The sequence below is a fragment of the Lewinella sp. IMCC34191 genome (assembly GCF_003390935.1).
Lineage (GTDB): Bacteria > Bacteroidota > Bacteroidia > Chitinophagales > Saprospiraceae > Neolewinella.
Genome location: NZ_QNQZ01000005.1, coordinates 1 through 57,671 on the forward strand (window position 1 = coordinate 1; position 57,671 = coordinate 57,671).

Here is a 57,671-nt window from a genome sequence, read left to right on the forward strand (position 1 = left end):
TCACCGTCGATGTCGTCGTCACAAACGTCACCGATCGAGTCACCGTCCAGGTCAGCCTGGTCCGGGTTGGCGGTCGTGGGACAGTTATCGACCTCGTCGGCGATGCCATCATTGTCGCTGTCGACGATCGTGGTACAAGCATCTCCGGTACCGTCGCCATCGCTGTCGGTTTGATCCGGGTTGGCGGTGGCCGGGCAGTTATCGGTATTGTCCGTCACGTAACCCTCCGGCTGCTCACAGGCAACCAGCGAGTCGTTCGGGTCACCGAAGCCGTCACCGTCCGCGTCCGCGTAGTAGGTCGTGCTGGCCGCACCGATCGAAGCGTCCGTAGGATCGCAGTCGTCGGCGTTAGCTACGCCGTCACCGTCGATGTCGTCGTCACAAACGTCACCGATCGAGTCACCGTCCAGGTCAGCCTGGTCCGGGTTGGCGGTCGTGGGACAGTTATCGACCTCGTCGGCGATGCCATCATTGTCGCTGTCGACGACACCGGTACAGGCGTCTCCTTGGCCGTCACCATCGCTGTCAGTCTGGTCCGGGTTAGCCGTGGACGGGCAATTATCGGTATTGTCCGCGACATAATTAGCAGGCGCGACGCAGGCTTCGATAGGTTGGTTGGGATCACCAAAGCCATCACCATCGAAGTCGGCGTAGTAAGTATTGATTTCCTGGTTGGGGTTAGCGAAATCCGGGCAGTTGTCTTCCGTGTCCGGGATACCGTCACCATCGGAATCCACACCCTCTCCCAGTGATCGTATCATGATCGTATCCCGGCCGATAGCACCGCCATCGTCCGTTACGGTGAGGGTTACCGAGTAAGCTCCGGCAGCAAAGTTTTGGGACACAATCCTTCCGGTAGCCGACCCACTTCCCCAGTTCCAGTTATAGGCAACAATGGTTCCATCCGCATCGGAACTATTGCTGGCGTTCAGGTCGACGCGCAGGGGAGCCGGGCCGCTTAAAGGAGTAGCCTGAGCAACCGCGACCGGTGGGATATTCAATGGTGGTTCCACCGTTACCCGCACGATGTCCGTGGCACGGCCACCGTCGTTGTCCGTCACCGTCAGCGTAATGGCATAAGCACCTTCCGCATTCAGTGTAATTTGGGGAGATACACCGCTAAGGTTGCCTCCGCCATAGGACCACTGGTAACTAGTAATCGTACCATCGTTGTCATACGACTCGCTGGCGTCCAGTTGAACGACAAGCGGTGCAGGACCGGAGAGCGGAGTAGCCGCAGCGACCGCAACGGGCCGTAGGTTACCACCTTCGCAAGTAGGATCTTCCTGGCCGAAACCTTCCGGGAAGGTGCCGTCGTAATCCAGGTGGATCTTGTCAAGCTTGGCGCCATTCTCCCGGTAAGCAATGTCCAGGGTATTGAAACCATCCCGGAAAGCAAAGGGACTGTTGGCCACCTCGTTCCAGTTGAACTTGCCGTCCGTGATAATACCGGACTTCCATTCCAACCAGGTTCCATCGTTAATCCGAATCCAGAAAGAATCGTCGCCGGAAGTAGCCGCCAGAACGCGGGCAAACATATGGTACCGTCCCGTCCGCATCTTTTCCATGACGAAGCGAATACGGTTACCGGGTACGTCAGCCGGGGGACCGGAACGGACCTCCTCGTTACTGACCACGTACGATCCACCACTGGCGGACGTGTCCGTTTCTATCATCCAGTTCGTTCCGACCTGGGCACATTCAGCCTCCAGCCAGAATTCGTTCACGCCGATAATCGAAGGATCACAGACATCACCGATACCGTCATTGTCGGTGTCCAACTGATTGGGGTTGGGCGCCTGCGGGCAGTTATCGGTGTTGTTATCAACGTAATTCGGCGGTGGGCTACAGGCCATGATGCTGTCGGCGGGGTCGCCGTATCCGTCACCGTCGAAGTCAGCGTAGTACAGCTGGCCTTCAAACCGGGTCGGATCCAGTGGGTAACAGTCTTCAGTGTCTGGCACGCCGTCGTTGTCGTCATCCAGGTCACAAACATCACCTTCGCCATCGCCATCCGTATCGGTCAGATTGGAGGAGGTCCGGTTCGGGCAGTTATCCAAAGCGTTATCGACATAGCGTGGCGGGGCTACACACGCCAGGATCGTATTATTCGGATCACCGTATCCATCGTTATCGAAGTCAGCATAGAAAGTGGACTGACTCTGATCCGGGTTTGGGAAATTCGGGCAGTTATCTTCTACGTCCCGTATTCCGTCACCATCCGTATCGGCATCATTGTACTGTACAACCACGCGGACCTGGTCCGTATCGGTTGCGCCGTCATCGTCCGTAACGGTAAGGCTGATATCGTAGGTACCCTCATTGAGCACGGTCATGGGATTAACACCCACTGCTGATCCACCATTCTTCCACTTCCATTCGTAACTGATGATAACACCATCGTTATCCTGGGAGAGACTTCCATCGAGGGTAACCGTAAGTGGATCAAGCCCAACCAGGGGACTTGCACTGGCTTCAGCGATAGGCGCATCGTTGGGCAGTGCTCCACAGTTAACAGCGGTCTCGCCAATTCCTTCCGGGGCTCCGGGCGTGGTGCTGAAGTAGAGCTTATCAAGCTGTGTACCGTTTTCGCGGTAAGCGATATCGATCGTATTCTCTCCGTCCAGGAGTTCGTACTGGCTATTGGTTTCCTGCTCGAGGAGGAATTCGTACCAGTTCCAGAAACCGTCAGGAGAGATGCCGCTATTCCAGCGGACCCATGATCCTCCATTTACACGGGTATAGAAAGAGTCATCGCTGGCGCTAGGAGCCAGGATCCGGGCGTAGATGTAGTAGGTTCCGGGTTGAACACCGTTCACCGTGAACCGGACGCGGTTTGCGGGAAGGTCTTCGGGTGGCGCGTTGGTGGAGTTTCCGTTTTCGAATACCACGTATTCGCCATTCGAAGCTTCCGGATCCGAAAGTGTAGTCCATCCACTGCCAACCGCGGCACATTCGGCTTCCAGCCAGAAGTTGGTTCGACCGACAACCGAAGGATCGCAGGTGTTACCCACGCCGTCACCGTCGCTATCCATTTGGTCCGGATTATAAGTGTCGGGGCAATTGTCCGACCCGTCAATGACGTAACCCTCCGGAGCCGTACAAGCAGTCATGCTGTTGTTGGGGTCACCAAAGCCGTCACCATCGAAATCAGCGTAGTAGACCGTCAGTCGGCCTTCACTGCTGTTGTATGGGTTACAATCTTCATCGTTGGGTACGCCATCGTCATCGATGTCGTCGTCACAAATGTCGCCGATACCGTCACCATCCGAATCCGTAATGTCGGTGGACGTAGTATTCGGACAATTGTCAAGGCGGTTGGCTACATAACCGGGAGGTGCGGTACAGTTTTCAACGAACACGTTCGGATCTCCCAGTCCGTCGTTATCCGCGTCGGCGTAGAAAGTAGGCAATAGCTGGGACGGATTCGGGATCAAAGGACAAACATCCTCTTCATTGACTACCCCGTCACCATCGTCATCGCCTCCAACGGCGAGAACACTCAAATGCGTGGTCGTGCTTCCGGTCTCCCCGCGATCATCGGTAACGGTCAGGGTGATGTCGTACTCACCCATGCCGAAGGTTTCGCGTGCTACGGCTCCCGTCGCAGATCCAGCGCTCCAGTTCCAAGCGTAATCGGTAATAAATCCATCCAGGTCAATCGACTCAGAAGCATCCATGCGGACGTTCAGCGGCGCTACGCCGACATCAGGGCGGAGGCTCGCAACGGCGATTGGAGCTTGGTTGGCCGGTGGCTTACAGTTAATCGATTCCCCACCTAAACCATTCGGCTTGACACCGTCAAGGGCCAGGTACAGCTTATCCAGTCGGGCATTCGTTTCCCGGAACAGGATATCGATTGTTGTCTTTCCGTCGGGAAGTTCCATCGGACTACCGACAGCCTCGATCCAGTCGAAGTAACCGTAGGGGAAGCCTTGATACCAACGCTTCCATTCACCACCGTTGATACGAATCCAGAACGAGTCATCGCCTGAATTTTCGGCAAAAACCCTTCCGTACAGACGGTAGTTACCTGCCTGGACGTTATCGATGACATAGCGGAGACGGTTGTTCTCGGTATCCTCCGGCGGGCCGTTGAGGGAAGGGCTTCCCTGGTAAACGACGATCACACCATTAGATGCAGAATCCACCTGCATGGTAGACCAGTTGAATCCGACTTCACCACATTCTGCCTCAAGCCAGAAGATACTGGTGCCCGCGGCCGAACCGTCACACACATCGCCGGCTCCGTCGCCGTCACTATCTATCTGGCTGGGGTTAGCTGTGTAAGGGCAGTTATCGGTATTGTCGGCAACGTAGTTTGCGGGTGCCAACGCACAGGTGACAAGCGAGTCCATGGGATCACCAAACCCGTCGCCGTCAAAGTCAGCGTAGTAAACCTTGGCTCCTCCGACCAACGGGTTAAGCGGTTCGCAGTCGTCGAAGTCGAGGACGCCATCGTTATCGTCATCCTGGTCACAGCTGTTACCAATACCGTCGTTGTCCGTATCCGTAAGGTTACTGCTGCTAACGGTTGGACAGTTGTCGCGATTATTTGTTACGAAACCGGGCGGTGGAACGCAGGATCGAAGCGTCTCATTGGGGTCACCGTAACCATCACGGTCCCGGTCAGCGTAAAACATCGTACCGGCCTGTACATCAACCGTAAGTTCCGAATCGTCGAAGGCACAGCCGTTCTTTCCACCTACCGTGTACTGGTAGGTTCTGGTGCCGGTGGTGATCCGTGGGTTGAACATGTCTGGAATGGCCATTCCATTCATGGTCCAGCTACCTCCAGCCTGTGGATTTCCACCCAGGCTCTTCAGCCTTTCGTAGAGACTGAAGGGGGCATCGGCTCCACAGACGGAGATCGTGCCCCCGGTACCTGCGCTTGCCTGACTATTGTCTTCGTCGATGACGACGGATTCAATGCTCTTACAATTGCCCGAACCGGTAGCTTCAATACGATACGTTCCCGGCCGGGTGACTTCGATGGATGCAGTCGTTCCAACAAGTTGATTAGATCCGTCGTACCAGGCGTACGTTACCTCACTGCTGCTGCTAGCGGTAAGGGTTAGGGAGCTGACCGTACAGTTTAGCGTCGTCAAAGGTGCCTCGATAACGAGCTCCGCGGGTTGTCTCCCGGCTGAGACTTCGACGGTTTTCTGGATGGGGCAGTTGGCTCCGGAGGAGCTTAGCGTATACGTTCCGGCCAGAGTAACTACCGGGTTTTGTGCGGTCGAACGGAACCCTTCAGGTCCGGTCCACACGTATCCTCCGCCGCCCGTGATCGAACCACTGAGCTGCACAGATTGCGTGGTGCAGTCCAACACTTTGGGCTGGCCATCGGCGTTGGCATCCACTATGCATTCGATATCCGTGTCGTTGACGCGGATCGTGAAGGGGTCGGAAGCTGTCAGTCCATTATGGTCGGTACCGGTGACGGTCACCGCTACGTTGCTATTCGCCTGAGGCACCTCGGCGCTAATCGTAAAGATACCGGTCAGCGAATCCAGAACGATCCATTCGGGCAGCGCAGCACCGCCGGCGAGGGTCGCTGAATAGGTCAGTTGGTTACCCGCAAAACCACGATCGAAGTAGCCGGATGCATCGTAGAGACGAGGCTCCAGTACGTTGACGGTCACATCCGGTACATTGGAAACCGTAGGTACGGCCTGTGGGCGGACGTTGGTCAGGTAAATCACGTTGTCCTGCCAGTCGCAGTTACCGTTTCCGGGCACATCACAACCCTGACCGATGTTGTCCTGCACAACGATGTACTCATTGGGAATGACGTTTCCATCCCGGTTCACAGCCTTGTAGACGCGAACCGCGAGTTCTTCATTTTCGTCGTTCCCGTAGAGGTCACCGCCCCGCGAGCTATACCGGTTCATCTGGATCCAGAACGGCACGTCGATCGTGGAAGAAGTTCCGCCGGCAACGTACTCGGTGTTCGAGAAGGTCTGGGGAAGCACACTCTGGAACCAGTAAGGACCGTGCCCCACGCTGGGACCAACGGTGTTCTCACCCGAAGCATCCAATATTCTGGTTTGGTTCGATCCACGAGAGTGGAAGGCGCCAAAGTTGATCAGCATGACTTCTTCCGAAGGGTCGGCCTGGACGAAGTATTTGCTATAAATCATATCGCCGTAGACCCCGGCATTGATATCAGCGTCGGTCGGGAAGGTGGACGGGGGATGGAGTACATAGTCTCCACGGCTGTCCTTGCCCATTTCCGTTTCAAAACCGAGTATTTCAAATAGTTGCTGTAGGGTCGGTTCGTTACTACCCTCCGGCGCACTCATGTACGATCCGCTTAGGTGGACAAGCTGGTCGACGGCGTTATCCGCGTTGGACCGGATAACCAACTCTTCGGTCACGACCCGCCGGAACGGTCCTTCGTCCGTTACGAAGTTGAGGGTCACGTCGACGTAGTCACCCGGTTGGATAGCCAGACCTTCTACCGGCACATCCACACCGGTCACGGTATAGTTGTCAGTATCCGTGGTGGTGATTTCGCGGATGATCAAAACCGATGAGCCGTCGTTGTGGATTCGGGCCACGTTTTGGGTCCGCGAACTCGTGGAGTCTCCGCGGAAGTTGTACGCCCGATCTATTTTGGTGAAACTGAACCAATCCTCAAACGGCCATCCGCGGTCTTCGCCCCGAATATTGGTCATGTTCTCCACGCGCAGCTGGGCTCCCGTGAAGGGTACCAGATCGAAAGAACGCGATTTGGAGGCCGTGTTATCTAATAGATCAGTTGCCGTTACCTCCAGAATATTGGTTGTCAGGGGTTGACCTGCCGGAATCGATACGGTAAACGATCCGGTGTAATCGACGGGAGCTTCCCCGTTCAGTGTATAATAGAAGTCATCGATTCCACCGCTTCCGGATTTATCAGTAGCGGTTAGGGTCACCAGCACTTCACCGTAGTATGCCCCCTGAGCGTTTTGGTTACCCCGAAGATTGATGGCAATCGCTGGATCAAAGGCGCTACTGTCTACGGGAACGATATCGACGTATACAATCTTGGTGTTACCTAGAGAAGACGCTCCCACGTCATCCAGGGTGAGCCGGCCGTCACGCACCCGGACGGTGTCCACGCCTATGGCAAAGGTGGCATCCGCGGCGGGGGCGAAATTGTTGATAAGCACCGAATCCTCGGCACGCACGGTATGCAGGCTATTGAAGGCGATCGGGTCGCCTGCCGCAAGCTCTACCCGGTAGAGTCCGTTCTGAAGCTTGATCTCCCAGTCATGGGGGTTATTCTGCCCCAGCATGTCAAAGTGGTTGAAAGACCGAAGCAGTTTATCGGAGTCGGAACTGAGGTTCGACAAGCCTCGCTCGTCACCCCGCGCTCCACTCACGTTGCTGGATGGCTTTCCGGTAGCAGGATCTATCCAGCCGTAAGTTTGCCCATTATCCCTGGGTCCGTAGGCTTCACCAACATCGGCCAGGTAGCCACCCGGGGGGGTAAAGGAATCATCCTGGAAGTTGATTTTAATCGTTCCATCGGCATCGGGTTGATTGACCGTAACGGTAACCGATAGCACGGCTGACTCAAAGCCCGCGGCGATGGCGGTAACCTCGGCTTCATAAACGCCGAAGGTGAGTAAGGAAGCGTCTACGCGAACGTCGATCAATTCCCCGTACGTGTAGCTACCTGGTAGCACCAGCCAGGTTTCGCTGCTCGATAGCTGGACGGCATCTTCGTCGATGTCACGGTTCGCAACCAGGTCCACGGTATAGGGACTGGACAGGCGACCTTCATTAGCTACCATATCCAGGGAGCTTGGCTCGAAGGTCAGCGCGGGTTCCGGCGCTACGTACGGTTTTGCATTCGTCAAGACGATTACATAGTCCTGGTAGTCACCGTTAGTGGCTTCTTCAAAGCCGATGACATAGCTGTTCGGGACGAGGCGACCATTCCGATCGCGGGCCGGGTAGACACGCGTACGGTGCGCTACTCCTCCGGAGTTCAGCTCATCTTCCGTGTGGATCACACCCGTTGAGCCACCTACATTCACGTAAACACCGAAGCCGTTCTTGGTGGATACGGTAAATTGATCGCTACCGTTTGCCAGCGGCGGGAACAGCGTTTGCGCGGCAGTTAGGCCATTAGCCAACGTGCCAACCTGATTCAGGGTTACTTCACCATTGCGCTTCGTGTAGTAGCCGAAAGGCACGGAACCGGCAGGAGAGTAGCGTGCTACAACTTCCATTCCCATGGGTCCGGCACCCGCAGGTTCGAAGACTGCCTCATCAATTTCCTGACCACGCTGGAGGATGGTAACATCGTCACTAAGCGATTCCCACCCAACATCGATTCCGATGCCCAGGGTATTGACGACATCCTGGAAAGGCGGCTCGTAGCCTCCTTCCAGACCCCATTTCTTGAGGCCATGAAGTCCGAGACTAAAGGAACCGCCTTCGGTATTCGTCGTAAAGGTCAGGCTCGCTTCCTGGTATCCTTGGTCGTTGTCGTTGTTATCATTCGGGGGATCAAACGTGACGGCGTAATCCTGACTGGCATCGGGTGCCAGGGTAAGGCTAGTCGGTCCCGTAAAGGAGTAGTTTTTACCGTATGGGCCCTGAATGCGAACAGCGCTGATATCCAGGGTGGCATTACCCGTATTGGTGATTGTCACCTGTTTGGTTTCGGACTGCGGGCCGTCGGGCCGCTGGTTCACCTCGAAGATCATTTCTTCGGGAGTCGCGGTGATCTCGGGTGCCAGGACGAGGTTAGCAGGATCGACGTTGCGTATCACGACAACGATGTCCTGGTAATCGAAGCCACTGGTATGTTCCTCGAAGGCCAGAATGAAGGTGTTGTCCACACCGGGAATTTCGTACACCCGAACGTGGTGGGGTGTGGCGGCATCGAAATCATTCAACGCATCTTCCAGGAAAACTTCGCGATCGTTGAACGATGGCCACCGGCTATAAAAGCCGAATACTTCCGAAGTAGGACTGAATTCGGTACGACCCGAGATGGTAGGGGTAAGCGTCTGTCCGTTGCTCGCCGGAACATTGGTTACGGTAAACAGCTCTTGCGTCGACGTATTGATCCCGCTCTCATACCAGCCAAATGCGGTTACCGGATTTTTGTCGACCGGTCCGTATACACCTAATATTTCAACGGTGACCGGACCGTCGGTTGCACGCTTGAAATACTGAATGCCGGATTCATCCCCGAGTAGATCGTTGTAATCCTTGCCCGCCGGCAGGTTGATTTGGTTACTGTTGGGGTTTTCATCGGCTACATCCACTTCGTAACCGTAGGTATCGAGGATTTGCTGTAGGGAGGGTTCGTTGGAACCTCCGGTACCTTTCTTACCCAGACCGCGGATTTCAATCTGCGCCGAGACGGGAGAGTTCGAGCCGCTTACCGTCAGTGTAGCCACCTTCGGGCCCTCGGTGGTGGGGTTGAAGGTCACGAAAATCGACGCCGACTGGTTGGGGTCCAGCGAAGAACGTACGGAGGAAGTATTGACCTGGAAAGATGCGGCATCCTGGCCCGAAAGAACGGCTGTCGGATTGATGAGTGCAGCATTGCCAGCATTCACCAAGAAGACCGTTTGCGGATCTTCCGGCACGCCGTCCGATGTTCCTTCCGTTATGAGTGTAGGGGAGGGAATGAGCTTTACGACAGGTTCCGGGGAACTCTGGTCGCTGGGCTTCAGCAGTACGATGGATTGATTGGCAAAGTCTGATACGTAGAGGTTACCGGTGATAATATCTTCGGTGATATCGAGGGGATCAGCGAATTCCTTGAAGCCTGGGATACCGATCTTGGTAGTCAGAATATCGCCGTTCGGGCCGTTGGGAATCAGCGCCATAATATCGCTACCGTTAGAGTAACGGCAGACCAGGATCGCTCCCTTCAGCTTTCCTCCCTCCGCATCGCTCTGGTAAACGATGGTTCCGTTGGGCGATTTGCTGTAACCGAAGTCAAAAGCGATACCGCGGTAATTCGGGTCGGGGGAAACGGTATTATCATATCCTGCAACATCTACCGGACCCCGGTTTAGCACGAACTCGCCCCGCCGCGGATTGGGGTGTCCATAGTATCCTATGGGTTTGGTGGGATCGACGCGGAATAGGAAATCGCGTTGGGTGTTATTGCTGAAAGTAGCGGGGACGGGGGGAAACTTACCGCTTGGATCGTCGTAGTTGTAGAATGTACCGTTGACGCGGCGGGTGCCGTTTTCCGAAGCGGGTGTATTACTGCCGCCCGCCGTACCGTTGGTGGGAATGTACAGCTGCCCGTTGGGGTGCCAAACCAGGTCGTAGGCGTTGCGGATACCCGTAGCAAAAATGGTCAGCGGAGCATCGCGGTAGTAAGGGTTATACGTACCGTTATCGGGAAACTGCTGATCGGACTCAAAGTAAAATCCGTTACCCGTGCCCAGGGTGGGAGAATCAACGCTGGCGTTGTTGATGGCTTCCTGGTCCATCGTGGTTTTGGCATTCAGCGGCCAAGAGGATTCCGGAAGCTTATCCAGGTCCATCCGCAGGGTGGCTGCCGACATCAGGCGTTCCTTGCGGAAACCCCAGGAACCGTCGGGAGCTCCACCCGCCGTGTTACTGCCTACGTTGAAATAAAAAGTCCGCGGGTTGCTAGGATCAAAAACGATTCCGTTGATGAGGTGGTCGCGGCGGGAGCGGGGCAGGTTGGTAATCACCAACTTTTCCGTACCCAGATTTGGGCCGGATAGCTGACTGATTTTACCGTCCCAGGGTGGACCGTTGGTTAGTCCGCCCGTAGCATGACTGATGTAGACGAGGAGGTTCGTGGCGGTAGCATTAGGTTCAAAAACCAGCCCGATGGCCGACCGGGTACCATATTTGTCCTCCAGCGTGGTGATGGTCTGCTTGTTGAGCAGGGTTCCGGTTTGCTCTTCGATGTCCCACCGGTCGATGGTACCGGTAATGCGGAGGCCGTACAGCTTTCTATCCGGTCCAATCGTAAGGGAGGAGTAGTATTCGCCGGTGGCGACGTCTCCCACGCGGGTGAAGGATACGTCGTCAAGTGCACCACCAGCATTGCCGTTATCCGCCGCGGTGGTGAAGACAGCCTCGTAGCGTTCGAAAGCCACGCCGGTTAGGTCGGTGACACCGTCGACAACAAAGCGGTAGGTCGTATTGGCTTCCAGCGGAATTTCGGGGGTCAGGTTGATGGCGTCACCACCACCGCTTCCGTTCACGCTAGCGGGGATCTGTGTTCCATCGGAAAAGCGGAAAAGCTTAACCGTCGACCTGGTGATGGTACCGTTCTCAATACCAAAAATGCCATCCAGCCCATTAGGGAGGTATAGTTCGTTAGCGGAAATCGACGTGGTCAGGGACACATTGTCCTCACCGTTCGCGGGAATGCTACCCGTAATGCGCGGAATACCGCTTTTGTCGGTCACGTTTGCGGTGATGACAAGTTGATCGGTGACGAAGCCATCAGCCGAAGCCGTCACGGTGGTGGAGTAGCGCCCTACGGATAGCCCTGACTTGATCCCGAACTGAAGTTTTCCCGGCGTCAAGTTGGCTGGGATATTGAGCCAGGCGGAACTAGAGGGGCTATCCGACAAAGTGATTGCCGGAGTCGAGCCGTCATTAGTGCGTAGATCGACGGTGAAAGACTGGCCGGTTTGAGACTTAGCCAGATCGAAACTGAGTTGATCGGGAGAGAAGATAAGCCCGGGTGTGTAGTCTTCAACTTCTACAGCAAAGTTGTCGAAGGAGAAACTGATCGCTTCATTAATAGCGGCCCGGCGGTGCGTGGTGTAGATTCCAGCAAAAGTGAGAGCGGCAGTGTTCGTGTTGAAATCGTGATCTGACCCCTCCTGCAGGGCAGCCGGTAAATCGAGGAAATTGCCGCGGCTGTTTACGACCTGCAATTCGTTGCCCCCGTCCGTGGTGTAGTAAGCAGACACACGGTCGAAAACGGGATCAATCTCCAGTCGAAGGCGAATGGTGGACTTGTTCGACTGAAAACTGTTGGAGAAGATTTCGGAAGTGATCAGGGTAGCAGGATCCGCCGGATCCTGGGACTCCACATAAAGTTGGACCCGCTGGGAATTATCCGTAACCTTAACTAAGGCTACCTGTACGAAATTATCCTCGTCGAGGCCGTACCATATACCTGCTTGTTGATCGGCTGAAATAGCACTGCCCGCGAAGTCGGGCTGGGCCAGGTCTACACTCACATTGAACACACTGCCGGGCGCTACGAATCCCACACCCAGGCCGTTCACCTGGTTGTTACTGGTGGCGGCACCGACGGGCCGCTGAAACCGGGTTCCCTTGGTACTGGTCACGATCAGGCGACCGTCGACTACCTGCAGGCGTTCCGCTTCCAGGCCGGGGACAGTAGGGTCCGAGGGCTCGGAAGGAAACTCGTTAAATGAAGGAGCTTCGACCATCGTGAAACCCGTAGATACACCGTTTCGATCCTGTAGTCCTCCGTCGTTACCGTTGAAGGTCAGGTTGATTGGTAAGGGTTGGCCTATTTCGCTACAATCCAGAGAACTGATTGGGGTACAGGTTACTACCGGGGTCAAAGATGAATCGGAAGAACCGCCAGCTGAAATACCGCCATAAAGCTGCGTGACGAGCAGGAACGGCAGGGCGACTGCTAAACGTAAAGTGTTGTTCATTAGTGTTGTTTTCGTGCCGACCGGGAGGGAATCCTCGGTACGGAGCAAACAGTGGTGTCAAATAGGGATGCCCAATAGGGGCGAAATTCAAAGATGTTCAATCAGATGACGGGCGAGGACAACCGCCCGAATACAAAAATTTTGTCTGATGGGTAGTGGGTGTGGCGTCTTAAGTCCTCTACAAAATATACGGCGCAAAGATCATATTTAGATGTTCCGGCGAACGGAATCCGTTGGGATTGTGGCGCCTTGTAAAGGCTTAAGTCGCCTAGGAGACGGTTTGTCCGAAAGGAGTGAGAAGGTATGGCAAGATGAAGATCTCAAACACGGTACTATTCCTACCAAAGAGCCTTGTGTTACAAAATATCAGTGCCTGTTTTAAAAGTAAGCTATCTAGTTTGTCCCATCGACTTCCAATAGGAATGCTGGGCTAGAAGGTGAGTACAAATATAAACCCATCTTTGGAAAAATTGTGCGAAACGTCCTTTCGATGGCAACCCATGGGGAGGGGAAATAGACTTTTCGCGGCTTGGAACGCCCCATTTGACTGCCGGATCTCGGGCAAAAAAGTTACTGTTTACTGGAGATCGGTTTCCATCCTGCGCTCCGCCGCCCCGTTTCACCTACCCAATAATAGGGATGGGGTTTTGCGGCACTCTTCCTGTACGCTATCTTTGCGCGGTGTAAGCATTAGTTTTGCGAGGGGTTGCGGATATGTCCGTAGTTCCTCAGTTGATCGTGGACCTGCTTTTTAGCCAGTTGTTTAACCGATTCGTACACTAGAACAATACATCCATGCATCACCTCCTCCGCAAGGGTACTAAACAAGCTCCGGGCTTTAGCCGTTGTGGCGGTCAAACCCACCCAACCCGAAATTGTGATCACACAACTAATCGGGTATTCTGCGTTCTCAATTTGTGTGAAGTCGCCCGCTATTACGGGCGGTTTACACAAGAGGTGCAGTTTTTACAAACCGTCTTTCGGCCCCTTCCTATGTAGGCGATGAGCCTGCAGAAAGGGGTCCAGGCAAATTCTTTACCCCAGACATCACCCGGCCTACCGATTAGATCCGGTGGCGGATATAACCAAATGAACCCAGAACGACTACGTCGTTCTCGCAAACCAATCATTGCATCTTTCAACATTGCCGATACGCGTGTGAACATGAGTTGCTCCGACACATGGACGCCGAAGGCGTGTTGCAATCACTTAGGCCCCAAGCCAATAAAGTCGTTAATTTCGTCACGCGAACACTCCCCCATCAGTCACAACCTGCCCTCATGAGATTATCCTTGTTTCTGTTTACCCTGTACGTACTGGGCAGCTTGTCGAGTTGCGTCAGCTACCAAGAACTGCGAAACTTTGAAGGCGTCCCCTTGACCGCCAGCAGGGAGGAACCGATTGAGAATAATACGGAATTGGAGATCCAGCCGAAGGATCTGCTCCGCGTCAACGTCGAGAGTGTCGATCCGGAAGCAGCCTTGCCCTTCAACCAGGTTTCGCAGGCAGGCGGTAATTCCTCACAGGCCAGCCCGCTGAACATTCAGCTCTTTCAGGGCTACCTGGTAGATGAAGACGGGTTCATCGACCTCCCCCTCCTCGGAAGGATAGAAGCCGCCGGCCAAACCCTTGAGTCTTTACAGTTTTTGGTGCGCGGCAGGTTGCGGGAATACCTGCGCGACCCTGTGGTGAACGTGCGATTCCTAAACTTTAAGGTCACGATCCTGGGGGAGGTCGGAATGCCAGGAATCGTTACGATGCCTAATTCCCGGGTCACGATCCTGGATGCTATCGGCATGGCCGGCGACCTTACACCCTACGCGAACCGGGACAACATTCTCATCGTACGTGAGAAGGAGGGCGTCCGCAGCTATCAGCGGATCAGTTTACAGGACGACGATATTTTCAATTCCGAGTACTACTATTTGAAGCAGAACGACGTTATATACGTTGACCCGATTCGAGCCCGAACCGCCACCGTTTCGGATCCCGCTCAGCGGCTCCTTGCCTACCTCGGGCCGATCATTTCCATTGCCAGTTCTGTAGTCCTTACCCTGCTCATTAGCAAATAAGACGGCTGCGGCAATCTACTATACAGCACTATGAAGAACATACCGGAAGACTTCGCTCCGCATAACTTTTCGCCCGAAAGGACGCAGCCGCGGCAGTTTGCCCCTGCTATCCAGCTGGACATTGAGGCCCTCCTGAACCGGATGCTCCGCAACTGGTACTGGTTTGTGCTGGCTATTGCCGCCTGCCTAGCACTAGCCTGGCTTCATCTACGGTACACCACGCCGGTATATCAGGCCCAGACGTCTATGCTCATCGAAGAGAAGTCCGGAAGCGGAGGTCTCTCGAAGGAAGTCATCGCATCGGAACTCGGCTTCGAGAACAGCTATAAGATCGACAACGAGATATACATGCTACGCTCCAAGTACCTGATGGAGCGAGTGGTCAACCTGCTGGGCCTTGACGTGAGTTTCTATCACCAAGGCTCAGTTCGAAATGTCGAAATCTACAAGCCGGAGCATTTTGGCCTGGTTCCCATCGACTCACTCAATAACGCGCTGTACATCCGGAACGAACCCATTGAGTACGGGAGCGTAATGATCCGGTTCGATAGTCCAAGCACCTTCTCCCTTATCCGGTACGAGGGAGATACCACGTCCATGCGCTACGACAGGCCGTTCGAGATCGGCAACCGTCAGTTCGTGCTAGCCATCTCGGACGAAGCCCCGATGGTGGGGACTCCCGACATCTACCAGGTCAACGTACGTAATCCGACCTATGTCGCTAATGCCTACAACAATTCCCTGACGGTAAGGCAAGTAGAAAGCTCCGGCGTAGTAAATCTGGGAATCACCGATCCGGTTCCGGAGAAAGCAAAAGACATTCTTAATGCGCTCGTGGCCGTGTACGAGCAACAAATTGTAGAACAGCAAAGCCAGTCGGGTGACCAAACTTTAGAGTTCATCGAAGAACGGCTTGATTTCGTAACCGACGAGCTGTACGAAGTAGAGGCTAACGTAGCTTCCTTCAAGCAAAGTGCTAACCTACCCGTTGACCTGGCTACCCAAGGGTCAAACTACCTAAGTCAGTTGAATGAGGCGGACCGGCAACTGGCCGAACTACGAGTCAAACGGGAATTGGTAGAAGAGGTACGCCGTATTATCTCTGACGACGATAATTACGAGCCGCTACCCGTAGCATCGGAGGTGATATCCGGCTTACTTGCTGACATGATCGTCCAGTACAATCAGTTGATCTATGAACGGGACCAAAAACTGGAATCGGTCACCGCAACGCACCCTACAATAACCACTTATAGTGAGTCGCTGAACAACATGAAGGCGAGCTTACTGCAGAGCGTGAACACTATCCTGCGGGAAACCAACGAACGCGCGTCACGTATCGAGGATCGTATCAAACCGTTGCAGGCAAGTATGGACCGCATGCCAGCCAACGAGCAGCGGCTTCTGCAAATCATGCGCGATCAAACGATCAAGCAAAACCTGTTCATCTTCTTAATGGAGAAGCGCGAAGAAGCCGCCATCACCATCAAAGCCCAAACGCCGAACACGCGCATTATCGACCGCGCGTCCAGCAGTTCCGTCCCCGTGAGCCCCAACGAGGCGATGATCTATCTATTCGCCCTCGGTATTGGCCTTATCGTACCCGGCAGCACCATTTTTCTCCGCGAATTGCTGGGAACCAAGCTGGGGACGGAAAAGGAGATCATGAAGGTACTCCCCTACCCCGTGGTCGGACGGATCATCAAGAGTAAGGATCACGGCTCCGTCGTAGTGACCAAGACGAACCGGAACGGCGTGGCGGAAGCTTTCCGCCTATTGCGGACCAACCTGGGCTTCATGCTGCCTAATGACCAGTCTTCCGTCATCATGGTGACCTCCAGTGTCAGTGGCGAAGGAAAGAGCTTCATTGCCACCAACCTATCGGCCGCCCTTGCCCTTTCCAAAAAACGGGTGGTTGTAATCGGAATGGACATGCGTAAGCCGAAGCTTGCCAAAATGGTTAGCAACGCTAACGAGCCTTCTAATGAAGTTGGCTTATCGAATTACCTGATCGGTCAATCCGCCTACGAAGACATTATACGTCCAACGGACCACGAGGGGCTGTTTCTGATTCCCAGCGGTCCGATTCCCCCGAACCCGACGGAACTGCTGATGGACGGACGGATGGCCAATCTCATTCACCGGCTTCGCCAGGACTTTGACATCATCGTGCTGGATGCTCCACCGGTAGGAGTGGTGACGGATGGTCTGCTGATGAAAGACTACATCAATGTTACCCTCTTCATGGCCCGGGTAGGCGTGACGCCGAAAAAGAGCATTAATTACATTACCGAGATGATCGAGGCCGGTAAATTGCCCCGCGTGCACCTGGTCATCAACGGCATCAACCCAAAGGCCTCTTACGGTTACGGGTACGGTTACTACGAATAGCAAGCTTCCCTTGCAGCGACTATCCAAGCTTACTTCAGCCTCCCCCAAGCTCTTTAAATGGGGCAAGCTCCTCGGCGTGACCGGTGGGGCCCAACTCTTGATCCAGGCCACTGGATTTATTTGCGGGATCTTTATCATCCGGATCCTGACCTCGGAGCAGTATGCCTACTACACCCTGGCTAACACGATGCTAGGAACCATGACCGTTCTGGCCGACGGTGGCATATCCACGGGCGTAATGGCCCTCGGTGGAAAAAACTGGAAGAGCCGGGAGGAGCTGGGTAAAATATTGGCTACGGGCATGCATATGCGCCGCCAGTTTGCCGTCGGGAGCCTTTTGGTATCGCTACCCATCCTCTTTTTCCTTCTCCAGGAGCAGGGAATGATCTGGTGGCAGTCGGTATTACTTATCCTGTGCCTGACGCCTACCTTTTGGGCGGCACTTTCCGGATCCCTTTTGCAGGTCGTGCCCAAGCTTCACCAGGACGTGAACGACCTGCTAAAAATTAACGTGAGCATCAATATCTCCAGGGTATTGATCACGCTTCCTTTCGTATTTTTCTTTCCCTTTGCCAGCGTGGCGATACTGGCGACCGGCGCCAGTCAGGTTATGGGTAACCTGCGTTTCCGCAAACTGTCCCTGCGTAAAGCGGACTGGAAAACGGAAGCCGACCCGCTTTACCGGGAGCAGATCATGGGTACGGTCAAGCGCATACTCCCGGGCAGTATCTACTACTGCGTGAGCGGGCAAATTACCGTGTGGCTGGTAGCCATCTTCGGCAGTACCGAAAGCATTGCCAACCTGGGTGCCATCGGACGACTTATGGTCGTACTGACTCTGGTGAGAATGGTTGTGGACATGCTGATTACGCCCCGCTACGCCCGCCTGCCCGCAGAGAAAAAGGCCATTATCGCGCGGTTCTTTCAAATCCTGGCGCTCGTTGCGCTACTTTGCTCGGTGATCGTGGCCGGCGTATATCTCTTCCCGGAGGAGTTCTTATGGATCCTGGGAGACAAGTATGCCGATCTGGAATACGAGGTATTCCTGATGACCATAAGCAGTTGCTTGTCGCTGATCAGTGGTACGGCACATAATCTTTCCACCTCTCGTGGTGTCATTCCGAACCCCTATCTGTTCATCGGAACGACTATCGTGAGTCAGATCGCCCTGCTGGTTTTTGTCGTGGACTACACCACGTTGGCCGGGGTCATCATGTTTTCAATCTACGGGTCGCTGATCAACCTGGCATATCGATTTATTGATTTTCTGTACCGTACGCTGGTAAAAATGGATTGGTCCGGCGAAGCCATGTCTTAGACGGGAACATCAACGTTTACAAACCACTATGAAGATCCTCACTACGCTTGCTGAGCGTGATTATTTTTTGGGACTCGCCGCTCTGCTGAACTCCGTAGCTCACTATGGAACCTACGTAGACAAAGTGGTCGTAGGCTACCGTGGCGACCTTCCGGACTGGCTTCCGCCCCTTCGGGTATCCAACCACGGCCTCACCTTTACCGCCTCGGACGGTCTGATCGTCGAACTAGTGGAGCTGAGCGGCAGCAAACATATGGTGCACGAGAAGCCGAAGTGGTTCGAGCACGTCAGCCATATTCTGGAGCCGGATGCCAGCGAGTATTTCTTCTTTGACTCGGACATCGTGGTGAATAACCGGATGTCCTTTTATGGAGAATGGGTACAGGAAGGGGTTGGTGTTTGTGGTGACGTGAACTTTGATTTCGACCCCAATCATCCCATCCGCAAAAAGTGGGCCCGCCTGGCCGAAAAGGCCGGTCGCCCGGTCAAAAACACGGTACACGGATATTACAATAGCGGATTTCTGGCGTGGCGGCAAGAACACAAGCAATTCATTGCTGACTGGAACGAGGCCTTTTCGATTCTGGCTCCGGAAAGCGGAGACATGAAGCAATTCAGGGTGTTCGACCGTACGGCTACCGTCCAGAGTACCAATCAGGATTCCTTCAATCTCGCGATCATGATTACCGATGTTCCGGTAACCATGATCGGCCCGGAAGCGATGAGTTTTACGAATGGTTTACGGCTGATGTTTCATCCGATCGGTGCAAAGCCCTGGAAGCGCAAGTTCGGTCATGACTTCATCGGGGGAAGCGCGCCGCGTCAGGCCGACATTCAGTTTTGGCGGTACGTCAACGGCAGTATGCTACAGCCGCTACCGGTAGCCAAGGCGGACCGTATGCTTAAATATTGCCGGGCCCTCCGTTGGATGGGTCGGTTCTACCATCGGCTTTAGCTCCTTAATCTACTCGCACGGGCCGAAATAATGCCCGCTGCTCTTTACCAAAACCAGCGTATTGAATTCCTCATCCGTATTATTTATTTGTGGGTCGGTCGAGCCCGGCCGGGACGGTGTCGGTGATTACGCGCGCCGGTTAGCGGCCGGTCTTCAGCAACGTGGGGTACGCGTATTACTAGTAGCTACGCACGAAGAAGATCTTCGTAACGTGGTGGAAGAGACCCAACGCGAGGGAGACTCGGTGATCCCTACCCTACGGTTGCCGGAATCACTCGGTGCAACGGAGCGAGAGCGCCTGCTGGTCCGACAGATTAAAGACTTCCAGCCTGACTGGGTCAGCCTGCAGTACGTCCCATATTCCTTCGCCAAAAACGGCGTTCCGTGGCAATTCGCGCTTACCCTACGGCGATTGGCGGGGCTCGCGAGCTTTGAGATCATGTTTCATGAGCTGTGGCTTCGACACCGTCCGGTAACTGATCTTAAAGGTCGGGCAATCGGCGCCGCGCAGCGACTCGTAACGCTGCAGATGATCAAGATGCTGCAGCCGCTGGTCATCCATACGCATATACCCATTAACCGGGATGCCTTAATCGCACGGGGTTTAGCGGTGTCTCCCCTACCCCTATTTGCTAATATCGGGCACGTACAGGACGCAACGGCTTCTGGCACAGAAAAGGGACCTTCGACCTACCGGGTTGCTTTTTTCAGCCGCCTGGAGAGTCCACCTCCCGTGCAGTCGGCTTTGCAGGCTATCGAGAAATGGTGCACGCAGTCGAGCCTCAGACTAGAGGTCGCATTACTGGGTGGAGGCAAGGCCAGGGTAACCGCTGCCGCCGAAACCATTCAAGAGGCCGTTCCATCAGCCATCGTCTTACCCGTGGGCTACCTCAGCGCCGAGGGTGTCTCGGCGTGGTTGGCCACGTGCGACGTGGCTCTTACCCCCATTCCACGGCATAGCCTGGGCAAGAGTGGCACGGTTGCCGCATTTCTCGAACACGGTTTACCCGTCATTGCACCGATTAATCGAGTCGACCAAGACCCTTTCTTTCGTACGGAACTGAACCGTTTGGTAATGGACACCTTTGATCCAATGCACACGCGAGAGGCAAAATCAGGTTTCGCCAACGGAAAAATAGAGTTGGAAAACCTTGAGCGCACCACGAACCGATTTATGACTGACCTGAGCCTGACGGGCTCATCCGTTGGTGATCCCGAGAGGATACCTTCCAATTCCTAATCATTAGCATGGTAACTGTCTCACACCCCACGGGAAACGCAAACGTCCGGGCCGCTTTAGATGGCCTGGAAGCCGCGGGTCTTTTAGAGTGTTTCTATACCGCAATTGCCACCTTTCCCGGGAACACGTTTGACAAGCTTAGTCGCTTTGGCCCGTTCTCGGATTTTAGCCGGCGGTCATTTTCCCCTGACATTCAGGTACACACCCATCTCTTTCCCTGGCTGGAACTGGGTCGTCTACTAGCCATGCGCGCCGGTTTTAAAGGACTGACCAAACACGAGACGGGCCGATTGAGTGTAGATGCCGTTTACCGTAGCCTGGACGCTCGGGTTGCAAATCGCCTCCGCCGCAAGCGTACACCTGCCATTTACGCTTACGAAGATGGCGCGGCCTATTCCTTTGAGGCAGCACGGGAACTGGGGCTATTTACCCTCTATGACCTGCCCATCGGTTACTGGCGATCATCTCGCCGACTATTGGGGCAGGTTGCCGAGGACAATCCCGACTGGGCCATGACGATAAAGGGGATGCAGGATTCGGACGAAAAGTTGGCTCGCAAGGACCGGGAAATCGAATTGTCGGATCACATCTTCGTTGCCAGCAGCTTCACCGCGAAAACCCTGCAGGATTACCCGGGTAAGCTCCCACCCGTTTCGGTCATTCCCTATGGCTTTCCCGAGCCGGTTCAAAATCGAGAGTACGCAAACGCGGACAACCGCCCCTTACGCCTGCTCTTTGTCGGGGGACTGTCTCAGCGCAAGGGATTGCTCGAAATGTTCCAAGCCGTAGAACCTTTTGGAGACCGAATCGACCTGACCGTCGTTGGCCGGCTACCGGAGGAGGAGTGCGTACCGTTGAATGATTACTTGCGTCGACACCGGCACATTAACAGCCTGCCCCACCATGAGATCCTGAACCTGATGCAACAGCAGGACGTCCTGCTATTCCCTTCCCATTTTGAGGGCTTCGGTTTGGTGATCACCGAAGCCATGTCACAGGGCACTCCGGTTATTGCCACCGAGCGAACCGCCGGCCCCGACCTAATTACCCACGGTGAGGATGGGTTTATCGTGCCGGCCGGTTCTGCGGAAGCTATCTCAGAGCAACTTGAAAATTTACTGGTCCGCCCCTGGTCCGTTGCTCAAATCGGTCGGGCAGCATCCGAAACCGCCGCCCGCCGCCCCTGGTCGACTTACGGTAACGAACTTGCGGACATGATAACCCAACTAGTGACCCGATATGCCTGAGGTCGCTTTCATAAACGATTACGCTCGTGGGGCCGACCGGCTGACCCGCAGGCTAATCTATCTCTACATCTTTCTGCTCTTCTTCGAGGGAGCACTGAGAAAGTGGTTTTTGCCCTTCCTCGCCGGTCCGTTAACGATCATCCGGGATCCGCTGATGATCGTCATCATATTCACCTACTTGTCCGCAGGCTATCGACTACTTAACTTTTACACCCTTACGCTGCTGGCATTTGGTCTTGCGTCCTTCGTTCTTACGCTGGGGTTAGGTCATCAGAATTTGCTGGTTGACATCTTCGGTCTGCGAACGTTGCTTTTGCACTTTTTCCTGATTTTCATTGCCGGTAACGTGCTGAGCCGCAGTGATGTCGAAAAAATTGGACGGTACTGCGTCTACATACTTCCGCTGATGACACTGATCATCGGATTGCAATTTTATAGTCCCCAGTCCGCCTGGATCAACCGGGGCGTGGGTGGTGATATGGAAGGAGCCGGATTTAGTGGGGCCATGGGCTATATGCGCCCTTCCGGTACGTTTTCATTTACGAATGGCTCGGTGACTTACTTCTCCCTTGCCGCTGCATTTCTCTTCTACTTTCTATCCGAACCGTCGAAGATCAACCGCATCGCATTGATCGCCGGCTTCGGCAGTGCGGTCGCCGCCATTCCGCTTTCTATTAGCCGGACGTACATGGTCCAATTCGCATTGAGCGGCTTCTTCTTTGTGCTGATCAGCTTGCGCAGCGCCCGGGCCACCCGTAACCTTGGCGTGTTTCTGCTTATCTCTCCCGTGATCGTCATTCTCCTGTCAACGCTGGAATTTTTCCAAACCTCCCTAACCGTATTGACGACCCGCTTCGAGGCCGCGAATTCCTCGGAGGGCGGGCTAGACAGCAGCATTTCCAATCGCTTCCTGGGGGGCATGACCCGAGCCTTTACCGAAAACTCTCACCTGCCCTGGCACGGTGAAGGTCTGGGTATGGGAACGAACGTGGCCGCTACTATTTTAACCGGGGGGCGGTCTTTCCTCCTGGGTGAGGGCGAGTGGTCACGGGTAGTGGGTGAAATGGGGCCGTTCCTGGGGATCGGCACCGTACTGCTACGCGCCATTTTGAGCTTTCATCTGCTTATCGCCGGTTCGCTGGCTGCCCTGCGGGGAAACGCCCTGCCTTTCATGCTGTTGAGCTTTGGCTTTCTAAAAGTTCTACAGGGGGGATGGAGTCAACCGACATCTCATGGATTCTCCATGATCGCGGGGGGGCTGATCATCGCCAGTTTAAATGATCGCGACGTCCATGCAGCTTAATCTGTTTTACCGCAAGCCCTACCCTACCGCATTCAGTATTGAGCGGTTATTCGACCGTCTTGCGGTAGAATTTCGGGCACGTGGTTTGCACGTTAACCGGCTCGAACTACCTTCCTACAACAACCAGTTGGGTGCCGTCCGGCAAAATATAAGTTGGGCGGGGACGCAGGAAAAAAGTTTATCGGGAGACGGGCAGGCGGTCAACCACGTCACCGGTGACGTCACGTCCGTCGTTTTCGGCTTGGACCGGCCCAGTGTCATAACCTTTCACGACTGCAATCCACTACTCCGGTATCCAAAATGGCACCCCCGGTATTGGTTTTACCGATGGGTGATTTTCGAATGGCCGGCCCGCCGGGCTGCGGCAGTAACCGTGATCTCGGAGAAGACACGCCAGGAGATATTGGCGCTCACCAGCTGTAGCGCCGACAAACTGCGCGTCATACCAAACTTCGTGGACCCGGCCTTCACCTTTCAACCCAAAGAATTCAACGCCGATTACCCAACATTCCTGCAGGTGGGCGTAAAGGCGAATAAGAATCTTTCCCGTCTCGCGGAAGCGCTAAGCGGTATTCCCTGCCGTCTTGAAATTATTGGCGAGCCGGCGGGAGAAGATCTGCGGGAGCTGGAAAAGCAGGGAATCGACTTTCACTATGCTTCCGGCCTTTCCGACGAGGAAGTCCGGCAGCGGTACGTGGATTGTGATGCGCTTTTATTCGTGTCCACCTATGAGGGGTTTGGATTACCAATTCTGGAAGCCCAGATGACCGGTCGACCGGTGGTGACCAGCAATATGTCCCCTCAGCGTGAGGTAGCCGGTGCCGGTGGTGCCGAACTGGTCGACCCTGAGGACGTTTCCTCCATCCGGGCCGGGGTGGTTCGTTTACTGGATGACGCCGAAGACCGGAAAAATCTTATTGCACGAGGTCGCCAGAATGCACAGTCTTACCATATCGATTCGATTGCTAAGCAGTACCTCGATCTATACGAAACTATACTTTGAAGAAACTGAAGATTCTTTTCCCCACGGGTAGCTTCTACCCGGCACAGACCGGCGGTCCCGACAACACGGTATACTGGATCACGAAGGCGCTGACACGCCGGGGGCATCAGCCCGTCATTTCCACTACTGACCGCGGGCAACCTCTCCCGACACCCCGGGGCAGGTGGCTGGATACGGACTACGGAAAAGTGATATATACCCGCAACCCGGTGCATTACCTACCGCTCGGGGTAATCAAAATGGCCTTGAAGAAGCTTAGGAACGTCGATGTGCTGCACCTTTCGATGATTACCTATCCCGCTTCCTTTCTAATGGCGGCGATCAACAGTAAGTTTTACCGCAAACCCATGCTATGGTCATCGCGGGGCGATCTCGACCCCCCCATGCTTCTTCGTTCCCCGAAGCGAAAAAAGGCGGTCATTTCCTTGATCAATCGGCACGTAGACAAGGACTTACTATGGTTTCACTCAACCTGCGATGCGGAGACGACTTACATCCGTCGGAACTTCGGTGACGAAGCGAAGGTTATTCAGATTCCCAATTATATGGAATTGCCCGACCGGATTGAGACGACCAAAGAAAAGTACTTCATGTATATCGGCCGTATTGATCCAAAGAAGGCCATCGAAAATTTGATCGAGGCCTTGTCTCGCTCCCGATCCTTCCTGTCCAGCGAGTTCACGCTCAAGATCGTGGGGGACTATTACAATGACTACGGGCGTATGCTGGTCAATCTGGTCGAAAAAAAGGGGCTTGGTAATCGCATTCGGTTTTTGGGCCACCGTGACGGTCGGGAGAAGGAAGAACTGCTGGCTTCGGCCTGGTTTACCTTTATGCCATCGCACACCGAAAACTTTGGGATCGTGGTTATGGAAGGGTTGGCGCAGGGTACCCCGGCGGTCGCCTCGACGGGCACGCCCTGGGAAGTCCTGGAACAGCACCACGCCGGCTACTGGGTGCCTAATGATCCGGAGAGCTTAGAAAAGACCGTCGATCGCATTCTGCAGCTTCCCCCCGATGAGCTACGGCAAATGAATGAGAACGCCTACCGGCTGGCCCGGGAGGAATTCAGCATTCATGCCAATATTTCCGAATGGGAAGAAGCCTACCAAAAGATTCTCGCATGAAAAACGCATTAACCGTTGTCATTCTCACCTTCAACGAGGAGGCAAACATCGGGAACTGCCTGGATTCGCTAGAGGGCGTCAAGGCGCCCATCTTCGTGGTAGATTCTTTCTCCACCGACCGCACGCTGACCATTCTCGAGGAGCGTGGGATTCGCTACGTCCAACACCCCTTTAAAAACTACGCCGCCCAAAGAAACTGGGCCCAGGAAAACGTCCCCTTTGGCAGCGAGTGGGTCCTGCATCTGGATGCTGGCGAACGACTGACGCCGGGGATGGTCAGTTGGATCAATAATTCCTTCGATCCGACCGTGGCGGGAATTGATGGCTACATGTTCGCCCGCCGGGCCATCTTCATGGGTCGGTGGATCAAGTACGGCGGCTACCACCCTATTTACCATCTCCGGTTGTACCGGAAGCACCTGGGTCACTGCGAGAACAAGGTCTACGACCAGCACTTCGTGGTTGAAGGGACGACCCAATTGGCAGCGAATGGGGCCGATCTCGAAGACGGCGTAATGAGTAGCTTGCGAGACTTTACCGTCTCCCACGCTCGATGGGCCGTATTCGAAGCCGTGGAATCCATCCTGGCCGAAAAAGAAACGGGAGAGGTCAATGCGCGTCTGTTGGGTAACCCGATCGAACGAAAGCGATGGCTTAAAAGCCGGGTCTTCCAGCGTTCGCCCCTTTTTTTACGCAGCTTCCTCTATCTATTTCACCGCTACATCATTAAGCTGGGATTCTTAGACGGGAAAGAGGGATTGATTTTTCACTTCCTGCAGGGTTTCTGGTTCCGCTTCCTGGTAGACTCAACCATCTTCGAAATTAAGCGGGAGATGCTAACGCGACCGCTCGAGGAGGTAGTCAGGGAAAAATACGACCTGGACGTGAATGTATTTCTGGACAAAGAAACGGCGAGCGCGTGACCGAAACACCGTATCAGGACCTCAGTAGATTCCGGTTACCGGAAGATTTTCGTGGCCGTCCGGGATGGTACGTTCAGCTGTGGTGGATTGTCGAGGCTCTGTTGTTTCGCCCTTCGCCGCAGTTTCTATACGGATGGCGGCGCTGGCTGTTAAGAAAATTTGGGGCGAAGATCGGCCGGGGCGCAATTATCCGGCCCACCGTGAAAACGCAGTTCCCGTGGAAGGTCACCATTGGTGATTACGCATGGATCGGGGATGATGTCGTTCTGTACAGTTTGGGTCCGATAGAGGTGGGCCACGATGCGGTTATCTCCCAAAAGTCATATCTTTGTACGGGCAGCCACGACCCGGGAATGCCAGACTTCCCGATCTATAGCAAACCTATTTATATAGAACCAGAATGCTGGATCGCCACGGATGTCTACGTAGGACCTGGAGTTCGGATAGGCCGGGGTACCTTGGTTGGTGCCCGATCTTCCGTTTTTAAGGATCTGCCGGCAGGAAAAATCTGCATGGGTTCTCCCGCCCGAATAATTAAGGATAGAGTAGCCGGTCCTCCCCGGTAGCATTGTAACCATAGTCCCAGCCGAGCCCTATTGGCTCACCCAAATTGCGATCCGGTTTTTTCCGGCCGTTATATTGATGTGAGAATACTTATTTACGGCATAAACTACGCTCCCGAACTTACCGGCATTGGTAAGTACACGGGTGAGATGGCAACCTTCTTCGCCGCCGCAGGCGACGATGTAGAGGTTATCACGGCTCCGCCGTACTATCCGCATTGGGAGATCAAGGAGGGATACGATCGGGGATTCCATACCGAAACAGTCGATGGCGTGACGGTGCACCGCTGTCCACTTTACGTGCCCAAAGAGGTTACGGGGATGCGGCGTATACTGCATGAGTTTAGTTTCGTCTTGAGCTCCATGCGTTACTGGATACCCCGATACTTTCGGTCGTACGACCAGATCATTTGCGTCAGCCCGCCCTTTCATCTGGGCTTTCCCGCACTAATTCACAAGTGGTTCCGGGGAACGCGCGTGCTCTACCATATCCAGGATTTACAGGTTGACGCGGCCCGCGATCTTGGCATCATCAAGCAGCAGTGGTTGCTTCGCCTGTTGGAGCGGGCGGAGAAGTGGTTACTTCATCGGGTAGATACGGTGTCTACCATCAGCCAGGGGATGCTGCTTAAGGTTACCAAGAAAAGTATTCCAGCCGACGATATCGTCCTTTTCCCGAACTGGGTGGACGGAGATCTCGTATTTCCGGTAACACGCGCACAATCTGCGAGATCAACGTGGAACATACCACCCAATGATCGCCTTATACTTTACGCTGGTAATCTTGGCGAAAAGCAAGGATTGGAAAACGTTATTGAGTTAGCCGATCGGATGCGCCAGGTTCCTAATTTGCAATTCCTTATTATTGGGGAGGGAGGCGCGAAAGCGCGCCTCGTAGCAGATGCCCAGCGTAGAAAACTTCCTAATCTAACTTTTAAACCCCTTCAGCCCCTATCACAACTCGCAGCAACCCTGGCTGCAGCGGACGTGCACCTTGTTTTACAGAAAAAAGCGGCGGCAGATCTTGTGATGCCGTCCAAACTGACAAACATTCTAGCTGTTGGAGGACATGCATTAATAACTGCTGAGCAAGGCACAACTTTGTACGAGCAAGTAAAAGACAATCACCTTGGAACTTTAGTGGCTCCCGAGGATTTGGACGCACTGGAGACAGGGCTGAGAAAAATTTTAAGCGGCCAACGGGCCAATGACAGCAGTGGTGCACTCACCTTTGCCGCAGAACATTTGGATAAGCGGAATATACTTTTTGGTTTTCGACAGATTTTGACACTGAACACTAAACAACACAATTCATGGAACTCACATCACAGTTAGCTGCATCCCCGCATACCCGGGTCATGCGGTCGACGCCGCATCGCTATGATTTAATAGCGACGGATTTTATCCTTATCAACCTTTCGTTTTTTATAGCGAGCTTGATCACTTATGGTGTTTTCGACTACAGTTCCGCAATCACCGGACGTAACATAGCTTTAGTCGTGTTCGTCAACATTGCTTGGGGATGGCTGTGCGTCTACTTCAATGCGTACCGGTGGTACGAGCGCGTCCGGATGGAGCAGCAGCTATCCAAGGTCTTCAAAATTATCATCTTCCTGTTGGCCTTTACCTCCCTTTTCTACTATAATATTCTAGGAGAAGCTCCCCATACGCCCTTTATTCTTCTGGCGCACGGCCTGGCGCTGATCCTCGTATCAACGGGTCGGGTATTCCACCGGCTGCGGGAAGAAAGCCCCTTCGAAAAATTCCGCTACGTTATTGTAGGTGGAAAGGCTGAAAACTTACAGCAACTATTCAAGGCCTTCGACTACTGCTTCCCGGGTAGCGCGGAACTGGTCGGCCGTTTCGGTAATACGCCCCATGCGAACGTTAGCAACATCGGCGGTTACCACGATCTCAAGGCCTATTTAGAAGGCCAACCCAATATCGACAAGCTCATCTTCTTCTACAGCGATCTGACGCTCGAGCAAGAGCGGGAGATCATGCATATCTGCGAAACTCAGTTTATAGACGTCGAGGTTGCCCCGCGGGAGACCACAATGTTCCCGCGTACATATAAGAGCCAGCAGCTAGGCGATCTGAGTATGCTAACGCTGAAGGAGGAGCCGCTCACCGCACTGCGGAATAAATTCATGAAGCGGGTTTTCGACCTGGTTGTGAGTTCCATGGTGATCCTGCTCATCTTTCCCATCCTGATGCCCATCGTAGCTATCGCTATCTATCTGGAAGATCCGGGCCCCATTTTCTTCCGTCAGGAACGCACCGGCTATCTGAACAATGTATTCCGGATGTGGAAATTCCGTTCCATGCGCGTGAACGATCGCTCAGACAGCAAGCAGGCCACCCGGAACGATGACCGCATTACTAAGGTAGGCGCCTTTCTCCGCAAGACCAGCCTGGACGAGTTTCCCCAGTTCATCAATGTATTTACTGGCGAGATGTCCGTTGTCGGCCCCCGCCCGCATATGCTCAAGCATACGGAGGAGTATTCCCGCCTGATCGACAAATTCATGATTCGCCACAAGGTGAAGCCTGGTGTTACCGGCCTTGCACAGATAAATGGCTACCGTGGACCAACCGATGAGGTTTGGAAGATGGAGAAGCGCGTCGAATACGACGTCTGGTACCTGGAGAACTGGAGCATCCTAATGGACATCCGTTGCGTAGTGATGACGGCCTACAACGCTTTTATCAAGGGCGAGGAAAACGCGCTGTAATCCCAGCCGGTTTCTTAGTCGGGCACATGCCGCCTTCATTGGTGGTTCGTCCAATTAACCTGATTCTATGAAGATTCTGATCTCCACCCCGGTCTTTAAGCCGATGGTAGGAGGCATGGAGACGCTTGCGAATAATTTCGCGGTCCACTTTACCGAGCGAGGACATGACGTGACACTCGTTACCCCGATACCGTACGACGGGGTAGATGATGAACCGTACCGCATTGTGCGGCAACCCTCATTTAGCGAATTTTACCGCCTCGCGAAGCATACCGACATCATCTTTTCGAACGGGGCTAGCCTATACGCGGCTCCACATGTCCTGTTGACCGGAAAGCCCATCATCATGCGCCATACCGGTTATCAGGTAGCTTGCATAGACGGTGCCGGCTGGTACGACGGCAAGCTGGCCCCGCTGCGTCCGATCCCTTCTTTTCGTTTTCACCTCAAGCACGGGAAATTGGGCAATACGCTACGGGGCATAGCTAAGGTCACCGCTCTGCGGACTTTCGCCAAGCGCTTCGTGACCGTGAACGTAGCTATTTCGGATTGGATGATGCGCCAGCATCCCCTACCCAACCAGCTACGGATTCATAACCCATTTCCTATCTCAAAATTCGTAGGCGGTCGGAACACCTCCGGCGAATATGCTTATGATTTCTTCTTTTTAGGACGCCTGGTGACCGAGAAGGGAGTAAATCTGCTCGTTGAAGCATTTGCCACTGTGCAGGAGCGAGCCGGTAACCGCTATCGTTTGTGCATCATTGGTGATGGACCGGAGCGGCCCCGACTGGAAAAAATGGTCCGGGAAGCCGGTCAAAGCAATTTCGTCACCTTTACCGGGATGCTCACGAAAGACAAACTGGTCAACCAGATGAAGGAGTGCAAAATTGCCGTACTCCCCTCTACCTGGGAGGAGCCCTTCGGCGGTGCGGCTTCGGAAATCCTGGCTGCCGGGAAGAATGTTATCGTATCCCGGGACGGCGCTCTTTCCGAAATTGTAGCCGAAGCCGGACTCACTTTCCCCAACAACGACAGTCAGGCATTGGCCGATGCCATGCAACGGCTAATCGAGGATGAACAACTACAGGAAGAACACCGCCGCAATGCCGTGGTCCGCCTGGAGGCGTTCAACGAGGATGAACTGATTGACGAATACCTCACTCTATTTAACCGCGTACTTGCGGAAAATTGATTTTTACCCTGAAGAACCACGCATATGTCTAAAGTTGCCCTTATCACCGGAGTTACCGGTCAGGACGGAGCCTACCTTACCGAGCTATTGCTTAGCAAGGGTTATGAAGTCCACGGCATTAAACGCCGCGCATCGCAATTCAACACCGACCGGATTGATCACCTGTACCAGGATCCCCATGTCTCGGACCGCAACCTGATTCTTCACTACGGAGACCTGACCGATTCGACCAACCTGGTCCGTATCGTGCAGGAAGTTCAACCCGATGAAATCTATAACCTAGCGGCGATGAGCCACGTCAAGGTGAGCTTTGACATGCCCGAGTACGCCGCCGATGCGGATGGTATAGGAACGCTGCGCTTGCTGGAAGCTATTCGCCTCCTCGGGCTGACGGACAAGACCCGTTTTTACCAGGCATCTACATCCGAGCTTTACGGCTTGGTCCAGGAGGTTCCTCAGTCGGAAAAAACACCCTTCTACCCGCGTTCTCCCTATGCCGTGGCAAAAATGTACGCATACTGGATCACGGTGAACTACCGGGAGGCTTATAATATGTTTGCCTGTAACGGTATCCTGTTCAACCATGAGAGCCCCCTTCGCGGTGAAACATTTGTGACCCGTAAGATTACCCGGGCGGTAGCCAAGATCTCCCTTGGGTTACAGGATAGCCTTTACCTGGGCAACCTGGACGCACAACGTGACTGGGGTCACGCCCGGGATTACGTTGAAGGTATGTGGCGTATCCTGCAACAGGACGAAGCGGAAGATTTCGTGCTGGCTACCGGTGTTACGACGCGGGTACGGGATTTCGTACGGATGAGTTTCCGGGAGGTGGGCGTCGAACTCGAGTTCAAAGGTGAAGGCGTTGATGAAGTAGGGGTAATAGCCTCCGTAAACAATGACGACTTCCCACTCGCGGTCGGTACCACCGTCGTGTCGGTGGATCCGCGATACTTCCGCCCAACCGAAGTGGAACTGTTGCTGGGCGACCCTACCAAAGCCAAAACCAAGCTGGGCTGGGAACACAAATACGATCTTGCAGCCATGTGCTCCGAGATGGTCCGGGCCGATATTGATCTATTCCGTCGCGATCAGCTGCTCAAGCGAGAAGGATTTGAGATCCGAAATCAGTTCGAATAGGGCACTCATCCGAATTCACAGGAAAAAGTTTACTCCCCTCCGAAATAAGCCGCTTCATTTTGGGGTTACTAATGCACACGCCGATTCGATGCTCCTCCGGCAGGGAGCGCATGAAGTTATCTAAATAGTCGAATCGTGCACCAACTGTTATTGTTAAAACAAGCGATTTTTTGAATTTGCCAGCTAATAGTTTGCACGTTCATCATTTCGCCTGTAGTTTTGCTGCCGCTTCGAGACACACTAAGCTGTGACGTTGCTTTAATCACGGTATTCCAATTTGCATAACACTCTTGATTAGATCCTTACGGCGTAAGCTGTCGGGGCCTCACCTGATTGTTGTTTGTCTTAAAATATCCGTGATTTGTCTGACCAGTCTCTTACACAGTCTCCTCCTGTTGTCGCGTCCATGCCCCGATACTCCGGGCCCTGGAATCGCGAAGCAGCCGCTCATCTGCTCCGGCGTACCACGTATGGCCCTCGTATCGACGAGATAAACAAGGCTTCTAAAGATGGCCTTGATAAGACGCTCGATATCGTACTGGGCAGCTACGAGATCCCCCACCCCCCACTTAAGTACCGCGATGGCTACGATCCGGCCGTTAAGCTAGGAGAAACCTGGGTTAACACGCCGTACATCGGCACCAACAAGTACCGGAATTTCTCTTTCCGGTCTTGGTTCTACAATACCATGCTGCTCGAGAAGAAGACGACTATCCGCGACCGGATGGTGTTCTTCTGGATCAACTACTTCGCTATCCATGGTGAGCATGGTGATGCCCGGTCCGTATACCAATACGTAAAACTGTACCAGGAGCTGGCCCTCGGCAACCTGCGTACCATACTGGAGCGCATCACTATTGAGCCCCAGATGCTTTCCTGCCTGGACGGCACCCTTAACCACAAGGATAATCCGAATGAGAACTACGCCCGGGAGCTTATGGAGCTCTTCACCGTCGGCAAGGGAGAGCTGATCGCCAAGGGAGATTACAGCACCTTTACCGAAAAGGATGTAGTGGCTCTCGCCCGTGCACTTACCGGTTGGGTCAACCTGGATTTCCGGTACAGCGAGGAGGAAGTTCCCGTTGCCGCCAAATTTGAAAAAAGCTACCACGATACCGGTGATAAGCAGTTGAGCTACCACTTTGGAAATCAGGTTATCCGGAACGCCGGAGCCGATGAATACAAAGTGATCATCGATATCCTGCTCAAGAGCCCGAATACTTCGTTGCACTTCGTGCGCCGGCTCTACCGTTACTTCGTTGACTATAAGATCACCGATGAAGTGGAACGCAAGGTGATCCAACCCCTTGCCCAGACGCTGGTTGCCAACAATTACGAAATCAAGCCGGTCCTTCGCGAGCTGTTCAGTTCCGAGTTCTTCTACGAAACCGAGATCCGGGGCTGCATCATCAAGAACCCGATCGACCTGCTGACCAGCTGCTTACGGCCATTCCGCGAATACGAACACGTTGACTGGATCGACCTGCGGTACCGTTACGAGATGGGTGAGAACTACTCGGGCTACTGCTATTCCATGCAGCTCGATTTCCAGCAACCCCCCACCATTTCCGGCTGGAAAGCCTACTATGACGGCCCGCAATACCACCGTCACTGGATCAGCCCGGCGCTCATGCAGCAGCGTTACTGGATGGTCAAGAAGGTCACCGGCCGGAACTTCCACATTGACAATAACCTCCTACCGCTGGATCTGCACTCCTTTGTGCAGAGTCTGACCGATCCCCACGACGTAAATGAGGTAGTCAAAGAATTCATTCTAATTTTCATGCCCCGTTCGGTTGACGAACAGCAGTTTTTAAAGTTAAAATCCTGGCTTCTTCAGGGATCTTCCGAGATGGTCTGGTCAACGGAAATGACCGGTTATCTGGCCCACCCGAACAACAGTTCGTACGTGCGCCCCATCGAAGACCGGCTGTATGACTTCATAGAGAAGTTCTTCGGCATGGCTGAATTTCAACTCCAATAAGTAAAGATCTCATGAAAAGAAGAAATTTCCTCCAAGGCGCCGCAGCGCTTACGATCCCCGCACTTATGCCAATCACGGGTGCCCGTGGTGGTGTAAATCGCTTTACGAATCTCATCGCCCCGGACAACGACCGGGTGCTGGTGATCATCCACCTCTTCGGCGGCAACGACGGTCTGAATACCGTGATCCCCATCGATCAGTACGATAGCCTTCATTCCGTACGCAACCGCTTTACGATCGACGAGAGCAAGGTGCTAAAGGTGACCGATAAAGTGGCCCTTCACCCCTCCATGGACGACATGCAGGTGCTGTTCAAGGAAGATCGCCTGAAGATCATTCAGAGCGTAGGCTACCCTAACCCTGTCCGCAGCCACTTCCGCTCCACTGACATCTGGACGTCCGGTTCCTCCTCCGAGGTATTCGAACCCACCGGATGGGTCGGTCGCTACCTGGAAACGGTATACCCCGGCTTCCCGGCAGGCTATCCCTCCAGCTCGCAACCGCACCCTCCCGCCATCTCCATCGGTGACGTTTCCCACCCCACTTGTGAGGGAACCAGTGGAAACCTTGCCCAGACGGTACTGGACCCCAACAACACGCAGGAGCTCAACAAGCTCATGAACATGACGCTGCCGGACGATCGGTACGGCAAGGAGCTGGACTTCATTCGTACGACGATGACCCAGACCAATGCCTACAACCAGGTCATCGAGGAGGCAGCTAACCGCGGAAAGAACGCGGTTGCCTACTCTACTTCCGGAAACGATCTGGCCGGACAGCTTCAGAAAGTTGCCCGGATGATTGCCGGCGGTCTCAAGACCAAAGTCTACACCGTTTATATGGGTGGTTTCGACACCCACGCCCAACAGGTGCTCAACGACACCACGAACGGTAAGCACGCTCACCTGCTGCGGTACCTCAGTGACGCGATCGGTGACTTCCAGCGGGATCTCCGCGCTCAAGGCCTCGAAGAGCGCGTGATGGGCCTGACCTTCAGCGAATTCGGTCGGCGTATTCGTCCCAACGCGAGTATGGGAACCGACCACGGCGATGCGGGACCCATGTTCCTCTTCGGCAGCTGTGTCAACGGGGGCGTTCTCGGTAAGAACGTCGAGGTTGACAAGGACGTCAGCCAGTCCGACGGTGTTCCGATGCAATTCGACTTCCGGGATGTCTACGGTTCGATTCTGGTCGACTGGTTCAACGTTATGAGTTCCCAGGTCCGCGATCTGCTCCACGAAGACTTCCAGTACATCCCGGTAGCCGATACCTGTAACGATAAGCTGAATAGCGCCAGCGCGGGGGAAACCACCGACGACGGATGGTTCATCGGTCAGATCTACCCGAACCCCGCCAAGAGCGAGGTGCGCGTAACGATTGAAAGCCCGACCGCAGGCAACATGCGCTACTCCCTGTTCGATGCGCGCGGACGCCTGGTGCTGGTCAACCAGATCAAGGTTTCCGGGCGGCAGGAACTGGTCCTCTTCAACCGGCCGAGTCGCCTCCCCTCCGGCACCTACGTACTCCGTATGGCCACCGAGGGTGGAAGCAGCCTGACGCGTAAGATTCTTTTCGAATAAGATCTCCCCTCGCGAGATTCAAGTTTATATCCATTAAGACAACCACTTGCCAAGTTACCTTTACCAGGGAAGCGAACCGCTTCCCTGGTTTTCTTTTTTATCTCACCTTTGCACCTTTAAATCTGTTAATCAAAAATTTCCGGTGATTTTCGCCGCTTAGACTACAACAGCACCCAAATGCGTAAAGTACTAATCACCGGCGCCGCCGGCTTTCTTGGTTCCCACCTGTCCGATCGCTTTATAGCCGAAGGATTTCACGTGGTGGGGATGGACAATCTGATCACGGGATCGATGGATAACATCGCTCACCTGATGCCCCGTAAAGAATTTGAGTTCTATTACCACGACGTGAGCAAGTTCGTCCACGTTCCCGGAGACCTTGATTACATTCTCCACTTCGCCAGTCCCGCCAGCCCGATCGACTACCTCAAGATGCCGATCCAAACACTTAAGGTTGGCAGCCTGGGTACCCACAACCTTCTAGGCCTCGCTAAGGCCAAGAACGCTCGCATGTTGATTGCATCTACCAGCGAAGTCTACGGTGACCCCCTCGAGCATCCCCAAAAGGAGAGCTACTGGGGCAACGTTAACCCCGTCGGGCCCCGGGGCGTGTACGACGAGGCCAAGCGCTTTCAGGAAGCCATGACCATGGCTTACCACACCTTCCACGGCGTGGAGACCCGTATCGTCCGAATCTTCAATACCTACGGTCCCCGGATGCGGCTAAACGACGGGCGGGTGCTGCCAGCCTTCTTTAGCCAGGCTATCCGCGGACAGGGACTAACCGTTTTTGGAGACGGCAGTCAAACCCGTTCCTTCTGCTACGTCGATGATTTGGTCGAAGGCATTTACCGCCTGCTCATGAGCGACTACGCTCAGCCGGTGAACATCGGCAATCAGGACGAGACCACCATCATGCAGTTCGCCGAGGAAATTCTGGAACTCGTTGGTAACGACCAGGCGCACCTGGACCGTCGCCCCCTCCCCGTCGACGACCCCAAGGTCCGCCAACCCGACATCAGCGTGGCTCGGAAGGTTCTCGACTGGTCGCCCAAAGTCACCCGTGAAGAAGGCCTTCGCCGTACGCTTCCCTATTTCCGGGAGGCCGTAGCTCGCGCCGACGCCGAAAAAAGCTAATTAAATTTGTAACCGGGTAGTATACCAGCAAAACGGCTCTATTGAGCGTCGTTCCTGCGCTACGCCGCCCTATTCTTATAACCCCGATCTAAAGATCATTTCAGACCTTACACTATGAAAATTGCAGTAGTAGGCACCGGATACGTCGGACTCGTAACCGGAACCTGTTTCGCCGAAACCGGCAACGAAGTAATCTGCGTTGACATCGACTCCAAGAAAGTCGAGCGCATGCAGAAGGGCGATGTTCCCATTTACGAACCCGACCTTGACGTCCTCTTCGAGCGTAACCAACGGCAGGGACGCCTCAAATTCACTACGGACCTGAAGGAAGCCGTCGATGCTTCCGAAATTATCTTCCTCGCTCTGCCCACGCCTCCGGGCGAAGACGGCCAGGCCGACCTCAAGTACATTCTCGGAGTTGCTAAGGATCTATCCACCATCATCACGAAGTACACCGTGGTGATTGATAAGAGTACCGTCCCCGTCGGCACCGCCGAAAAGGTACACGCCGCCCTCGCCGAGAATCTGGACGAGAGCCTCTTCGACGTCGTTTCCAACCCCGAATTTCTGCGGGAAGGAGTAGCCGTCGATGACTTCCTCAAGCCTGACCGCGTCGTTATTGGCACGGACAGCAAGAAGGCGGAAGAAAAACTCCGCCGCCTCTACGAGCCTTTCGTACGCAGCGGCAACCCGATCATCTTCATGGACGTCCGCTCCGCGGAAATGACCAAGTACGCAGCCAACTCCTACCTGGCTACCCGTATTTCTTTCATGAATGAGATCGCCAACCTCTGCGAGAAGGCCGGCGCCGATGTAGACGCGGTCCGTCGCGGCATGGGTAGTGATACCCGGATCGGCAAGCGGTTCCTCTTCCCCGGCGTCGGTTACGGCGGCTCCTGCTTCCCAAAGGACGTACAGGCGCTGGCGCATACCGCCGGCCAGCATGACTACCAATTCCGCATCCTGAACGCGGTAATGGATGTCAACACCAAGCAACGCTTCCGGATTGCCGATAAGCTGGAGGCGCACTACGGCGACGACCTGGGCAATAAGACCATCGCGCTGTGGGGTCTGGCCTTTAAGCCTAACACCGACGATATCCGGGAAGCTCCCGCACTCTATACCATCGATCGCCTGCTCGAGGCGGGTGCGACGATTCGCGCGTTCGACCCCGAGGCAACCGAGCACGTCCGCTCGATCTACGGTGATAAAGTGACCTTCTGTGAAGATCAGTACGAGGCACTGGAAGGCGCCGACGCGCTGGCCATCGTTACCGAATGGGCCGTATTCCGGACCCCGAGCTACGACAAGATGAAAGAGCTGCTTAAGGAGCCGATCATTTTTGACGGTCGTAACCTCTACGATCCGGAACGCATGCGGGAAAACGGCTTCCATTACGACAGCATCGGCCGCCAGGCGGTCGAAGCCTAGTTGCGTAATACCCAGCAAGGAATGTCTCCCAATAATAAGATTTACGTCGCCGGCCACCGTGGAATGGTCGGCTCCGCCATCGTGCGTCGACTGGAACGGGCGGGTTACGATAATATCGTAACCCGCACCAGCCGGGAACTCGACCTGCGCGACCAAAAGGCGGTAATGGAATTCTTTGCGACCGAGCAACCGGAGTATGTCTTCCTGGCCGCTGCCAAGGTGGGCGGAATTCTCGCTAACAATACCTACCGCGGGCAGTTTCTCTACGATAACCTCATGATCGAGGCGAACGTCATAGAAGCAGCCCGGGTCTACGGGGTTAAGAAGCTTCAGTTCCTGGGCTCGTCCTGTATTTATCCGAAGATGGCTCCCCAGCCGCTCACGGAGGATGCCCTGCTGACCGGCCCGCTGGAGGAAACGAACGAACCCTACGCCATTGCCAAGATCACCGGCATAAAGCTGTGTGACGCCTATCGCTCACAGTACGGCTGCGATTTCATTTCGGTAATGCCAACTAACCTGTACGGGCCCAACGATAACTACGATTTGCAAAGCAGCCACGTGCTGCCCGCCCTCATCCGTAAGTTTCACGAGGCCAAAAAGGAGCGTCAGCCGGAAGTCGTCATGTGGGGTACCGGTTCTCCCAAGCGGGAGTTCCTCCACGCCGACGATTTGGCCGATGCCTGTGTCTTCCTCATGGAGGAATTCAGCGACTACGGCTTTGTCAACGTCGGAACCGGAGAAGACCTGAGTATTCTCTCCCTGGCAGAGACAATCAAGAAGGTCGTCGGTTACAAAGGCAAAATCACGCACGACCTCAGCAAGCCGGACGGAACGCCGCGTAAGCTCATGAACGTGGATAAGCTACACGGTATGGGCTGGTCGCACGATATCGACCTACGGGAAGGTATTGAGCGGGTCTACGCCGATCTGCAGGACCAGGAGTGGTATTAGGTCGCTCTCGATCTTACCGCTGAAAGATTAAAGGGGATCACGACGTTGTCGTGATCCCCTTTTTTTGTCGCGGCCAGCGGTCGCGTTTTGCTGGCGCTGTCGGAGACAGCTTCGTACTTCGCGGGTGGAAGCCGCGTTTTACCGGCCGAGGGCTTTGACCATCGTCGTACCAATGTCGGCGGGGCTCTTCACAACGTGCAGGCCGCACTCTTCCATGATTTTCATCTTGGCTTCGGCGGTGTCCTCATGCCCACCGACGATAGCACCGGCGTGACCCATTGTACGGCCCTTGGGAGCGGTCTGCCCGGCTATGAATCCGACGACCGGCTTCGTGCCATGTTCCTTAATGTAGCGGGCGGCATCGGCTTCCATGGTTCCACCGATCTCACCGATCATGATGATGCCCTCGGTATCCGGGTCATTCATCAGCAATTCTACTGCATCCTTGGTCGTGGTACCGATGATCGGGTCACCGCCGATACCGATACAGGTGCTCTGTCCCATTCCGGCTTTGGTGACCTGATCGACGGCCTCGTAGGTGAGGGTACCCGAGCGGCTGACGATACCGATCTTACCTGGATTGTGAATAAATCCGGGCATGATGCCGCATTTAGCTTGTCCGGGAGTGATGACGCCGGGGCAGTTTGGTCCGATCAGACGGGTATCGTAATCGTCGATGTAGGAACGCACCTTCACCATATCCTGTACGGGGATGCCCTCGGTGATGCAGATGATCACTTTGATCCCGGCATTAGCGGCCTCCATAATGGCATCGGCGGCAAAGGGGGGCGGTACGAAAATGACGGATACGTCGGCACCGGCCTCCTTGACGGCCTCCGCTACGGTATTGAAAACGGGGCGGTCGAGGTGGGTTTGCCCACCCTTTCCGGGGGTGACGCCCCCAACGACATTGGTGCCGTATTCGATCATCTGTTCGGCGTGGAAGCTGCCTTCCTTACCGGTGATGCCCTGTACAATTACGTTTGAATCTTTCGTGACTAGAACTGCCATCTTAAATTTTAAAAGGTTTCTGGTTGGGTCCGTTTGGCCCCCTATTTATCTACAATGATGAAGACATCCTCATCGTCTTGTTGCATATAGTAGTTCTCCCGGGCAAACCGCTCGCGATTCATCTCCATGTGCAGCTTCTCCGCCTCCGCTTCCGCCGTCAGGCGGTCGTAGCGTTCCAGGTCAGCCTCCAGTCGGTTGACGGTACTGTGAAGTCGAAACTGCGTACCTACATCGTGCCGGTCCACAAAGATCATCAGCACCAGGAACAACAGCAACGTGACGAAGTACCGGTTACGCAGGTAAGCCGGAATACTATTCCAGTACGTGGCGAGCGGGTTAGTCGTTTTACGGCGTGCCATGGTCGGGTGATCGTTATTGGGTGAAGATAGGGGTTTAGGGGATAGGGGGTAGGTAGTGGGTAGTGGGTAGTGGGTGGGTTGTATATCTCGTAGAGGAGTTTACTGCTGTATAGCAGATGGCCCGCAGGGAATGTTTACACCCGTTGCTGCAATTGACCTAGGCCTAGCCTACCTGCTATCCCATTCCTACTACCTCCTAACTGCTACCTCCTAAGCCCTACTTCCCCCGTCCGATCTTCTTGAGCAGGTCCCGTCCCGGGAAGTAAGCCGTCTCGGCCAGTTCTTCCTCGATGCGGAGTAGTTGGTTGTATTTGGCGATCCGGTCGGAGCGGCTAGCGGAGCCGGTCTTGATCTGTCCGGTATTCAGGGCCACGGCCAGGTCGGCAATGGTCGTGTCTTCGGTTTCGCCGCTGCGGTGGCTCATTACGCTGGTGTAGCCGGCACGGTGGGCCATGCTGACGGCGTCAATGGTTTCGGTCAGCGATCCGATCTGGTTTACTTTGATCAGGATACTGTTAGCACTCCGCTCCTTGATGCCGCGGCTGAGGCGTTCGGTGTTGGTGACGAAAAGATCGTCTCCCACCAGCTGGCAGCGGTTACCTATGGCGCTGTTTAGGGCCGTCCAGGCACCCCAGTCGTCCTCGTCCAGGCCGTCTTCGATGCTGAAGATCGGGTATTTATCAACCCAGCCTTTCCAGTAGTCGACCATCGCGGCACTCTCGATCTCGCGGCCGTCCGACTTGTGGAAGCGGTACACGCCGTTGTCGCTGTCGTAAAATTCGGAGGCGGCGGCGTCCATGGCGATCATGATCTCGTCACCGGGCTTGTAGCCGGCCGATTCGATCGACTTCAGGACGATCTCAATGGCCTCCTCGTTGCTCTTGATGTTGGGAGCGAAACCACCCTCGTCACCGACGTTGGTACTATAGCCCTTGCTCTTGAGCACCTTCTTGAGGTGGTGGAAGGTCTCCACGCCCATGCGCAGTGCCTCGCTGAAGGTGTCCGCTCCGAGGGGCAGGATCATGAATTCCTGGAAGTCGATGCTGTTGTCGGCGTGGCTACCTCCGTTCAGGATGTTCATCATCGGCACGGGCATCGTATGCGCGTTGACGCCGCCGATGTAGCGGTAGAGGGGCTGGTTCAGCTCCAGGGCAGCGGCTTTGGCGCAGGCCAGACTGACGCCCAGGATAGCGTTGGCACCCAGCTTGCTCTTATTGGGCGTACCGTCCAGATCGATCATCGATTCATCGATGTAGCGCTGGTCCGTAACCTCGACGCCGAGCAGTTCCTCGGCAATCTTTTCCTCTACGTTGTCGACGGCCTTGGTTACGCCTTTACCCATGTAGACATCCTTGTCGTCGTCGCGCAGTTCCACCGCTTCGTACTTACCGGTGCTGGCTCCGCTGGGCACGGCCGCGCGGCCGATAGCGCCTTCGGCGGTGACGACTTCCACCTCAACGGTGGGGTTGCCGCGGCTGTCTAAAATCTGGCGGGCGCGGATGTCTAGGATACTACTCATAGTTCTTGATATTTTTAGTTGTTGTATGGGCGGCGGGGCGCAGGTAGAAAGTTAATCGGGAAATGGGAACCGGAACGTGCTATTTGACCGCCATCCGCTCCTTGATCAGGTCGACGAACTGATCGAAGAGGTAGGCGGCATCGTGCGGCCCGGGGCTGGCCTCGGGGTGGTATTGCACGCTGAAGGCGGGCTTCCCCACTACCCGGATACCCTCAATGGTATCGTCGTTTAGGTTCCGGTGGGTGATTTCTACGATGTCCAGGTTCTGCTCGATGGCCTCCGGGCTGACGCCGAAGCCGTGATTCTGGCTGGTAATCTCGCTCTTGCCGGTCAGCAAATTGTGCACCGGATGGTTGATGCCGCGGTGGCCATGGTGCATCTTGTAGGTTGGTATACCAACCGCCCGGGCCAAAATCTGGTGACCGAGACAAATACCGAACATCGGCTTGTCTTCCGCCAGCATACCCTTGGCCGTTTCCACGGCGTAGTCCATGGCTCCGGGATCGCCGGGGCCGTTGCTGATGAAGAGCCCGTCGGCACCGAAGGCGTTGATTTCTTCCATGGTGGCGCGGGCCGGAAACACCTTGACGTAGCAGTCGCGGCTCACGAAATTCCGCAGGATATTCTTCTTCGTTCCCAGATCCAGCACGGCTACCTTAATGGACGCGTTCGGATCACCCATCGTGTAGGCTTCTTTTGTCGTCACGTGGCTGCTCAGTTCCAGGCCCTCCATATTGGGAGCCGCGTCCAGTTGCTTCTTCAGATCCGCCAGATCGAAGTTCTCGCTGGAAATGATGGCGTTCATGGCTCCCTTATTGCGGATGTGCCGCACGATAGCGCGGGTATCTACGTCGCTGATGCCCACGACGCCTTCGCGTTCGAAGTAGTCCTGAATGGATGACTGGGCCTGCTGCCGGCTGTAGGGGACGGTAAAATTCTTGCAAATCAGGCCGGCGATCTTGACATTGTCGGATTCGACGTCGGTGTCCTTCGTGCCGTAATTACCGATGTGGGCATTCGTGGCCACCAGGATCTGTCCGTAATAGCTCGGATCCGTAAAAATCTCCTGGTAGCCTGTCATCCCCGTATTGAAACAAATCTCCCCGATGGTCGTGCCGATCTTGCCGGCAGCTTTGCCTTCGTAGGTGGTTCCGTCTGCCAGTAGCAGAATCGCGCGTTTTTCGCTCATAGATGGACGGGCTTGTACGTAGTGCGCGCAAAGATAGGTAATTGTCGTTGCCGGGTCAGTAAGAAGGATAAATACGACCGTTCAATAGCGCGGCGGTTTTCCGACGCGCACTGTTTCGGGGGGTTGCTTACCTTGACCTCGTGAAGAATACGGAAGAAAACACCTATGACGCCATCGTAGTAGGTACCGGTATCAGTGGCGGCTGGGCGGCTATGGAACTGTGCCGGGCCGGCCTCAAAACCCTGGTACTCGAACGGGGCCGCTCCGTCGAACACGGCGACTACCCTACCGCAAACCTCGACACCTGGGACCTCCCCCTGCAGGACCAAATGGCGGCCGAAACCATTGCCGAGCACTACCCCAAACTAAGCCGCAAGGAGTATATCATGCGGCAGTCCAACATCGAATACTTCGTGAAGGACGATGAGTACCCCTATACCGAAGAGCGACGATTCGACTGGATCCGGGGTTACCAGACCGGCGGCCGCAGTCTTATGTGGGGACGGCAATGCTACCGCTTAAGCGACCTCGACTTCACCGCCAACGCCCGTGAGGGAATTGCCGTGGACTGGCCCATTCGCTACGCCGAGCTGGCCCCCTGGTACGATTACGTCTCACGCTTCGTCGGCATATCGGGGAAACAAGAGAACCTGGACCACCTGCCCGACGGGCCATTCCTCCCCGAAATGCCGCTCAACTGCGTGGAAGAAGTGCTGCGCGACAAGGTCCAGGCCGCCTTCCCCCACCGCCGGGTGACCCCCGGTCGGGCCGCCCACCTGACGGCGTACAATCCCGAGATCCATCTCGGCCCGCGGGGCGATTGCCAGTACCGCAACCGCTGCGTCCGGGGTTGCCCTTACGGCGGGTACTTTGCCAGCAATTCGTCCACCCTCCCCGTTGCCGGTGCAACCGGGAACATGACCCTGGTTAACCACGCCGCCGTTCGCCAGGTCCTTTTCGATCCGGACACCCGGCGCGCCACCGGCGTAGCCGTGAAGCACACCGATACCGGCGAGGAGGTCGAATACTTCAGCCGTGGCGTCGTCTTCCTCAATGCCTCTACGCTCAATACCGCCGCCATTCTGCTGGCCAGCAAATCGCGTACCCAGCCCAACGGACTGGGCAACAACAGCGACCAGGTAGGCCGCAACATCATGGACCACCACCACCGGATCAGCATTTCGGGACAGATGGACGGTTTCCGGGATCAGACAATGAAGGGTCGCCGCCCCAACGGCTTTTATATCCCCCGCTTCGTCAACCTCGGCGGATCGGATACTAAAAGGGACTACCTGCGCGGCTTCGGCTACCAGGGCGGCGCCAACCGCGACGGCTGGTGGCGGCTCGTACGGGAAACCGCCGTCCGCCCGGGCCCCGAACTCAAGCAGCAAATTTTGGAACCGGGCGGCTGGTCCATCGGCATGACGGCCTTCGGGGAAGGGCTCTCCTACCCCGACAACCGCGTCACTCTCAACGAAGACTTACTGGACAAGGACGGCCTACCCACCCTCACCATGGACGTAGCCTTCGGCGAAAACGAACGCCTGATGCGCGACGACATGGCCGCCGCCGGCGCGGAGATGCTGGAGGCCGCCGGAGCCAAGGATATCCGCATCAGCCGCACCGAAGCGTACCCGGGCTTTGCCATTCACGAGATGGGTTCCGCCCGGATGGGTAAGGATCCCAAAACCAGCGTACTGAATAAGCATAATCAGATCTGGGATTGCCCGAACGTCTACGTCACCGACGGATCGGCCATGACGAGTGCGTCCTGCGTCAATCCGAGCCTGACGTACATGGCCCTGACCGCGCGGGCGGTGGATCATGCGGTTGGGGAGCTGAATCGGCGAAACCTGTAGTGAATCTGCTTTTTACCTGCGCTCCGCCGCCCTATACCCTTCGGGGAGCGTTGTCGTGTCGGATGTAGTGACCGTTCGTGACGACCGTTTCCAGCTCTTTGGTCGGGTGGTAGTAGGTCTTGCGAAACTCGGAGAGCGTTCCGTTGGGGTTATCGGCCAGCCAGTTGGCCAGCAGGCCCGCTACTATGGGGGCGGAAATGGAGGTACCGACCGGGAAGTGTACGGTTCCCGTACCGAACTCCGGAACCGGCGAAGTCAGAAAGGCGGCCAGCGTTACCTCCCGCCTACCGAAATTGGAGTAGTCGGCGCGGACCAGATTCGCCTCAATAGCTCCTCCCGCCTGACTTGAGTTATAGGCGTAGGAACCAACCGTAATCAGGTTGCAGGGAAAGTCATCCGCGAAGGCGGCGGGCCATTGGGGAACCTTATCGAGATCCTCTTTATCGTTTCCTGCGGAGGTGACCATTAGCACACCGTTCTTCGCGGCCGTCTTGAGCGCGCAATACAGCGCCCGGGGTTCAGATTCCTGGTAAAAGCCCCAACTCATGTTGATGACTTCGGCACCGGCCACTGTCGCTTCGTAGATGGATACCAGCGATCCGAAATAAGAGGCTATGCCTTCCTGGCCGAACACCTTCAAGTGCAGTAGCTGGAGGGGCCGGGTGGCGGTATACTGATTCAGCACGGTGGCGGCTACGTGCGTACCGTGGGGTGCTTCGTCAATGGGTTCTTCCTGCCGCCGGATAAAATCATAGCCGTAGCGCCCGGGCGTAAGAAACTCCGTGTTCGGGCCGGAGGTGTAGCGCGTGGAGGTCCATAGGTGGGCGTTGTTTCGTCCATAATCAATACCGCTATCGATTAAAGCCAGGGTTAGCGGCTTCCGTCTACCGTCGAATTGCGTAGAATGCGGAGGACGGAACTCAGTCAGCCCATCCGGTGTCGCGCGATCGGAGGAAAGTGGCTTCTCCCCCTTCCTGATGGGCTTCTTCGGGGCGAAGAGATTGAGGATGTAGTCCTCCTCGACCGTACCCTCTCCGGAATGGCCCTTCTGCCGGATCGTATGGGTAGCATCCCGACCGTTATTCAATGACATTCCCGGGGGTACACCTATGGCGATGACGCTACCCAACTTACCGAAGTAGGTTTCGGCCATTTCCAGTCCGGTTGCTTTCGCCAGTTCGCGTATGTCTTCTTCGGGATCACAGGTACTGATGACGAGACGTTGAAAGGATCGACCGTTGTGGCTGAAGGGTAAATACCGTGCCCCCCCTGATTCCTGATTCTTTCCTTCGATCTTAATACCGCCCGGCGATTGCGGCTCGCGACCGGCGTAGGCGGCTACGGATATGGTGTCTAAATCGTCAAATTTCCGTTCGTCACCTTCGCCGTCGATACCCAGATCAATGCGGAGAAGATAGCCGTCGAAGCCGTCGGCCAAAGTGATGTGCTGCCGGTACAGGGCCGCCCGGGTTACCGCCGAACCCGATAGCGGTTCGACCTCACCGCCCTGGCTGTATCCGAAGTAGCGCAGCCGTAAGCTGATCTGAGTCGTGTTGTACACGTGCACGAAAAATTCGTTGGAGTCTGTACGCGGTAACTCCACGACCCGGTACAAGCGGGACACTGAATCCTTATCACGAATCGGTAAATCGTATTCGATACGTTCATTCAGATCGGTAAACCGAATGAGGGCAGGGTGCTCCCCGTCTTCCGGGTTACTGAATTTGATGGTGGGCGTAGAATCGTACTGTTGCATGTGTCGTTAGGATAGGCGGTAATAGAAAGTGAGTAGAGCAGCAAAAATGGCGGTGGCCAACGTCACCCAGCCCCAGCCCAGCCCCAGGCCGGAGGCAACGGCTTGCGTCGAAAACTCTATGGGCCCGGTCATTCCGTACAGCGTCGGTGCCGCCCAGTAATATGGATGAAAATAGTCGTTCGCGCGCAGAGAATTCTGGGCCGTCAGGAGCGCACCCAGGCGATCGTTCCCCCTTTGAAGTTCGCGGTAGAACGTAATCATCATTTCTTTCGTAGCCCGATCGTCTACCTGCCAGAGGGTAGTCAGGGTACTCCGCCCTCCCGCAGCGGCAAATGCGCTAGCAAAACTAAGTGGCGCTTCCCCGCGGGCCAATTGTCCGAGGCTGGTTTCACAAGCAGAGAGGACAGTCAGTTCATTATTGATGGGCAGCGAGTAGAGGTCGTTGAAATACAGGAGCTGTCCTTCGTCCACATCACCCGCCGGCTGGTCGAAGGCTACGAAGCTGAGTTCCGGGTGCCGGGGATCGACCAGCCCGTGGGTGGATAAGTGTAAGATGCGGCTGTCGCCCACCCGCTCCAGGAACCGTTCGCGTGTAGCAAGGGAATCGTAGTACACCTCCGAATCCGGCAGCATGGCGGCAATCAAGCGGGCTTCCTCCTGATTATAACGCAGCGGAGCAAGGGGCGCTAATCCTCGCGCCGCTCGTTTAACTGCGGAGGGCATGTCGGCACCGAAACCCGGAGCGAATGCTAGCAGGTTCTTTCCGTAGTTTCTATCGGGCTGTTCCGCCACCCCGGTGAGATAGGCTCCGCTGTACGCATAGGATACGGCGTGTTCGCTCTGTAGATATGGCAACTGTCGATAATCGAGCTTCCCGGGCGAGGGAGGCGAAAGCGGTAGCGCCGCAAAGGGTAAGTAGCTTAATGCTCCATCCGGTACGATGTAGAGCGGCATTTCCGCGGTCATGGACCTCCTTACGGCTTCCGGCAGTAATTGCTGACTCAGTTTCCAGCCAAGGGTCCAGTAACGGCTATCCAGCAGAGACTGCTCGGCTGCCCGCCGCAGGCTTTTACGGCGGAAGGCGCTTTTGACGATGGCCTCATTCCAGGCTATCACGTCGGTGGGCAAAAGCGTATCTACATCAAGCCGGTAGGCACGTAGCTTCCCCGTAGGGGATAGCAGAAAGGCAAGTTGTAGGCTATCCGCCAAGTGGTATTCGAGCAATTGAGCCTGTCGCTCCTCCAGGTAAGCGACCAGGAGCGCGGAATCCAGCGGCTCTACGTAAATAGGCGCGGAGACTGTAGCCCGTTCCATACCATCCACCCGAATCCGCAGGGCTTCCAGATTACCCTCTACCGTCATGTCCCCCCGCGCGACTTCCCGCTCCAGCCGGGCGATAGTTGCCCGTAACTGCCGGATATCCTTTCCACCGATCCGCTTATCGATACCAGCGGAGAGCGAAAACGCCCGGGCCCGTTCGCTCAGGCGAAAAGCGTTCCACAAGTGGAGCTCATCCCCCGTAGACTTAAAGCGTTCATAATGCAGTCGAACGCCTAGATCCATGTCCGGGCGCAAATCCTCACTCAGGTAGCGTCGGCTTGCCGGGTCCGTGTACTCTTTGCGCAACCTGTCCTGCAGATGGAAAGCTTCGTGTAAGTCGGTCAGGGCACGCTCCGATCGGTCGGTCGCTGCGTACAGGCGCGCTCGTACGATAAGCGTGCGGGTCAGGTGCATCAAAGAAGTAGACGAGGTGCCTGCATCTTCCTGGCATAAATAGGTCAGGGCGGAATGCAAACGCTCCTCCGCCGCAGCGTAATTCCCATTTTCCAGATCGCTCTCGGAAAGTTGATTCCGCTTATGGTAATCGGACTTATCGCCCAGTTCGGTGAAGTACCGTAGGGCACTCCGTTCATGGTAGCTGCTCCTTACAGGCTCTCCGATCCTGGCATGGTGTTCCGCCAAATACAGGTGGGCATTGGCAAGAGCGCCAGCGGCCGCTGTAGGCTGGCTGGTAGCAATGCGTACACTTTCCTTTAGCTGCTGATAACTTCGTTGATAGTTGCCGCGGTATCGGTCAATTAGTGCCAGTAGGTTCAGGCAGTGGGCGCGATTGACCACCTCGGTATCCGGCAAGGCTTCGAGTGCGATGAGCCCGGCCCGGTGCGCTTCGGTTTCCTCCTGAAAATTCATCAGGATCCTGGCGGCTCGATAGTAAGTCAGAAATTTAGTCAGATCGTCCGTTTCGTGAAGCGCGTTACACAACTCCATCGCCCGGTAGCTTGAACTGTGGGCCAAACCGTAATCCTCCCGGTCGATTGCCTGCAAGCCCAGTTCATTGAGGCTCTTCAACCAACTCAGGCTGTCCGGCCGGTCGAGAGCCTCGTACATGGCGTTTGCCTCCTGAATGAGTACCGCGGCCGAGTCCTGCATATCCAGCCAGTAGATGGACATCCCCATCATCGTTCGTACCCGGGCCCTTTCGTTGTGGGGGCCCTGGAATACGCTGTCGCGCATAGCCAGGGAGCGCCGGAAATAGGGCAACGCAAGGGAGTCTTCCCAGGCATTCAGGTACATCGTAGCCACACGGTGCAGCGCCAATCCACTGAGACTATCCCGTATCTCCCGCCCCACTTCGTCGTACACGCTTCGCAGATAGGCAAGGCGCGCCAGGCTATCCTGACCGTCGCCCCGCGCGGCCTCGCCCTGCTGGAAGTACGCCAACCGCTCCCCATCGATTTCGGAACCGGGCTGGTCCCTCTGGGCGGCCAGGCATAGCGACCCGCTCCATAGCAGCAACAGGACGATGACCCGAATAAGGGCGGTGGATTTCATGGGATTAGGCCATTAAATAAGACGACTAACGATCTGATTGCGTGTACGGACACCGGATTGGTGCAGGGCGGGAAAATCCGCTACCAGGATGTTCCGGAGATAACTACTAGGGCATCCCCTCTTTAAGGCAAACAGGTAGGTAAGCCCCATTCGTGACCGCCCCGGAAGACAGCTGGGAAGCGGTACCGTATACACTCTGGAGATTCCGTACGCCCGGAGCTCCGGTTGCCGTCAGATTGGCCACCGCTCGCGTGACGATCGGCGTAGATATGGACGTGCCGAGGAAATAGCCCGTACCCGTTGCATCGTAGTTGGGGGTTTCGGTTGTCATGAAGGCCGCCACGGCCACGTCTGGTTCGCCGTAGTTGGAGAAAGAGGTGAGGACGACATCGTCTGGGTCTACTTTTTGATTTTCAAAATCGTAAGAGGCGACCGATACCACCGTTTGCGGATAAGTCGCTGCAAAAGATGCCGGCCACTGGTGTATTCTATTGATGGGATCTCCCTCGTTTCCGGCGCTGGTCACCAGTACGATACCCCGGCTCTTGGCTTCTTCTACCAGACATTGCAACGCGCGTGGCGTAGTCTGGGAATAGAAACCCCAGCTCATGTTAATAACGTCACTTTTGATCGTGATCGCCTCCCGTAGCGCCACCAGGGCGCCGAAGTAGGTTGCCGCGTTCTCTTCGCCAAAAATTTTGAAGTGGACCGTCGTCAGCGGTGCCGCGCCTCCGTACCCGCCAATGGCCGCCCCGGCGACGAAGGTGCCGTGGGGGACCACATCGTTCGGTTCATAATCGTTTTCGATAAAATCGAAGCCAAGCCTACGCGGTTTCACGAAGGTGGTAGCCATAGCTTGCTGGTAGATCGTCTGGATCCAGTAGGGGCTATTCACCCGGGAAACATCCACCCCGCTGTCGATAATGGACACGATTACCTGGTCTTCATCGCTTGTACTTTTTCCCTGGGGGCGGAAGGCGACACAGTTGCGGATCTCTTCCAGCTTTGGTGCATCGGTACGCTCGAGGCTACCAAAAAAGTCATCGGGATCTTCCGGATTGAACAGGTTAATGATGTAATCGGACTCTACCGACATTCCGGTCGTATCCTGGGTGGGTCGCTTTTCCAGGGACGTGCCGCCCACGGTTTGGAGCGACATACCCTCCGGCACGTCGGCCGCTACGACGGAGCCGCTCTCCCCTTCGTAACTCTCGCTAACGGGTAGCCCTATTTCCTTGACCCAGGCGGCCAGATCCTGCTTGGAAGAACAGCTGCTGAAGATGAGCCGCTGGAAGGTCTGCCCGCTGCAGCTGACTTTAAGCGTAGGCGGGGGAACGGTTTGCTGGCCATCCACTACGTTTTCTTGGGTGTTATAGCTCATCTCACTGGCAAATTGAGGCTCCTTTCCCGCATAGGCGGAAAGCGCGACGAAGTTTCCTTCCTCCGCTTCGTACATTTCATAGCTCTCGTTCGGGGCGGACTTCGCCAGGTCTATCCGGACGAAATAGCGATCGTACGAACGAGAGGGGTCTACGTATATCTTAAAGCCCACCCGGTCGTCGCCAACGCATTCGGTGACGGGCTCGAAGCCAGATTGACAATCCTTGACGCCAAACACCTGAGCGTATACGTAGCCTTTGGTTCCGTTATACACATGTAATATGAAGCGACTTGAAGATGTGGAGGCCGGCACTTCGACGACGCGACCAAATTCACTCTTCTGATAGCAATCGAGCGGCAGTTCGGGTAGCGCTCCCTCGACGGGTTTATGCAGGCCGCGCAGCCATACCAGATTGGGTTCGCATTCTCCCGGGTCACTGAATGTGACGGTCGGGGTATCGTAGTCGCAATTTTCCGGTTGCGGATCTTCAATGGGTTCGCAGCCGCTTACAAACAGCCCGAGGCATAGAATAAAGAGGTAGGACAGGTGATGCGTTGTCATGTGTAGTGTGTTTGATAACAATAGCTTTGTCGGCCCCCTAAAGGGGATCCGGCGGTAACTCTCTATACGGTTTGGGGATAGGCTGTTACTAATATAGCAAGGTTTTTGCATGCCGGCCCGCATATTCCTCCAAAGCGGAGGATCGGGCACGCTGGAACCAATCGTAATTTCCGTATCTTGACCCTTGCTTAACATCATGCAAAAATCTATGAATCGCAGAACTGCCCTTAAGAATACGGCTCTCGGCCTGGGCTCCCTCAGCCTCGGAAATGCCATGGCGGCAACCGATGCGGCAACCGCTAAATTGGGAGGAACCGCTAAAACCAATCACAGTACCTGCCTCTGGTGCTACCAGGGCATGCCGCTGGAAGAACTGGCCGAGCGCGGGCAGGATATCGGACTAAAGAGCATCGAGCTCACCACCGTCGATCAGTGGCCGGTCCTGAAGGAATACGGGATGACCTGCGCCATGGGTACCCACGGGGACTTCAGTATCAGCGAGGGCTGGAATGACCCCAAGCTTCACGAGAAGCTGCAGGAGCAGTACACCAAGGTGATCCGCGACGCCGCCGATCACGGTATTCCCAGCGTCATCGTCATGAGCGGCAACCGGCGGGGCATGAGCGACTACGACGGTATGATCAACTGTGCCGTGGGTCTCCGTCCAATGGTCAAACTGGCCGAGGAGGCCGGCGTCACCCTACAAATGGAATTGCTGAACAGCAAGGTCAATCACCCCGACTACATGTGCGACCGCACCCAGTGGGGCGCCGCCCTCGGCGAAATGATCGGATCGGACCGCTTCAAGCTCCTCTACGACATCTACCACATGCAAATCATGGAAGGGGACGTCATCGCTACCATCCGCAAGTATCACCCCTACATCGGCCATTACCATACGGGGGGCGTACCGGGCCGCCACGAGATTAACGACAGCCAGGAACTCAACTACCCGGCTATCGTGCGCGCCATCCACGAAACCGGTTTCGACGGCTATATCGCCCAGGAATTTGTTCCTTCCTACGATGACAAAATCAAGGCGCTGGCCGAAGGACTGCGCATCTGTGAAGTATGAGTAAACGGCCACCCTACCAGTGGCTGGCGGATGCGGGTAGCATAGCGCTGGTCATATTTGTTGTGGTGGCTTACCGCTTCTACCCGCAGAGCACCCCTTCGTGGACCTTCACGCTCGCCTCCCTGCTGGCTATCGCGGTGCTGGTTGCCGTGGTAACGGAGCTGTACCTGATGTATCGCGACTACCGCGCGGGTTATTTCTACCCGATGCGCAACGCCAGCCTGTTCCTGCTGCTACTAAGTTTACTGGCCATTCCCGCCTACCTTCTCTACGCTTGGGTCACAGGGCTGTACCTGGGCCCGGCCACCTTGTTGCTAATCCCCGTATTCCTGACCCTGGTGACGCGTAACCTCTTTCGCGTCCGTCTTGATAGTCTGTCGCTGCGGGCAAAAACGGGTTTCCGTTCGCCCCGGGAAGTCCCCCTGTTCAACATCGAGCAAGTGATCGTTGAAGACGATAAGATCACCGTGCTTCCGGACGGACAATCCTCCATCCATCTGTTGCGCGTCTTTTTCTTTCCCTCCCACTGGGAGGCCATCCGTACGCGGCTGACTAGCCTTCGCGGTGCGGGAGGGGTTTCCGACCCCGGCCTACGTAAATAAACAGTACCAGCACGCCCAGCGCGAGTGCCCACAACACCGCCCAGGCGAAGGTCGATAGCGTCGTCTTTTTACCCAGTAATTCGATCGGGCTACTGGCTCCGTACAGGGTCAGCCCCGACCAGTAGTAGGGATGAGCGTATTCGTCCAGTTCGCGCATTTCCCGTTGGGCGGTGTTGAGCGATTCCAGCCGCGTTTTTCCCTGTACAAGCTGGCGGTAGAAAGACACCACCAGGTTCTTGGTCGCGGCGTCATCGACCTGCCACAGCGTGGTGAGGGTACTTCGTGCGCCGGCAGCGGCAAAGGCACTCGCCATGCTCATCGTCGTTTCGCCCGGGGCCAGCTTGCCCACGGCGGTTTCGCAAGCGGAAAGCACCGTGAGTTCATTGTCGATCCGCATGCCGTAGAGGTCGTTGAAGTACAGCAACTCGTCCTTGTCCAGCTGCTCTCCCGTTTGGCTGAAGGCTATAAAACTCAGGTTCGGATCGGTCGGATCGACGTAACCATGACTACTGATGTGCAGCACGCGTGCCTTCCCTACTTCCGACCTGAATTCCGCTACGTCAGCCCGCTCGTCGTAGTAGGCTACCGCGTCGGCAACCATATTGACCACCCGAGCGACTTCTTCCGTGCTGTACACCAGCGGCGCGAGGCTGGCATTAGAGCGCAGCACACTCTTGGCGGATTGCGTGCCATTCGCCGTCTCCCCGGCGGTGGATCGGAAGGAAGGGGCGAAGGCGACGAAATTTTTCTCATAATCATTCCGTCGCCCTTCGCTTACCGCCAGCAAGTAACTTGAGCTGTAGCTATAGCTGACGTCCGCCGCGGATTGCAGATATTCCACCTCACTATAATCCAGAGGCAGCGGGGACTCCCGCAACGGCAAGGCGGCAAAAGGAAGGTAGTTGAGCACCCCGTCAGGAATCACGCACACACGGGCTTTTTTTTCTGCGGCGGAGCGCAGGTTTAATGCTTCCCGGGCGGCGGGGGGCAACAGCAGGTCCGTGAGCATCAAGCCCTGGTGTAGATAATTACTGTCCAGAGCAGCCTGTACCTCCGGAGCGGCCATGGACTTGAAACGGTATTGACTGGTCTCGATAGTCTCCCGCCAGTTGTGCACCCGGTCGTCGAGCGCTTCGTCCAGATCGAGGAAGAAGAGGCGCAGTTCGGCCTGCGGCGTCAGCAGGAACAGTACGGTATTCTGCTCCGAAAGGTGATACTGCAGCAGACTAAACTTGTTCTTCTTGACGAAGGAGTTCAGATCCTTTCGCTTTAGTAAAAAGCTGATGGGGTTTTCTTCCAGACGGTCAGCCTGCAACTGGTCCATGCGAATACGGGCGGCGGACAGCACTTCCCGCTGCTCGATCTGCCCGAGGCTCACCTCCCGCTCCAACCGGCTGATTTCCTCCTGAAGGGAACTTATTTCCGGTGGGATACCGACGTATTCGGACTGTACGGAGGCAAGCAGACTGTATGCCCGGGCACGTTCGCTCAGTTGGTAGGCTTCCCAAAGGTCGTCGTCTTCGTCTTCCTCCCGGTACAGGTCGAGCAGGAGCGCGATCGCCCGGTCGTAAAATCTACGCTGATCCTGGCTCAGGTAGCTCTGGCTTTCGTAGTCGTTCAGCGTACGCCGCAGGTGACCCTGAATGCGAAACAGTGCCCGATAGTCTTCGAGCGCATTATCGAACATGCCCGAATTGGTGTAAGCTTCGGCGCGGTGGCCCAGCATGTCCATAATGGGCACGGCATTGGCGATTACCTCTTCCGGCAGATTTCCGCCCGTGGGAATCTCCTTTCCACCGGTCAGGTAGGTCAGTCGTTCACTGAAGGAAGCGAGGGCCCTCCGCGTCTGGCCCAGCCGAAGCCGGATCGCGGGAACCTTTTCACTTCGGAGGTAAACCCCCAGTTTGTCCGCCTCGGATAAGTTATTTCTTGCCAGTTCATCGTAGCGGTTCAATCGAGTAGTATCGCCGCGTTCCCCGTAGTATTCCGCCAAATTGAGATAAACGATCCCCAGCATTTCCTCGTGACCGGCAGCGGTGGCGTAGCGTTCCGCACGGCGCAGGTTCTGTAGCCCCTCCCTTTGTCGGTCTAGCTCTATCAGTACGAGTGCCAGTTGGTTGTACGCGTCGGCAATGGACAACGCATCGTTTGTAGACAGAGCATAGGTAAGTGATTCCTGCGCAAATTTCAGCGCGGGTTCGAGTTCGGCCAACCGAAGGAGGACGTTGGATGCCTGCGAGTAGGTGTAAAAGGCCATCTTGGGGTCGACGCTGAGTTGTCGCATCAGGGAAACGGCCCGAAAGCTCGAGCTGTAGCCGAGTCGGTAATTCTTGGTGATCAGGGCGTACCGCCCCAGCGTATTGATGTTGCGTAACCAGTTCAGGCTATCCGCTACCGGCACCCGCTCATAAATCGTATTGGCTTCCCGCACCAGAACGATGGCGGAATCTACCTGATTGAGGTAGTATAACACCGTAGCCAAATTGGCACGGCTGTGTGCCCGATCATTGTGATAGGTCGGATAAACGGAATCGCCCACCGCAATGGCTTTCTGATAGTAAGCGGCGGCCAGGCTATCGCGCATTGCGTTGTAGGCGGCTAATCCCATTTTGTGAAAGGCGCGGCCCGCGAGGCTGTCGATAATGGGCTTCCCCGTTCGGTCGTGGGTCACCGCGGCCAAATTGCGTAGGGCGGCCTCGGTACTGTCCGCGTCGATATAGGCCAGTCCCTCGGCGTACCTCGACTTGCGGTCCATGCGATCTTTCAGTACGCGCGCCGCCTCTCCGTAGGCTTCCTTGGCAACCAACGAGTCGATGGTTCCGTTCTGCGCCCATCCCCTGCAGGAAACGACCAGCAGCGCAAGGGCCAGGAGCAAGAGCCGGATGCACGCATACATAATTTAATGGGGATGTTAATCGCGAAAGATATGGGTAATACGGCCAAACCACCGCATCCCGCGTCTTTTACGCATATTTGCCGGCTAATTAAACAAGACTGATGCAAGACCTTCGCCCCACCATCGAAGCCGCCTGGGACAACCGCGAGCTACTCAAGGACAAATCCACCCAGGAGGCCATCAACGCCGTGATCGAGGAACTCGACAAGGGGCGCCTTCGCGTCGCCGAGCCGGGTACCGGCGGCGAGTGGCAGGTCAATGACTGGGTAAAGAAAGCGGTCGTCCTCTATTTCCCCATCCGCCAGATGGAAACCATCGAGGTCGGCCCCTTCGAATTTCACGATAAGATGGAACTCAAGCGCGACTACGCCGGCCAGGGTGTACGGGTGGTTCCTCACGCCGTTGCCCGCTACGGTGCCTACCTGGAAAAGGGCGTGATCATGATGCCCAGCTACGTCAATATCGGCGCCTGGGTCGGCAGTGGCACCATGGTCGATACCTGGGCTACCGTCGGCAGCTGCGGACAGATCGGCCGCAACGTCCACCTCAGCGGCGGCGTCGGTATCGGTGGGGTACTGGAGCCTTTACAGGCTACCCCGACCATCGTGGAAGACGACTGCTTCATCGGTTCCCGTTCCATTATCGTCGAGGGCGTGCGCGTCTGCAAGGAAGCCGTCCTCGGCGCCAACGTCGTCCTCACCCAGAGCACCCGCATCATCGACGTGACCGGCGACGAGCCCGTCACCCACCGCGGCGTGGTACCGGAGCGGTCGGTGGTCATTCCCGGCAGCTATACCAAATCCTTCCCCGCCGGCGACTACCAGGTGAGCTGCGCGCTCATCATCGGGAAGCGGAAGGAGAGTACGGACAAGAAAACCAGCCTGAATGCGGCCTTGCGGGAGCATGACGTGGCGGTTTAGGGATTTACGATATCTGATTTACGATTTACGATTTGGCTGCCGCATGGGGTTGCTCGCCTTCGGCTCGTAGGTTTTTAAACACAGATTTGACAGATTTCACGCACAGATTAAACACCGATTTTCTTGACTTTCAGCTCGCCTTTGGCTCGTGAATAGCAGGGGTTGAGGACCTCCGGTCCGATGGAGAAGTAGCAGTTTTTCAGCACAAACGGCCGCGGATCGCTGCCCTCAAAGCAAGTAGTCTACGCAGATTGGCTCCGCTCCGTGCGGTATATCTCAGCAACGCCCGGCGCTTTTCCGAATCCCCACGGTGTGCCCCCGCCAAATAGTGGGAGCTATACTCCCTCGGCGGCACCTCCGTTGACCCTCCGGATTCCATTCCGCTTCTGCAGAGTCGGACCGGAGCTCCTCCACCCGTATTGCCTGGCATCGGTCCGGATTCGATGTGGCTGTTTATCAATCCGGCTATTCCGTTTCTTTTTACCTGCGCTCCGCCGCAAAAAATTCCGCCTCGACCTACTTCGGTATCGCCATTTCATGAACCGAACCCGCGGGCTACCGGTACCTTTGTACTTCGTACTTGCACCTTCATACTTCGTACTTCCCACTTGCACCTCTCCTCCCTCAAACTGACCCAGTTCAAGAATTACGAGCGCCAGTCGCTGCGCTTCAGCCCGCGGCTAAACTGCTTCGTGGGCTTCAACGGAGCGGGCAAGACCAACCTGCTGGAGGCCATCTACTACCTCTGCATGAGCAAGGG

34 protein-coding genes (1 of these 34 running past the window's edge) are annotated in these 57,671 nt (G+C 55.5%); 25 read left to right on the forward strand and 9 right to left on the reverse strand.

The window, feature by feature from the left end; translation table 11 throughout:
• Positions 1-12,653, reverse strand: a 12,653-nt coding sequence (locus DRW39_RS10930) for a PKD domain-containing protein (RefSeq protein WP_157976054.1), incomplete at its 3' end; no start/stop codon positions are given.
• 1,280 nt (positions 12,654-13,933) lie between these two features.
• Here DRW39_RS10930 and DRW39_RS10935 point away from each other — a divergent pair.
• The 20 genes from DRW39_RS10935 to DRW39_RS11030 all read left to right on the forward strand — a co-directional run bounded on the left by DRW39_RS10935 (position 13,934) and on the right by DRW39_RS11030 (position 38,951).
• Positions 13,934-14,725: a polysaccharide biosynthesis/export family protein gene (locus DRW39_RS10935; RefSeq protein ID WP_198664849.1), complete on the forward strand. Its 792-nt coding sequence runs from the start codon at positions 13,934-13,936 to the stop codon at positions 14,723-14,725.
• Positions 14,726-14,755: 30 nt separating this feature from the next.
• Positions 14,756-17,116: a GumC family protein gene (locus DRW39_RS10940; RefSeq protein WP_116107083.1), complete on the forward strand. Its 2,361-nt coding sequence runs from the start codon at positions 14,756-14,758 to the stop codon at positions 17,114-17,116.
• Between the two features lie 10 nt (positions 17,117-17,126).
• The gene (locus DRW39_RS10945; RefSeq protein WP_116107084.1) at positions 17,127-18,434 is read left to right on the forward strand and encodes a lipopolysaccharide biosynthesis protein; all 1,308 of its coding nucleotides are present in this window, start codon (positions 17,127-17,129) and stop codon (positions 18,432-18,434) included.
• A 28-nt stretch (positions 18,435-18,462) separates the two neighbouring features.
• Positions 18,463-19,389 (forward strand): hypothetical protein, encoded by a 927-nt coding sequence (locus DRW39_RS10950; RefSeq protein ID WP_116107085.1) that lies wholly within the window; start codon positions 18,463-18,465, stop codon positions 19,387-19,389.
• Positions 19,390-19,450: 61 nt separating this feature from the next.
• On the forward strand, positions 19,451-20,629 hold the full coding sequence (locus tag DRW39_RS10955) for a hypothetical protein (protein WP_157976056.1): 1,179 nt from the start codon (positions 19,451-19,453) through the stop codon (positions 20,627-20,629).
• Between the two features lie 8 nt (positions 20,630-20,637).
• Positions 20,638-21,876, forward strand: a complete 1,239-nt coding sequence (locus DRW39_RS10960; protein ID WP_116107087.1) for a glycosyltransferase family 4 protein — start codon at positions 20,638-20,640, stop codon at positions 21,874-21,876.
• A complete protein-coding gene (locus DRW39_RS10965; RefSeq protein WP_116107088.1) occupies positions 21,869-23,179 on the forward strand; it encodes a hypothetical protein in 1,311 nt (436 codons plus the stop codon). Before DRW39_RS10960 ends, DRW39_RS10965 begins: the two co-directional genes overlap by 8 nt.
• The gene (locus DRW39_RS10970) at positions 23,169-24,182 is read left to right on the forward strand and encodes a glycosyltransferase family 4 protein (protein WP_198664850.1); all 1,014 of its coding nucleotides are present in this window, start codon (positions 23,169-23,171) and stop codon (positions 24,180-24,182) included. The genes DRW39_RS10965 and DRW39_RS10970 overlap by 11 nt, the downstream gene beginning before the upstream one ends.
• The gene (locus DRW39_RS10975; protein ID WP_116107090.1) at positions 24,179-25,309 is read left to right on the forward strand and encodes a glycosyltransferase family 4 protein; all 1,131 of its coding nucleotides are present in this window, start codon (positions 24,179-24,181) and stop codon (positions 25,307-25,309) included. The genes DRW39_RS10970 and DRW39_RS10975 overlap by 4 nt, the downstream gene beginning before the upstream one ends.
• Positions 25,306-26,232: a glycosyltransferase family 2 protein gene (locus DRW39_RS10980; RefSeq protein WP_157976057.1), complete on the forward strand. Its 927-nt coding sequence runs from the start codon at positions 25,306-25,308 to the stop codon at positions 26,230-26,232. The genes DRW39_RS10975 and DRW39_RS10980 overlap by 4 nt, the downstream gene beginning before the upstream one ends.
• Complete coding sequence (locus DRW39_RS22900; protein ID WP_116107092.1) at positions 26,229-26,798, forward strand: putative colanic acid biosynthesis acetyltransferase; 570 nt, start codon at positions 26,229-26,231, stop codon at positions 26,796-26,798. Before DRW39_RS10980 ends, DRW39_RS22900 begins: the two co-directional genes overlap by 4 nt.
• 30 nt (positions 26,799-26,828) lie before the next feature.
• Entirely contained in the window at positions 26,829-28,130 is a 1,302-nt protein-coding gene (locus DRW39_RS10990; protein WP_198664851.1) for a WcaI family glycosyltransferase, read from the forward strand.
• A gap of 23 nt (positions 28,131-28,153) precedes the next feature.
• Positions 28,154-29,530, forward strand: a complete 1,377-nt coding sequence (locus tag DRW39_RS10995; RefSeq protein WP_232830141.1) for an exopolysaccharide biosynthesis polyprenyl glycosylphosphotransferase — start codon at positions 28,154-28,156, stop codon at positions 29,528-29,530.
• A gap of 67 nt (positions 29,531-29,597) precedes the next feature.
• Positions 29,598-30,725 carry a glycosyltransferase family 4 protein gene (locus tag DRW39_RS11000; RefSeq protein ID WP_116107095.1) on the forward strand — a complete coding sequence of 376 codons (1,128 nt, stop codon included), beginning with the start codon at positions 29,598-29,600 and terminating at the stop codon, positions 30,723-30,725.
• A gap of 24 nt (positions 30,726-30,749) precedes the next feature.
• Entirely contained in the window at positions 30,750-31,865 is a 1,116-nt protein-coding gene (gene gmd, locus DRW39_RS11005) for a GDP-mannose 4,6-dehydratase (RefSeq protein ID WP_116107096.1), read from the forward strand.
• 406 nt (positions 31,866-32,271) lie between these two features.
• Positions 32,272-33,849 carry a DUF1800 family protein gene (locus DRW39_RS11010; protein ID WP_116107097.1) on the forward strand — a complete coding sequence of 526 codons (1,578 nt, stop codon included), beginning with the start codon at positions 32,272-32,274 and terminating at the stop codon, positions 33,847-33,849.
• An 11-nt stretch (positions 33,850-33,860) separates the two neighbouring features.
• The gene (locus DRW39_RS11015; protein ID WP_116107098.1) at positions 33,861-35,429 is read left to right on the forward strand and encodes a DUF1501 domain-containing protein; all 1,569 of its coding nucleotides are present in this window, start codon (positions 33,861-33,863) and stop codon (positions 35,427-35,429) included.
• A gap of 177 nt (positions 35,430-35,606) precedes the next feature.
• The gene (locus tag DRW39_RS11020) at positions 35,607-36,566 is read left to right on the forward strand and encodes a UDP-glucuronic acid decarboxylase family protein (RefSeq protein ID WP_116107099.1); all 960 of its coding nucleotides are present in this window, start codon (positions 35,607-35,609) and stop codon (positions 36,564-36,566) included.
• A gap of 114 nt (positions 36,567-36,680) precedes the next feature.
• The gene (locus DRW39_RS11025; protein WP_116107100.1) at positions 36,681-37,997 is read left to right on the forward strand and encodes a UDP-glucose dehydrogenase family protein; all 1,317 of its coding nucleotides are present in this window, start codon (positions 36,681-36,683) and stop codon (positions 37,995-37,997) included.
• A 21-nt stretch (positions 37,998-38,018) separates the two neighbouring features.
• Positions 38,019-38,951 carry a GDP-L-fucose synthase family protein gene (locus DRW39_RS11030; protein ID WP_116107101.1) on the forward strand — a complete coding sequence of 311 codons (933 nt, stop codon included), beginning with the start codon at positions 38,019-38,021 and terminating at the stop codon, positions 38,949-38,951.
• 138 nt (positions 38,952-39,089) lie between these two features.
• On the opposite strand, the gene sucD is transcribed toward DRW39_RS11030, so the two are convergent.
• The 4 genes from sucD to carA all read right to left on the reverse strand — a co-directional run bounded on the left by sucD (position 39,090) and on the right by carA (position 43,029).
• Positions 39,090-39,962 (reverse strand): succinate--CoA ligase subunit alpha, encoded by an 873-nt coding sequence (sucD, locus tag DRW39_RS11035; RefSeq protein ID WP_116107102.1) that lies wholly within the window; start codon positions 39,960-39,962, stop codon positions 39,090-39,092.
• 41 nt (positions 39,963-40,003) lie between these two features.
• Positions 40,004-40,321 (reverse strand): hypothetical protein, encoded by a 318-nt coding sequence (locus DRW39_RS11040; RefSeq protein ID WP_116107103.1) that lies wholly within the window; start codon positions 40,319-40,321, stop codon positions 40,004-40,006.
• Positions 40,322-40,538: 217 nt separating this feature from the next.
• A complete protein-coding gene (eno, locus tag DRW39_RS11045) occupies positions 40,539-41,840 on the reverse strand; it encodes a phosphopyruvate hydratase (RefSeq protein WP_116107104.1) in 1,302 nt (433 codons plus the stop codon).
• 79 nt (positions 41,841-41,919) lie between these two features.
• Positions 41,920-43,029: a glutamine-hydrolyzing carbamoyl-phosphate synthase small subunit gene (carA, locus tag DRW39_RS11050; protein ID WP_116107105.1), complete on the reverse strand. Its 1,110-nt coding sequence runs from the start codon at positions 43,027-43,029 to the stop codon at positions 41,920-41,922.
• Between the two features lie 140 nt (positions 43,030-43,169).
• Here carA and DRW39_RS11055 point away from each other — a divergent pair, with 140 nt between their 5' ends.
• A complete protein-coding gene (locus DRW39_RS11055) occupies positions 43,170-44,888 on the forward strand; it encodes a GMC oxidoreductase (RefSeq protein WP_232830129.1) in 1,719 nt (572 codons plus the stop codon).
• A 31-nt stretch (positions 44,889-44,919) separates the two neighbouring features.
• Here the strand turns inward: DRW39_RS11055 and DRW39_RS11060 are convergent, their stop codons facing one another.
• The 3 genes from DRW39_RS11060 to DRW39_RS11070 all read right to left on the reverse strand — a co-directional run bounded on the left by DRW39_RS11060 (position 44,920) and on the right by DRW39_RS11070 (position 51,418).
• On the reverse strand, positions 44,920-46,644 hold the full coding sequence (locus DRW39_RS11060; RefSeq protein ID WP_116107106.1) for a S8 family peptidase: 1,725 nt from the start codon (positions 46,642-46,644) through the stop codon (positions 44,920-44,922).
• A gap of 6 nt (positions 46,645-46,650) precedes the next feature.
• The gene (locus tag DRW39_RS11065) at positions 46,651-49,476 is read right to left on the reverse strand and encodes a CHAT domain-containing protein (protein WP_116107107.1); all 2,826 of its coding nucleotides are present in this window, start codon (positions 49,474-49,476) and stop codon (positions 46,651-46,653) included.
• Between the two features lie 106 nt (positions 49,477-49,582).
• On the reverse strand, positions 49,583-51,418 hold the full coding sequence (locus DRW39_RS11070) for a S8 family peptidase (protein WP_157976058.1): 1,836 nt from the start codon (positions 51,416-51,418) through the stop codon (positions 49,583-49,585).
• Positions 51,419-51,626: 208 nt separating this feature from the next.
• Here DRW39_RS11070 and DRW39_RS11075 point away from each other — a divergent pair, with 208 nt between their 5' ends.
• Entirely contained in the window at positions 51,627-52,493 is an 867-nt protein-coding gene (locus tag DRW39_RS11075) for a hydroxypyruvate isomerase family protein (RefSeq protein WP_116107109.1), read from the forward strand.
• The gene (locus DRW39_RS11080) at positions 52,490-53,095 is read left to right on the forward strand and encodes a hypothetical protein (RefSeq protein WP_116107110.1); all 606 of its coding nucleotides are present in this window, start codon (positions 52,490-52,492) and stop codon (positions 53,093-53,095) included. The genes DRW39_RS11075 and DRW39_RS11080 overlap by 4 nt, the downstream gene beginning before the upstream one ends.
• On the opposite strand, the gene DRW39_RS11085 is transcribed toward DRW39_RS11080, so the two are convergent.
• Positions 53,046-55,991, reverse strand: a complete 2,946-nt coding sequence (locus DRW39_RS11085; protein ID WP_116107111.1) for a CHAT domain-containing protein — start codon at positions 55,989-55,991, stop codon at positions 53,046-53,048. The genes DRW39_RS11080 and DRW39_RS11085 overlap by 50 nt on opposite strands.
• A 101-nt stretch (positions 55,992-56,092) precedes the next feature.
• On the opposite strand from DRW39_RS11085, the gene DRW39_RS11090 reads away from it, so the two are divergent.
• The gene (locus DRW39_RS11090; RefSeq protein WP_116107112.1) at positions 56,093-56,911 is read left to right on the forward strand and encodes a 2,3,4,5-tetrahydropyridine-2,6-dicarboxylate N-succinyltransferase; all 819 of its coding nucleotides are present in this window, start codon (positions 56,093-56,095) and stop codon (positions 56,909-56,911) included.
• A 608-nt stretch (positions 56,912-57,519) separates the two neighbouring features.
• A protein-coding gene (gene recF / locus DRW39_RS11095) for a DNA replication/repair protein RecF (RefSeq protein ID WP_116107113.1) crosses the window boundary here: on the forward strand, positions 57,520-57,671 show its 5' end (the start). The gene runs 985 nt beyond the window's last position; 152 of the gene's 1,137 nt are visible here — the first part of the coding sequence; its start codon is at positions 57,520-57,522; its stop codon lies beyond the right edge, outside the window.

Bases quoted from the DNA above. Each gene is read 5' to 3' on its own strand.
- DRW39_RS10935 (WP_198664849.1), top strand. From the start codon at position 13,934: ATGAGATTATCCTTGTTTCTGTTTACCCTGTACGTACTGGGCAGCTTG.
- DRW39_RS10940 (WP_116107083.1), top strand. From the start codon at position 14,756: ATGAAGAACATACCGGAAGACTTCGCTCCGCATAACTTTTCGCCCGAA.
- DRW39_RS10950 (WP_116107085.1), top strand. From the start codon at position 18,463: ATGAAGATCCTCACTACGCTTGCTGAGCGTGATTATTTTTTGGGACTC.
- DRW39_RS10960 (WP_116107087.1), top strand. From the start codon at position 20,638: ATGGTAACTGTCTCACACCCCACGGGAAACGCAAACGTCCGGGCCGCT.
- DRW39_RS10965 (WP_116107088.1), top strand. From the start codon at position 21,869: ATGCCTGAGGTCGCTTTCATAAACGATTACGCTCGTGGGGCCGACCGG.
- DRW39_RS10970 (WP_198664850.1), top strand. From the start codon at position 23,169: ATGCAGCTTAATCTGTTTTACCGCAAGCCCTACCCTACCGCATTCAGT.
- DRW39_RS10980 (WP_157976057.1), top strand. From the start codon at position 25,306: ATGAAAAACGCATTAACCGTTGTCATTCTCACCTTCAACGAGGAGGCA.
- DRW39_RS10995 (WP_232830141.1), top strand. From the start codon at position 28,154: ATGCGGTCGACGCCGCATCGCTATGATTTAATAGCGACGGATTTTATC.
- DRW39_RS11000 (WP_116107095.1), top strand. From the start codon at position 29,598: ATGAAGATTCTGATCTCCACCCCGGTCTTTAAGCCGATGGTAGGAGGC.
- gmd (WP_116107096.1), top strand. From the start codon at position 30,750: ATGTCTAAAGTTGCCCTTATCACCGGAGTTACCGGTCAGGACGGAGCC.
- DRW39_RS11010 (WP_116107097.1), top strand. From the start codon at position 32,272: ATGCCCCGATACTCCGGGCCCTGGAATCGCGAAGCAGCCGCTCATCTG.
- DRW39_RS11015 (WP_116107098.1), top strand. From the start codon at position 33,861: ATGAAAAGAAGAAATTTCCTCCAAGGCGCCGCAGCGCTTACGATCCCC.
- DRW39_RS11020 (WP_116107099.1), top strand. From the start codon at position 35,607: ATGCGTAAAGTACTAATCACCGGCGCCGCCGGCTTTCTTGGTTCCCAC.
- DRW39_RS11025 (WP_116107100.1), top strand. From the start codon at position 36,681: ATGAAAATTGCAGTAGTAGGCACCGGATACGTCGGACTCGTAACCGGA.
- DRW39_RS11030 (WP_116107101.1), top strand. From the start codon at position 38,019: ATGTCTCCCAATAATAAGATTTACGTCGCCGGCCACCGTGGAATGGTC.
- sucD (WP_116107102.1), bottom strand. From the start codon at position 39,962: ATGGCAGTTCTAGTCACGAAAGATTCAAACGTAATTGTACAGGGCATC.
- DRW39_RS11040 (WP_116107103.1), bottom strand. From the start codon at position 40,321: ATGGCACGCCGTAAAACGACTAACCCGCTCGCCACGTACTGGAATAGT.
- eno (WP_116107104.1), bottom strand. From the start codon at position 41,840: ATGAGTAGTATCCTAGACATCCGCGCCCGCCAGATTTTAGACAGCCGC.
- carA (WP_116107105.1), bottom strand. From the start codon at position 43,029: ATGAGCGAAAAACGCGCGATTCTGCTACTGGCAGACGGAACCACCTAC.
- DRW39_RS11060 (WP_116107106.1), bottom strand. From the start codon at position 46,644: ATGCAACAGTACGATTCTACGCCCACCATCAAATTCAGTAACCCGGAA.
- DRW39_RS11065 (WP_116107107.1), bottom strand. From the start codon at position 49,476: ATGAAATCCACCGCCCTTATTCGGGTCATCGTCCTGTTGCTGCTATGG.
- DRW39_RS11070 (WP_157976058.1), bottom strand. From the start codon at position 51,418: ATGACAACGCATCACCTGTCCTACCTCTTTATTCTATGCCTCGGGCTG.
- DRW39_RS11075 (WP_116107109.1), top strand. From the start codon at position 51,627: ATGAATCGCAGAACTGCCCTTAAGAATACGGCTCTCGGCCTGGGCTCC.
- DRW39_RS11080 (WP_116107110.1), top strand. From the start codon at position 52,490: ATGAGTAAACGGCCACCCTACCAGTGGCTGGCGGATGCGGGTAGCATA.
- DRW39_RS11085 (WP_116107111.1), bottom strand. From the start codon at position 55,991: ATGTATGCGTGCATCCGGCTCTTGCTCCTGGCCCTTGCGCTGCTGGTC.
- DRW39_RS11090 (WP_116107112.1), top strand. From the start codon at position 56,093: ATGCAAGACCTTCGCCCCACCATCGAAGCCGCCTGGGACAACCGCGAG.